At 73.8% G+C, this 57671-nt stretch carries 51 protein-coding genes (2 of these 51 only partly in view); 15 read left to right on the top strand and 36 right to left on the bottom strand.

Going from position 1 to position 57671, the window contains the following annotated elements; genetic code table 11:
- Positions 1–205, top strand: the 3' portion of a protein-coding gene (locus ACZLKG_RS07800) for a response regulator transcription factor (RefSeq protein ID WP_425709650.1). Its footprint begins 401 nt before the window's first position; 205 of the gene's 606 nt are visible here — the last part of the coding sequence; its start codon lies off the left edge, out of view; its stop codon occupies positions 203–205.
- Between the two features lie 79 nt (positions 206–284).
- Here the strand turns inward: ACZLKG_RS07800 and ACZLKG_RS07805 are convergent, their stop codons facing one another.
- The 10 genes from ACZLKG_RS07805 to ACZLKG_RS07850 all read right to left on the bottom strand — a co-directional run bounded on the left by ACZLKG_RS07805 (position 285) and on the right by ACZLKG_RS07850 (position 13577).
- On the bottom strand, positions 285–1043 hold the full coding sequence (locus ACZLKG_RS07805) for a hypothetical protein (RefSeq protein WP_463648420.1): 759 nt from the start codon (positions 1041–1043) through the stop codon (positions 285–287).
- A gap of 14 nt (positions 1044–1057) precedes the next feature.
- Positions 1058–2368: a gamma-glutamylcyclotransferase family protein gene (locus tag ACZLKG_RS07810; protein ID WP_463648421.1), complete on the bottom strand. Its 1311-nt coding sequence runs from the start codon at positions 2366–2368 to the stop codon at positions 1058–1060.
- 218 nt (positions 2369–2586) lie between these two features.
- Entirely contained in the window at positions 2587–4053 is a 1467-nt protein-coding gene (locus ACZLKG_RS07815; RefSeq protein WP_463648422.1) for a hypothetical protein, read from the bottom strand.
- Between the two features lie 116 nt (positions 4054–4169).
- Positions 4170–4679, bottom strand: a complete 510-nt coding sequence (locus tag ACZLKG_RS07820; protein ID WP_463648423.1) for a hypothetical protein — start codon at positions 4677–4679, stop codon at positions 4170–4172.
- Between the two features lie 32 nt (positions 4680–4711).
- A complete protein-coding gene (locus tag ACZLKG_RS07825) occupies positions 4712–6022 on the bottom strand; it encodes an MFS transporter (RefSeq protein WP_463648424.1) in 1311 nt (436 codons plus the stop codon).
- A gap of 140 nt (positions 6023–6162) precedes the next feature.
- Entirely contained in the window at positions 6163–9675 is a 3513-nt protein-coding gene (dnaE, locus tag ACZLKG_RS07830) for a DNA polymerase III subunit alpha (protein ID WP_463648425.1), read from the bottom strand.
- Positions 9676–9780: 105 nt separating this feature from the next.
- On the bottom strand, positions 9781–10401 hold the full coding sequence (locus ACZLKG_RS07835) for a hypothetical protein (RefSeq protein WP_425709657.1): 621 nt from the start codon (positions 10399–10401) through the stop codon (positions 9781–9783).
- A 100-nt stretch (positions 10402–10501) separates the two neighbouring features.
- Positions 10502–10834: a hypothetical protein gene (locus ACZLKG_RS07840; protein WP_463648426.1), complete on the bottom strand. Its 333-nt coding sequence runs from the start codon at positions 10832–10834 to the stop codon at positions 10502–10504.
- A gap of 146 nt (positions 10835–10980) precedes the next feature.
- The gene (locus tag ACZLKG_RS07845; RefSeq protein ID WP_463648427.1) at positions 10981–12651 is read right to left on the bottom strand and encodes a DNA polymerase Y family protein; all 1671 of its coding nucleotides are present in this window, start codon (positions 12649–12651) and stop codon (positions 10981–10983) included.
- Positions 12648–13577 carry a hypothetical protein gene (locus tag ACZLKG_RS07850; RefSeq protein WP_463648428.1) on the bottom strand — a complete coding sequence of 310 codons (930 nt, stop codon included), beginning with the start codon at positions 13575–13577 and terminating at the stop codon, positions 12648–12650. The genes ACZLKG_RS07845 and ACZLKG_RS07850 overlap by 4 nt, the downstream gene beginning before the upstream one ends.
- 133 nt (positions 13578–13710) lie before the next feature.
- On the opposite strand from ACZLKG_RS07850, the gene ACZLKG_RS07855 reads away from it, so the two are divergent.
- The 5 genes from ACZLKG_RS07855 (at position 13711) to ACZLKG_RS07875 (ending at position 17765) form a co-directional block, all read left to right on the top strand.
- Positions 13711–14238, top strand: a complete 528-nt coding sequence (locus ACZLKG_RS07855; protein ID WP_425709661.1) for a YbhB/YbcL family Raf kinase inhibitor-like protein — start codon at positions 13711–13713, stop codon at positions 14236–14238.
- A 76-nt stretch (positions 14239–14314) separates the two neighbouring features.
- Complete coding sequence (locus ACZLKG_RS07860; RefSeq protein ID WP_463648429.1) at positions 14315–14842, top strand: tRNA (cytidine(34)-2'-O)-methyltransferase; 528 nt, start codon at positions 14315–14317, stop codon at positions 14840–14842.
- Positions 14843–15071: 229 nt separating this feature from the next.
- Complete coding sequence (locus ACZLKG_RS07865; RefSeq protein WP_425709662.1) at positions 15072–16991, top strand: HNH endonuclease signature motif containing protein; 1920 nt, start codon at positions 15072–15074, stop codon at positions 16989–16991.
- 106 nt (positions 16992–17097) lie between these two features.
- A complete protein-coding gene (locus tag ACZLKG_RS07870) occupies positions 17098–17370 on the top strand; it encodes a type II toxin-antitoxin system Phd/YefM family antitoxin (protein ID WP_425709663.1) in 273 nt (90 codons plus the stop codon).
- Positions 17367–17765, top strand: a complete 399-nt coding sequence (locus tag ACZLKG_RS07875; protein WP_463648430.1) for a type II toxin-antitoxin system VapC family toxin — start codon at positions 17367–17369, stop codon at positions 17763–17765. Before ACZLKG_RS07870 ends, ACZLKG_RS07875 begins: the two co-directional genes overlap by 4 nt.
- Before the next feature lie 90 nt (positions 17766–17855).
- On the opposite strand, the gene ACZLKG_RS07880 is transcribed toward ACZLKG_RS07875, so the two are convergent.
- Positions 17856–18707, bottom strand: a complete 852-nt coding sequence (locus ACZLKG_RS07880; protein WP_463648431.1) for a TrmH family RNA methyltransferase — start codon at positions 18705–18707, stop codon at positions 17856–17858.
- 71 nt (positions 18708–18778) lie between these two features.
- Positions 18779–19060 (bottom strand): DUF6457 domain-containing protein, encoded by a 282-nt coding sequence (locus ACZLKG_RS07885; RefSeq protein ID WP_425709666.1) that lies wholly within the window; start codon positions 19058–19060, stop codon positions 18779–18781.
- A gap of 126 nt (positions 19061–19186) precedes the next feature.
- Between ACZLKG_RS07885 and fdhD the strand changes: the two genes are divergently transcribed.
- Together fdhD and ACZLKG_RS07895 are read left to right on the top strand one after the other, a co-directional pair.
- Complete coding sequence (gene fdhD / locus ACZLKG_RS07890) at positions 19187–20158, top strand: formate dehydrogenase accessory sulfurtransferase FdhD (protein WP_463648432.1); 972 nt, start codon at positions 19187–19189, stop codon at positions 20156–20158.
- Between the two features lie 3 nt (positions 20159–20161).
- On the top strand, positions 20162–22486 hold the full coding sequence (locus ACZLKG_RS07895) for an FdhF/YdeP family oxidoreductase (protein ID WP_425709668.1): 2325 nt from the start codon (positions 20162–20164) through the stop codon (positions 22484–22486).
- A gap of 93 nt (positions 22487–22579) precedes the next feature.
- Here the strand turns inward: ACZLKG_RS07895 and ACZLKG_RS07900 are convergent, their stop codons facing one another.
- The 7 genes from ACZLKG_RS07900 to glgA form a co-directional block, all read right to left on the bottom strand.
- On the bottom strand, positions 22580–23620 hold the full coding sequence (locus ACZLKG_RS07900) for an LLM class flavin-dependent oxidoreductase (RefSeq protein ID WP_463648433.1): 1041 nt from the start codon (positions 23618–23620) through the stop codon (positions 22580–22582).
- Positions 23621–23676: 56 nt separating this feature from the next.
- On the bottom strand, positions 23677–25617 hold the full coding sequence (locus ACZLKG_RS07905; RefSeq protein ID WP_425709670.1) for an ABC transporter ATP-binding protein: 1941 nt from the start codon (positions 25615–25617) through the stop codon (positions 23677–23679).
- On the bottom strand, positions 25614–27353 hold the full coding sequence (locus ACZLKG_RS07910; protein ID WP_425709671.1) for an ABC transporter ATP-binding protein: 1740 nt from the start codon (positions 27351–27353) through the stop codon (positions 25614–25616). The genes ACZLKG_RS07905 and ACZLKG_RS07910 overlap by 4 nt, the downstream gene beginning before the upstream one ends.
- Before the next feature lie 177 nt (positions 27354–27530).
- The gene (locus ACZLKG_RS07915; protein WP_425709729.1) at positions 27531–28844 is read right to left on the bottom strand and encodes an SPFH domain-containing protein; all 1314 of its coding nucleotides are present in this window, start codon (positions 28842–28844) and stop codon (positions 27531–27533) included.
- A gap of 57 nt (positions 28845–28901) precedes the next feature.
- Entirely contained in the window at positions 28902–29441 is a 540-nt protein-coding gene (locus ACZLKG_RS07920) for an NfeD family protein (RefSeq protein ID WP_425709672.1), read from the bottom strand.
- A 160-nt stretch (positions 29442–29601) separates the two neighbouring features.
- Positions 29602–30387: an ABC transporter ATP-binding protein gene (locus tag ACZLKG_RS07925; protein ID WP_425709673.1), complete on the bottom strand. Its 786-nt coding sequence runs from the start codon at positions 30385–30387 to the stop codon at positions 29602–29604.
- Between the two features lie 123 nt (positions 30388–30510).
- Complete coding sequence (gene glgA, locus ACZLKG_RS07930; protein WP_425709674.1) at positions 30511–31737, bottom strand: glycogen synthase; 1227 nt, start codon at positions 31735–31737, stop codon at positions 30511–30513.
- A 252-nt stretch (positions 31738–31989) separates the two neighbouring features.
- On the opposite strand from glgA, the gene glgC reads away from it, so the two are divergent.
- The 4 genes from glgC (at position 31990) to ACZLKG_RS07950 (ending at position 36530) form a co-directional block, all read left to right on the top strand.
- A complete protein-coding gene (gene glgC / locus ACZLKG_RS07935) occupies positions 31990–33231 on the top strand; it encodes a glucose-1-phosphate adenylyltransferase (RefSeq protein ID WP_425709675.1) in 1242 nt (413 codons plus the stop codon).
- Positions 33228–34265, top strand: a complete 1038-nt coding sequence (gene serB / locus ACZLKG_RS07940) for a phosphoserine phosphatase SerB (RefSeq protein ID WP_463648434.1) — start codon at positions 33228–33230, stop codon at positions 34263–34265. Before glgC ends, serB begins: the two co-directional genes overlap by 4 nt.
- A gap of 106 nt (positions 34266–34371) precedes the next feature.
- Entirely contained in the window at positions 34372–35601 is a 1230-nt protein-coding gene (locus ACZLKG_RS07945; protein WP_463648435.1) for a Tm-1-like ATP-binding domain-containing protein, read from the top strand.
- A 107-nt stretch (positions 35602–35708) separates the two neighbouring features.
- Entirely contained in the window at positions 35709–36530 is an 822-nt protein-coding gene (locus tag ACZLKG_RS07950; RefSeq protein WP_463648437.1) for a phosphoenolpyruvate hydrolase family protein, read from the top strand.
- 82 nt (positions 36531–36612) lie between these two features.
- Here the strand turns inward: ACZLKG_RS07950 and ACZLKG_RS07955 are convergent, their stop codons facing one another.
- From ACZLKG_RS07955 to fabG, 3 genes are all read right to left on the bottom strand, one after another.
- The gene (locus ACZLKG_RS07955; protein ID WP_463648438.1) at positions 36613–37116 is read right to left on the bottom strand and encodes a SixA phosphatase family protein; all 504 of its coding nucleotides are present in this window, start codon (positions 37114–37116) and stop codon (positions 36613–36615) included.
- Positions 37116–37883 (bottom strand): enoyl-ACP reductase FabI, encoded by a 768-nt coding sequence (fabI, locus tag ACZLKG_RS07960; RefSeq protein WP_425709680.1) that lies wholly within the window; start codon positions 37881–37883, stop codon positions 37116–37118. The genes ACZLKG_RS07955 and fabI overlap by 1 nt, the downstream gene beginning before the upstream one ends.
- A gap of 65 nt (positions 37884–37948) precedes the next feature.
- On the bottom strand, positions 37949–38674 hold the full coding sequence (fabG, locus tag ACZLKG_RS07965) for a 3-oxoacyl-ACP reductase FabG (RefSeq protein ID WP_425709681.1): 726 nt from the start codon (positions 38672–38674) through the stop codon (positions 37949–37951).
- A gap of 247 nt (positions 38675–38921) precedes the next feature.
- Between fabG and ACZLKG_RS07970 the strand changes: the two genes are divergently transcribed.
- Both ACZLKG_RS07970 and ACZLKG_RS07975 read left to right on the top strand, forming a co-directional pair.
- On the top strand, positions 38922–39338 hold the full coding sequence (locus ACZLKG_RS07970) for a DUF3099 domain-containing protein (RefSeq protein WP_463648439.1): 417 nt from the start codon (positions 38922–38924) through the stop codon (positions 39336–39338).
- Positions 39335–40258 (top strand): SURF1 family protein, encoded by a 924-nt coding sequence (locus tag ACZLKG_RS07975; RefSeq protein WP_425709683.1) that lies wholly within the window; start codon positions 39335–39337, stop codon positions 40256–40258. The genes ACZLKG_RS07970 and ACZLKG_RS07975 overlap by 4 nt, the downstream gene beginning before the upstream one ends.
- Before the next feature lie 50 nt (positions 40259–40308).
- Here ACZLKG_RS07975 and ACZLKG_RS07980 read toward each other — a convergent pair whose 3' ends face one another.
- The 9 genes from ACZLKG_RS07980 to ACZLKG_RS08020 all read right to left on the bottom strand — a co-directional run bounded on the left by ACZLKG_RS07980 (position 40309) and on the right by ACZLKG_RS08020 (position 50701).
- Entirely contained in the window at positions 40309–41091 is a 783-nt protein-coding gene (locus tag ACZLKG_RS07980; protein ID WP_463648440.1) for a sirohydrochlorin chelatase, read from the bottom strand.
- Positions 41088–42203, bottom strand: coding sequence for a uroporphyrinogen-III synthase (locus ACZLKG_RS07985; protein ID WP_425709685.1), 1116 nt, complete (start codon positions 42201–42203; stop codon positions 41088–41090). Before ACZLKG_RS07985 ends, ACZLKG_RS07980 begins: the two co-directional genes overlap by 4 nt.
- Positions 42200–43438, bottom strand: coding sequence for a uroporphyrinogen-III C-methyltransferase (cobA, locus tag ACZLKG_RS07990; RefSeq protein ID WP_463648441.1), 1239 nt, complete (start codon positions 43436–43438; stop codon positions 42200–42202). Before cobA ends, ACZLKG_RS07985 begins: the two co-directional genes overlap by 4 nt.
- On the bottom strand, positions 43435–43785 hold the full coding sequence (nirD, locus tag ACZLKG_RS07995) for a nitrite reductase small subunit NirD (protein WP_425709687.1): 351 nt from the start codon (positions 43783–43785) through the stop codon (positions 43435–43437). The genes cobA and nirD overlap by 4 nt, the downstream gene beginning before the upstream one ends.
- 5 nt (positions 43786–43790) lie before the next feature.
- Positions 43791–46349, bottom strand: a complete 2559-nt coding sequence (gene nirB, locus ACZLKG_RS08000) for a nitrite reductase large subunit NirB (RefSeq protein WP_463648443.1) — start codon at positions 46347–46349, stop codon at positions 43791–43793.
- A gap of 1 nt (position 46350) precedes the next feature.
- A complete protein-coding gene (locus ACZLKG_RS08005; protein WP_463648444.1) occupies positions 46351–47283 on the bottom strand; it encodes a formate/nitrite transporter family protein in 933 nt (310 codons plus the stop codon).
- 187 nt (positions 47284–47470) lie between these two features.
- On the bottom strand, positions 47471–49087 hold the full coding sequence (locus ACZLKG_RS08010) for an ABC-F family ATP-binding cassette domain-containing protein (protein WP_463648445.1): 1617 nt from the start codon (positions 49085–49087) through the stop codon (positions 47471–47473).
- A 160-nt stretch (positions 49088–49247) separates the two neighbouring features.
- On the bottom strand, positions 49248–50237 hold the full coding sequence (locus ACZLKG_RS08015; RefSeq protein ID WP_463648446.1) for a cation diffusion facilitator family transporter: 990 nt from the start codon (positions 50235–50237) through the stop codon (positions 49248–49250).
- Positions 50234–50701, bottom strand: a complete 468-nt coding sequence (locus ACZLKG_RS08020; RefSeq protein ID WP_463648447.1) for an ArsR/SmtB family transcription factor — start codon at positions 50699–50701, stop codon at positions 50234–50236. The genes ACZLKG_RS08015 and ACZLKG_RS08020 overlap by 4 nt, the downstream gene beginning before the upstream one ends.
- Positions 50702–50924: 223 nt before the next feature.
- Between ACZLKG_RS08020 and ypfJ the strand changes: the two genes are divergently transcribed.
- Entirely contained in the window at positions 50925–51815 is an 891-nt protein-coding gene (gene ypfJ / locus ACZLKG_RS08025; protein ID WP_463648448.1) for a KPN_02809 family neutral zinc metallopeptidase, read from the top strand.
- 146 nt (positions 51816–51961) lie between these two features.
- Here ypfJ and ACZLKG_RS08030 read toward each other — a convergent pair whose 3' ends face one another.
- The 5 genes from ACZLKG_RS08030 to sufU all read right to left on the bottom strand — a co-directional run.
- Entirely contained in the window at positions 51962–53482 is a 1521-nt protein-coding gene (locus ACZLKG_RS08030; RefSeq protein WP_463648449.1) for a hypothetical protein, read from the bottom strand.
- Positions 53483–53756: 274 nt separating this feature from the next.
- Positions 53757–55166: an SMP-30/gluconolactonase/LRE family protein gene (locus ACZLKG_RS08035; RefSeq protein ID WP_463648450.1), complete on the bottom strand. Its 1410-nt coding sequence runs from the start codon at positions 55164–55166 to the stop codon at positions 53757–53759.
- 167 nt (positions 55167–55333) lie between these two features.
- Positions 55334–56404, bottom strand: coding sequence for a hypothetical protein (locus tag ACZLKG_RS08040; protein WP_463648451.1), 1071 nt, complete (start codon positions 56402–56404; stop codon positions 55334–55336).
- 494 nt (positions 56405–56898) lie between these two features.
- Positions 56899–57237, bottom strand: a complete 339-nt coding sequence (locus ACZLKG_RS08045; RefSeq protein WP_425709730.1) for a metal-sulfur cluster assembly factor — start codon at positions 57235–57237, stop codon at positions 56899–56901.
- 53 nt (positions 57238–57290) lie between these two features.
- Positions 57291–57671, bottom strand: partial view of a Fe-S cluster assembly sulfur transfer protein SufU gene (gene sufU / locus ACZLKG_RS08050; RefSeq protein WP_425709698.1) — the 3' portion only. The gene runs 90 nt beyond the window's last position; 381 of the gene's 471 nt are visible here — the last part of the coding sequence; its start codon lies off the right edge, out of view; the stop codon is at positions 57291–57293.

Raw genomic sequence — 57671 nt, forward strand, 5'->3', positions numbered from 1 at the left:
CGCGGCGGGCGCGAACCCGCTGACGGACCGGGAGCGCGACGTGCTGCGCGCGACCCTCGACGGCTCGCCGGTCGCCCAGATCGCGGCCGCCGTCCACCTCTCGCCCGGGACGGTGCGGAACTACCTCTCGAGCGCGATCGGCAAGACCGGTTCGAGCACCCGGGCCCAGGCGGCACAGGTCGCCCGCGAGCGCGGCTGGCTCTGAGGCCGGCGGGTCCGGAGCAGGGCAGGCTCCGGGCGTGCGCTGGTCCGGACCGACCGCGGGCGCGACCGGACCGGCCGCGTCAGTACTCCCAGGCCCAGCCGCTCCCGGTGCCCGACGGGTCGTAGACGAGCGTGCCGCTCTCGGCGGCCACGTCGAGGACGACGTAGCCGGAGTCCGTCTCGCCGGGCAGCAGGGAGGGCGCCACGAGCTCGTCGAGCGTGTAGCAGGACCACGAGGCGTCGGTCAGCGTCCCGGGCTGCTCGGTGCCGTCCGGGCCGAGGACGGTGAAGAAGTCGGCCGCGAGCGGGAGAAACACGTCCTCCGGGTTCTCCGCCTCCGCGCCCGCCGCCTCGGCCATCGCCGCGGTCACCTCGACGACGAGGAAGTGCCCGTTGACCGGGTCGAACTGCTCGTCGACGCGGCTGGGGCAGCTCTGCGCGGTCTCGATCGACGTGACGACGAGCTCGACGAGCGGCTCGCCGTCGTCGTCGGCGAGGCCCGCGACCTGGCCGACGTCGCGCAGCAGGTGGTCGCCGACGAGCTCGGGCGCGGCGTCGCCGGACGCGCCGTCGTCGGGGCCGTCGGACGAGGAGTCCGTGGACGAGTCGGTTCCCGGCGCGGCGGGCCGGTCGCCCGTGGTGGTGGCGACGCCGTCCGGCAGGAGCGAGCCGGCGTCGTCCGGGACCTCCTCTGCCAGGGACAGCGGGACGGGGTCCCCGGTGTCGTCGACCGGGGACGTTCGGGCGGGCCCGGCACCGGCGGTCAGCGTCAGCGTGAGCGGGAGCCCGACGCCGAGGGCGGCGCCTCCCGCGAGCAGGGTCTTCGTGATCGGTCGCATGCCTGTCTCCCCCGTCAGTACCTGTTGACGTAGTCGCCGCTGCGGACGATCCACCCGATGTCGTGCGCGTACGCCACCCGCCAGGGGGTCGCGACGTACACCCACGCGAGCTGGCCCGAGACGTCGGTGCCCCGCAGCTCACGCGTGTAGTTCATGCGGCTCAGCGGGAGCGACGGGTCGTAGCCCTCCCACCGGTCGACCTTGGCGATCATCCGGCTGTACTCGCCCGGCGCGAACCAGAACGCCTCCGCCACGATGCCGCTGGTGTTCGCCCCGTTCGGGATCGCCCACGGCCAGTCGAACTCGGTGCGCGGCGTGAGCCACAGGTCGAAGCCCGGCAGGCGCAGGGTGCGCTCCCGCACGGCGTCGGAGTGGACGACGTGGTGCGCCGGCTGCCCCGTGCGCAGGGTGCCGTAGGAGGCGATCGGGTACTGGACGGGCTGCGGCGGGGGCGGTGACGGGCGGCGCACGCCGAGCGTGTCGGTGCCGTTGCCGTCCCAGTCGCCCACCATGGCCACGTCGTCCGGTCGGCCGTAGTCGATCGTCACGTCGGCGACGCCGGTGCTGATCGCGTTGCGCAGGAAGTAGGTGCGACCGCGGCGGACGCCGAGGGTGTCGAAGCCGTCACCGTTCCAGTCACCGACAAGCACCTCGTCGCCGACGCGACCGTAGGTGGCCACGCGGTCCGCGGGACCGTCGCCGGGCGAGGTGCGGAAGAAGTACTCGTTGCCACGGCGCACTGCCACGTCGTCACGTCCGTTGCGGTCCCAGTCGCCGATGAGGACGTCGTCGGAGGCCCGGCCGTAGGCCAGGGTCGCGTCGTGCGCGCCGGAGCCGGCGGCGTTGCGGATGTAGAAGACCGACCCGCGGCGCACGGCGAAGGAGTCGCGGCCGTCGCCGTCCCAGTCGCCCACGTAGGTGACGTCGTCCGCGGCGCCATACGCGATGACGGTGCCCGGGCCCGGGGTCAGCGAGTTGCGCAGGTGGTACTCGCGTCCGCGCCGCACGGCGAGCGTGTCGGTCCCGTCACCGTTCCAGTCGCCGACGTAGAGGCGGTCGCCGGGGCGCCCGTAGCTGAACTCGATCTCGCCGACCGTGCTGATGCTGTTGGACAGGAAGTAGTCGTCACCCTCGCCGCCGACCTCACCTCCCGTGGCACGGCCGGTGGCCGGGGCGACGGCGGCGGCACCCAGCAGGGTCGCGCCCGCCAGTCCCGCGGCCGCCCGTGCGGTCCAGCGTCGTCGTCGGCGTGCGGGCGCCGATCGCCGGCCGCGGCGTGGGTCCTCGTGCGTCGTGATCTCGGTCCTGGATCGTCCTGAACGCATCGGCGCGTCCACCTGCCTCGGTGTCGTGGGACGGCGCGCGAACGGCCCGGACACCGGTCGCGCGAGGGGCAACAGGCGTAGTGAACCAGCCGACCGGTGGAATCAGCAAGGCGTTATGGGCGTGGCGCTGTCTCCCGGCTCCGTCACGCGCCCGCACGACGACGGGCGGCCCGGCGCGTGCGCGCCGGGCCGCCCGTGGGTCGTGCGGTGGGAGCTGGTCAGCCCTGCGGGCCGTAGCCACCGGGCTGGTAGCCGCCACCGGGCTGACCGCCGCCGTAGCCACCCTGCTGGCCGTAGCCGCCGGGCTGACCGCCGCCGTAGCCGCCCTGCTGGCCGTAGCCACCGGGCTGGCCACCGCCGTAGCCGCCCTGCTGACCGTAACCGCCGGGCTGGCCACCGCCGTAGCCACCCTGCTGACCGTAGCCACCGGCCGGCTGACCGGTCGGCGTCTCCCCGCCCTTGATGACGCCGAGCGAGGTCAGCGCGATCCACGCGCCGACGCCGAGCGCCGCGATCGCGAGGATCAGCATGAGGATCACGCCGAAGCCGAGGCTCGCACCGCCCGAGCCACCGGCGAACGCGTCGCTCGCGGTGCCGACGTCGCCGTTCGCGTCGAAGAATCCGATGAGGCCGAAGAGGAAGATGACGGCCGCTCCGCCCAGCGCGGCCAGCGTGCCGATGCCGGTCATCATGCGGCGGGCGATGAAGAACCCGCCCACGCCGGCGGCGATCGCCGCGAAGAGAATGAGGATGGCGTAGGCCGTGTAGTCGCCGAAGCCGTTGCCGCTCTCGCTGGTCGTCGTCTCGAACATCGTGTACTCGACGGACCACCACGGCAGCAGCGTCGCGACGAACGACAGCACACCGATCCCGAGGATCACCCACCCGGCGATGGCCGGCGGGAAGAGCTTGAACGGGCCGATGCCGGCGCCGGCGCTCGAGGACGTCGCCGCCGCGCCGTAGGCGCCGGCCTGTCCGTACTGACCGGGCTGCTGGCCCGGGGCTCCGTAGCCGCCCTGCTGGCCGTAGCCGGCGGCCTGACCGGCGGAAGCCGCCGATTCGTGGGCCGACGCCGATGAGCCGTAGGCGTTCGGGGACCCGGCGGCCGAGCCGTAGCCGGCCTGCTGGCCGTAGGCGGGCGAGGCCTGGTCGGGCGACTGGCCGTACGGCGAGGCCTGCTCGGGCGACTGGCTGTAGGGCGAGGGCTGTCCGGGCTGCTGAGCCGGCGCCTGCTGGCCGTAACCGCCCTGCTGCGCGCCGGCCTGCGGCTGGCCGTAGGGCGAGGCCTGGTCGGGCGACTGGCCGTACGGGGAGGGCTGACCGGGCTGCTGCGCGGGAGGCTGCTGACCGTAGCCACCCTGCTGGGGCTGCCCGTACGGGGAGGGCTGACCCGGCTGCTGAGCCGGCGGCTGCTGGCCGTAGCCGCCCTGCTGGGCACCGGGCTGCGGCTGGCCGTACGGCGACGGCTGGCCGTAGCCACCCGGCTGCACCGGCGGCTGCTGACCGGGCTGCTGACCGTAGCCGCCGGGCTGCGGCTGAGCGGGCGGCTGCTGCCCGTAGGTCGGCATGGGACGGCGGGCGAGCATGGTCGCCTCGACGTCGTCGTCCGCCGCCTCCGGCTGGTTGTCATCGGGCTGAGGGGTTCCCGGGTACTCGGGCGAGCCGGGGTTCGGCGGGTTCGTCATACCCCCGATCTAATCACGCTGCTCCGACGGCACGCGTGATATTCCTGCCTTCGGGGAGAAGTACCCATGCTTCACGAGCGAGGTACCCCCGCTACGCGGGCGTCGGGGTCTGCGGCTCAGCCTTCCGACGGCGGGGGCGCGGGGTCGATCTGCGCGGCTCCGGCCGGCGCGGGTCCCGCCTGCGTGAGCCCGGCGTCCTCGGCCTGCTCGCCGATGAAGGCGTCGAGGACCTCGGCCGCGAGGGCGTCGAGCTGGGCGCGCAGCGTCTTGAGCTGGGTCTTGCGGACCTTGGGGCTCATGGCGTCCAGCAGCGGGATCGCGGCCTCGATCTTCTCCAGGCGCTTGCGCCAGCCGCCGACGCGGGCGAGCTCGGCGTCGTCGTCCGCCGAGGCCACGAGGTAGTTGATCTGCTTGCGCACGACCTCGGCCTGGGAGGTGAGGTTCCCCGGGCCGGGCCGCACCGAGCCGGCGAGCCCCTTGACCGAGCCGGCGACCTTGTCGAACGCCGCGGGATTCTTGTTCCGCATGTCGATGAGGACGGGGCCGTACCGGGAGACGATCTTCCAGATGGCCGGTCCGGCGACGACGGCGATGTTGAGCAGCTTGGCGAGCGGGATGCGGGCCATGGACTCCCTTTCTGTGCGCGGGTCCTAGCGTCTCACGCGGACGCGGGCGGCGCCGTGCCGGGCGGGGGTGCGCCGGGCGCCGCGCTGGGCGGTGTTCCAGGCGGAGCTCCGGCAGGAGCCGCCCCGCCGGGCGGCGCTCCGGCGGGCGGCGCTCCGGCGGGCGGACGCCTGGGCAGCCACAGCGCGAGCACCGTGGCGAGCACCAGCAGGACGACGGCGCCGGCGGCCGTCGCGCCCCACTGACCCAGGTCCCAGGCGAGGCCCAGGAGGACGCCGCCGACCGAGGACCCGAGGTAGTAGAAGAGCGTGTACCTCCCGGACCCGTCCGACGGCCTGGGGCTCAGCCGGGCCGCGTTGGCCGAGGCGAGCGAGTGGACCACGAAGAAGCCGCCCGCCAGGAGGAACAGTCCCGCCCAGATGAGCACCATCGAGGTGGCGAGCGTGATGAGCACTCCCCCGACGCAGACCGCGAGGCCGAGCAGGACACCGGCCCTGATTCCTGTGCGGTCGGCGAGGCGGCCGGCGAACGTCGAGGTGAACGTGCCGGCGATGTAGGACAGGTAGAACATCGAGCCCAGGCCGGCTCCGAGCGAGTACGGCGGCAGGGAGGTGCGGAAGCTGAGGACGTTGTAGATGCCGACGAAGGTCGCCATCCCGAGGAACGCCAGGCCGTAGAGGACGAGCCGGCTGCGCCGCGCCTCGGCGGAGTCGGGCCTGGCGGCGAGCGCCGCGCCGGAGCTGCGGGCCGGCGACGCCTGCGCGGTCGGCAGGAGGAGGTGCGCGGCGAGGCCGACCACGGCACCGAGGATGCACACGACGATGATCGCGCCGCGCCAGCCGACGAGCTCCGAGGCGAAGCCGGCGAGCACCCGCCCACCCATGCCGCCGAGCGTGTTGCCGGCGATGTACAGGCCGCCCACGCGCGTGATGGCGCTCGGGTGGATCTCCTCCGCGACCCACGCGAGCGCCGCGGCGGGGACGCCCGCGAGCGCGGCACCCTGAACGGCGCGCAGGACGAGGATGAGGGCGAAGCTCGGTGCGATCGCGCTCGCGATCCCGGTGACGACGGAGACGGCGAGCCCGCCGATGATGATCGGCTTGCGGCCGCACCACTCGGAGAGGCGGGCCAGCGGGAGGACCGCGACGGCGAGCGCGAAGGTGGTGACGGTCATGAGCATCGTCCCCGACGCGGCGGAGACGTCGAGGTCCGTCGCCGCCACGGCGAGCAGCGGCTGGACGGAGTAGATCATCGCGAACGTGCCGATGCCGATGGCGAACAGGGCGAGCAGCGCGCGGCGGAAGGCCGGCTCACCGCTGCGGTGGCCGACCGAGGGGCTGCTCACCCGGTCACCCTAGGACGGCCGGCCCGCGGTTCGGCCGAGCGGCCACTGGGTGGCGGGGGTAACGGTCACGCGCGGCCCGCTCCCGCGCGGCCCGCTCCCGCGCGGTGCGCGTGGGACGCCTGTCGCAGGCCCGCCGGGCGTCACCGGAAGTCGCGGGAGGTGGTGGCGACGCTGAGGCTGAGCGGATCGATGCGGTCGGCCACGAGGTTCGTCACGCCGTCGGCGCTCTCGACGATGCCGCGGATCACCAGGGCCGCGGAGGTGCGGGCGACCTGCCGGTGCCGTGCCCACACGCCCGCGGAGCACACGACGTTGGCGAGCCCGGTCTCGTCCTCCAGGGAGAGGAACGTGACGCCGCGCGCGGTCCCCGGGCGCTGCCGGTGGGTGACGACGCCGGCCGCACGGACCCGGCGGCCCGGCTCGGCGCGGGGCAGGTCGGCGAGGCGCAGGACGCCGGCGTCGTCGAGGTCGGCGCGGCGGTACTGGGTGGGGTAGGTGCCCGGGGAGACGCCGCTCGCCCACACGTCGGCGACGGCGGTCTCGACCTCGGTCATCGCCGGCAGCTCGGGAGCGGTGATGCCGGGCGTGGTGCCCGGCAGGGGCGGCTGGACCCAGCGCTCCCCCGACGACGAACGGCGGGTGGTGCCGTGCGCGCCCGCGAGCGCACCGGCCGTCCACAGCGCCTGGCGCCGGTCCCCGCCGAGGTCGAGCGCACCGGCGGTGGCGAGGGCCTCGAGCTGGGCGGCGGTGAGGTCGACCCGTCCGGCGAGGTCGGCGATGCTCACGTACGGGCCGCCGTGGGTGCGCTCGGCGACGATCCGCTCGGCGGCCTCCTCCCCCACGCCCCGCACGGGGGCCAGGCCGAGGCGGATCGCCAGCCCGGGGTCGGGCCGCACGAGGCGCGCCACGGCCTCGACGGGGGCGACGCCGCCGGGGGTCTCGTCGTCGGGGGTCTCGTCGTCGGGCCGTCCGCCGTCGGGGGTGGTGTCGACGACGCTCGCGTGCACGCCGGAGCCGTTGATGCTCGCCCGCTCGACGCGCACGCCGTGCCGCCGGGCGTCGGCGACGAGGGTCTGCGGACTGTAGAACCCCATGGGCTGCGCGCCGAGCAGGGCGGAGTAGAAGGCCTCGGGGTGGTGGACCTTGAGCCACGCGCTGGCGTAGACGAGGTAGGCGAACGAGAACGAGTGGGACTCGGGGAAGCCGAAGTCGGCGAAGGCCCTGAGCTTGTGGAAGATCTGCTCGCCGACGTCGCAGGCGATGCCGTTGCCGGCCATGCCGTCGAGCAGGCGGGCGTGCAGGGCCTCCATCCGCTCCTCGGACCGCTTGGAGCCCATCGCCTTGCGGAGCTGGTCGGCCTCCGCCGGGGTGAAGGAGGCGGCGTCCATGGCGATCTGCATGAGCTGCTCCTGGAACAGCGGGACGCCGAGGGTCTTCTCCAGGGCCGGGCGCAGCAGGTCGTGGAGATAGGTGACGGGCTCCCGGCCGAGCCGGCGGTTGATGTAGGGGTTGACGGAGTCGCCCTGGATGGGGCCGGGGCGGATGAGCGCGACCTCGACGACGAGGTCGTAGAAGGTGCGCGGCCGGAGCCTGGGGAGCGTGGCCATCTGGGCGCGGGACTCGACCTGGAAGACGCCGACGGTGTCCGCGGCGCACAGCAGGTCGTACACGGCGTCGTCGTCCTGCGGGAGGTTGTGCAGGCCGAGCGGGCGACCGTCGACGCCGAGGACGCCCCGGCCGGTGAGCTCGGTGAACGCCAGGCGCAGGGCGGTGAGCATGCCCAGGCCGAGGAGGTCGAACTTCACCAGGCCGGCGTCGGCGCAGTCGTCCTTGTCCCACTGCAGGACGGTGCGGCCGGGCATGGTGGCCCACTGGACGGGGCAGACCTCGACGACGGGGCGCGAGCACAGCACGACCCCGCCCGGGTGGATGCCCAGGTGGCGGGGCAGCCGTAGGAGCTCCTCGGCGATGTCGACGACGTCGTCCGGGATGGCGGAGACGTCGTCGGCGCCCGGGGCAGGTGCGGACGGCGGGGCGGTCTCGGGGGCGGGCGTGGAGGCGACCGTGGGCGCGACGCCGCTGCGGCCGACGGTCTCGACCGTCCACCAGGTGCGCTCCCCCGGACCGGGTGGCCCCGCGGAGGTGGCTGCGGCGTCGGGGCCCGGTGCTGCGCCGGTGACCTCACCGCCGGCGTCGGGGGTGCGGAGCGACCCCCACCGCTCGACGCTCTTGGCCCAGGCGTCCTGCTGGCCGGTGCCGTGGCCGAGCGCGCGGGCGGCGTCCCGGACGGCGGAGCGGGGCCGGTAGGCGATGACGTTGGCGACCTGGGCGGCATGCTCACGGCCGTAACGCTCGAAGACGAACTGGATGACCTCCTCGCGGCGGCCGGACTCGATGTCGAGGTCGATGTCCGGCGGACCGGATCGGCCGGGCGAGAGGAAGCGTTCGAACAGCAGGCGGTGGGTGACGGCGTCGACGGCGGTGATGCCGAGGGCGAAGCAGACGGCGGAGTTGGCGGCCGAGCCGCGGCCCTGGCACAGGATCCCGTTGTCCACGCAGAACTGGACGATCTCGTGGACGATGAGGAAGTAGCCGGGAAAACCGAGCTCGTCGATGATGCCGAGCTCGTGGTCGATCATCTGCCAGGCGCCGGGGATGCGTTCGGCGCCGCGTGGCCCGTAGCGCTGCTCGGCCCCCCGGTGGGCGAGCTCGCGCAGCCACGTGGCCTCGGTGTGGCCGTGCGGCACGGGGTGGGGCGGCAGGTCCGGGGCGACGAGCCGCAGGTCGAACGCGAGCTCGGCCGCGAGGTCCGCCGCGGCGGTCACCGCGTGCGGGTGGTGCCGGTGGATGCGGAGCATCTCCTCCGCGGAGCGCAGGTGGGCCGGCGCGGCGGGCAGCCAGCCGTCGATCTCCTCGAGCGAGGCGCGGGCCCGGGTGGCGGCCATGACGTGGGCGAGCGCCGCGTCCTGCGGGCGGGCGCAGTGCACGCCGCCGGTGGCCACGAGCCGCAGGCCCGCGTCCTCGGCGAGCTGGGCGAGGGCGGCGCAGCGGACCTGGTCGAGCGGGTCCCCGGTGTCGCTGATCTCCACGGCCACGTTGTCCCGCCCGAACATCTCGGTGAGGCGGGCCAGCTCGCGGGCGGCCGCGGCCGGGGCGAAGCGGCCGCGCTCGGGCTCGAGCGCGCGGCGGACGGCTCCCTTGCGGCAGCCGGTGAGGATCACCCACTGCCCGTCGGCGGTGTCGGCCAGCTCCGAGAGGTCGTAGCGCGCCCGCCCCTTGACGCCGGTGGCGAGGTGGGCGTGCGAGATGGCGGCGGACAGGCGCCCGTACCCCTCGCGGCCCCGGGTGAGGACGAGCAGGTGCGTGCCGTCGGGGTCGGCCGGTCCGCCGAGCCCGTGGGTGCCGCCGCCGGCCGCGGCGGAGGTCCGCCCGGTCGACCCGACGCCGAGCTCGGCGCCGACGACCGTGGGCAGGCCGAGGGTGCGGGCGGCCTCGGCGAGCCGGACGACGCCGGGCAGCCCGTCGTGGTCCGTCAGCGCGAGCGCCTCCAGGCCCAGGCGGGCGGCCTCGGCGGCGAGGTCCTCGGGCAGGTTGGCGCCGTCGAGGAAGGAGAAGGCCGAGTGCGCGTGCAGCTCGGCGTAGCGGGCACCCACGGCCACCTCCCCGATCGACGCGACGACGCTCGGATCTCGAACGTGCGTTCGAGACTAGCGGGGAGGTCAGACGTCGTCGAACGGGCGGGGGGCGCCCTGCCGGGGTCAGCGTCGGGAGGTGACGCCGACCGCCGTCGCCGCGCCGGCAGCGAGGCCGAGCAAGGTGTGCGGGGCGGGGATCCCACGGGCGCCGAGGAACTTTGCGCCCTGGTGCCCGAGCGAGTCGACGACGACGAGCGCCGCGAACGCCGCTCCCCCGTAGACCGCGGTGCGGGCGATGCGCGCGCCGCGGGACTGCGGGTCCGGGGCGTGGGGCCGCGGACGGTTCGACCCGAACGTCACGACACCCTTCGGGAGCTTCGCCTTGTGCGCGCGGGACTGGACGACGGTCCAGGCCGTCACCCCGCCGAGGATGCCGAGCTTGAGGACGGCGCGCGCGCCCCGCCCGTGCAGGACGTCCGGCAGCGCCATCCACGCGGCGACGGCGCCGCCCGCGATCGCGGCGCTGGGCAGGTCGGCGGCGGCCTCGCCGTGACGCGCGTCCTCCGCGCGCAGGGGCGTGGCCGCGGATGCGGGGGCCCAGGCCGAGCTCGCGTCGCCGACGCGACCCGGCAGCGTCGGCCGGCCCGCCGAGTCGGGGGACGAGGCGTGCGGCGGGCGGACGGCGTCGGGGTCCTGACGCCCGACGACGGAGCCCGAGGGAGCGGTCGCGTTCTGCTGGGTCATGGCTCTCCTCCTGGCGGATGACGGGTACCGCCGAGGCTATCCCCCCGCGCCGCACGCTGTCGCAACGGGCCAGGACGGGCGCGCGGCCCGCTTGCACCGCTCAGCGCTCGTGCCACGGCCTCCGGCGACGCGCCACACCCTCCACGACGGCGGCCGCGGCCAGGAACAGACTCCCCCACACCGCCGCGCCCACCAGACCGAGGACGGGGAATGCCACCACGCCGTACTGCACCTCGGTGACGAGGACGAGCGCGGGCAGCAGCGCGCAGACCACCACGCCGACGCCGGCGACGACCCGGAGGATCCCGGCGGCGCGTGGCACGGAGCGTTCCCGGAGCGAGGCGACCGCCCGCGCCGTGATCGAGATGCCGAGGGCGAGCAGCAGCAGCGGCACGCCGATGAGCACGAGCAGCGCGACCTCCATGTACACCACCACCTCACCGGCTCTGCACCGAGCCGCGTGCTCCGTCGTCTCCCTGGCGACCCGGCACGGACCTGCAGACGGCACCGCCCGGTCCGACCCTCGTCACGGCGGAGGATATCTCCGCCTCTCCCTGGCGCGCCGCGCGCCCGTGGGGCTCAGTCGTAGACGGCGTCGAGCAGCCAGCCGGCGGAGGTCCCCACGAGGAGCACGGCCTGGGGCTCGTCGCCGACGAGCCGGGCCTGCAGGTAGACGCGATCACGGTCGGTGACGTCCCCGGCGCCGGCCGCCCCGTGCCCGGGCCTGGCCCACCAGCGCTCGACGACGGGCCACGGCCCGGCCCAGCCGGCGACCCGCCGCGCCTCGGGCAGCAGGACGCTCGCCGGGTCGGCGGTGAGCAGGCCGCGTGCCCCCACCCGCACGTCGTGGCCGGCGTCGTCGAGCACCCGGACGGGGCGGGGCTCGGCGAGCACGGTGGCGGGCCACGGGTCGGGGGTGGCCCCGGGCCAGGGGGCGTCGGGACGGCGCAGCGGCGTCGCGTCGTCCCCCCAGGCGACCAGGCGGGTGGTCGAGCGGGGGTCGCGGCCGCCCTGGAGGACGGGGACGAGGACGGCCTCGGGGCCGAGCAGCCCCTGGACGCGCAGGGCGGCGCGCTCGGCCTGGAGGCGGCCGCGCCGCCCGGGCCCCCACAGCACGTCCTGGAGCGTGCCGGCGGGCGTGACCTCCTGGGCGACGAGCGAGAGCCGGTTGAGCGGCGCCGAGGGTGGGCGGCCCGAGCGGCCCGAGAGCCAGCCCTCGAGCTGCCAACGCACCCGGTCGGTGAGCTCGGCGGCGGTCGGCGGTCCGTCGAGCCCCCACGTGCGGATGAGCTCGGCGCCGTCCTCGGTACGGGCGCGGACCTCGAGGCGACGGCACACGACGCCGCGGCGCCGCATCCGTTCGGCGAGGTCCTCGGCGAGGGCGCGGGCGGCGAAGGCGGCGACGTCGCTGCGTTCGGCGGGCGGGTCGAGGACGGTCGACGCCGTGACGTCCTCCAGCGGCCGACGCGCGGCGGGCGGCCGGGCGTCGAGCCCGCGGGCGAGGCGGTGGGCGGTCAGGCCGACGGGGCCGAAGCGGGCGGAGACGTCGGCGGCGTCCAGGGCGGCGAGCGCCCCGAGGGTGCGCAGGCCGAGGCGGCGCAGGACGTCGACGAGCTCGGCGGTGGCCCGGGAGGCCGGCGCGCTCGTGGCGGCGTAGGCGAGGACGCCGACGTCCTGGGCGGCGAGGAACTCCAGCGTGACCCGCTCGCCGGGGCCGACGGCGACCCCGGCCCGGGCAGCGAGGGTGGCCGCGAGCGTGCCGTCGGCGAGCCCGACCTGGCACTCGGCACCGGTGTCCTGCGCGACGGCGGAGACCAGCCGCTCGGCGAGCACCTCCTCGCCGCCGGCGTGCCGCACCGGCCCGCGGGCGGGGAAGGTGAGCAGCCCAGGGCGCAGCACCTCGACGAAGGCGACGACGTCCTCGACGGACTGCGCGACCGGCTCGAAGGCCCGGGCGTCGCGGACGGGGTCGGCGGCGATCAGGGTGATCCCGGGGCAGATCTGCTGGGCGCTGCGCCGCCGCATCCCGCGGCGCACCCCGGCGCGCCGCGCGGCCACGGACGTGACGACGACGGCGCGCTGGTCGTGGATGCCCACGGCGTCGCCGACGCCGACGAGCCCCTCGGTCACGGCGGCGGCCACCGGCCAGTCCGGCACCCACAGCACGACCCGCCGCACGGCCGGCGGGCCGGAAGGCTCGGGGGTGAGGTCGAGCGCCGCCCGCGTCTCTTCGGCGGTCTCGGTCCTCACGCGCCCACCGCCCGCAGTGCGGACCGACCGGTGGCCGCACGCGCACCACCGCGTGCCTCCTGGCCCCCGGGCAGCGCGGAGACGCCGTCCGCCCCGAGCAGCACCCGCACGGAGCCGCCCGCGGCCGCACCGCGCCGGCCGTCGATCGACACGTCGACCTCCTGGGCGGTGAGCATCCCGCGCCCCGGGGCGAGCCCCTGCCAGGTCCGGCCGTGGACGGACAGCACGGCGTCAGCCCCCTCCCAGGCGTGCGCGGTCAGCAGCACGGAGCCGCGCAGCCTGAGCCGGGACAGCAGCGAGCGCCGGTCCCGGGGCGCCATCGCCGTGCAGCGGCCCACCAGGAGCACCTCGACGCCGTCGACGAGCGCGCCGAGCACCGCCGGCGCCCCGGGTCCCGGGTCTGGGACGACGACGACCCGGTCCAGCGGCAGCCCGGCGGCCGCGGCGGCGCGCCACCCGACGTCGGGCATCGCCGTGAGCGCGGCCCAGCCCTCCTGCCCGCACGCCGCCCCGGCGAGCGCCAGCAGGAGCGCGGCGGAGCCCGTCACGCGGGTGACCGTGCCGCGCGGCAGGCCCGCGGGCAGCAGGGGCGCGAGCGCCGCGGGCACGGGCAGGTGCTCGGCGTCGCCCGACGTCGTCGCCCGGGCCCGCTCCGGCAGCGACTCCTCCGCCCGGGCCCGCCCCGGCGCGGCCGGCCGGTCGGCGACGGGGTGCGCCCCGCCGTCGGGAACGTTCCCACCCGGGTGAGCACCGCCGTCGGGTGCCTCGGAGCCGCCGACCACCCGCAGGCGCGTGCGCAGGCCGGTCGCGGTCTCGGCGCGGACGAGAGCGGCCCGCGCCGCCGCGAGCCGGTCCACCTGCTCCGTCATCGCGCACCCCTTCCGCTCCCCACGATCGGCCCGCTCGCCGAACGTCTGTTCGAACACGATGCTAGGACGCGGCACCGACACCGCACCAGGGGGCCGCGTCTCGCATGCGCGTCGCTGGCCCCCTGCCCGCTCCGCTCCCCCTAGGTTGGAGGTGCGCCTCGACGCGCGGCCCCGGAGGGAAAGGACCGTCATGAACCTCGACCGCCCGCTCGCCCAGCACCCCTACGACAAGCTGCCCGCAGTGCCCGACTTCACGGTGACGTCCACCGACGTCACCGACGGGCAGCCGATGGACGCCCGGTTCGCCGGCGGGGGCGAGAACGTGTCGCCGCACCTGGCATGGTCCGGCTTCCCCGCCGAGACCCGCAGCTTCGTCGTCAGCTGCTTCGACCCGGACGCACCGACGCCGTCGGGGTTCTGGCACTGGACTGTGGTCGACCTCGACAGCTCGGTGACCGAGCTGCCCGCCGGGTCCGGCGAGTCCGACCTCATGCTGCCCGGCGCCGCGTTCCACGTCCGGCACGACGGCGGCGAGCAGTCCTACTTCGGCCCTCAGCCGCCCGAGGGTGACCGGCCGCACCGGTACGTCTTCGCGGTGCACGCCCTCGACGTCGACACCCTCGAGGTGGAGGAGGACACCACGCCGACGGCCGTGTCGTTCCAGGCGGTGTTCCACACGATCGCCCGAGGCCTGATCACGCCGACGTTCCAGCGCTGAGGCGCGCGGCAGGGCTGAGACCAGCGGGGCAGCGCCGAGGCCCGCGAGGCCCGGCCGCACACATTCTCCGACGACGATGCCTGGCGGGTCCGCCCTGCCGGGCGTCGTCGCGTGCTGCGAGGATGCACCGGTGCTGCACGTCGTCCTCGTCCACCCGCTCATCCCGCCGAACACGGGCAACGCCATCCGCATGACGGCCGGCGTCGGCGCCCGCCTCCACCTCGTGGAGCCGCTCGGCTTCGAGCTGACCGACGCGCACCTGCGCCGGGCCGGGCTCGACTACCACGACCTCGCCGACACCCGGGTGCATGCGGACGTCGAGGCGTGCTTCGTGGCGCTCGACGACGCCGGCGCCGGGTCGGTCTGGGCGATGACGGGCCGCGGCGAGCTCGGCCTGGGCGAGGTGCGGTTCGGCCCCGACGACGCGCTGATGTTCGGCACCGAGACCACCGGCCTGCCCGACGAGGTCCTCACCCACCCGGGGGTGACGGGACGCGTGCGCATCCCCATGCGGCCGGGCGTCAGGTCGATGAACCTGTCCAACTCGGCCGCCGTCGCCACGTACGAGGCGTGGCGGCAGCTCGGCTATCCCGGGGGCGCCTGACGCCGGTGCCGGCCGAGGCGAGAGCGATCCTCATCTCGATGTGGTCTCGTCCCAGGCGAGGGTCCAGCCGTGCAGCCCCGTCACGGGATCGGCGAACCGCCCTGTCGCAATCGGCGGGGGCTCGCCCACCCTCTCCCCGATGCCGGAAACACGTCCCCACACCTCTTGTGCTCGAACACCAGTTCGACTATGCTGAGGTTCACAGCGCTTCGAGGGGGTGAGAGCAATGATGCCGACGACCACTGACATCGAGCAGATCGACGTCCACAGGCTCTCCGACGCGCTCGACGACTGGTACGAAGTGCAGGCCCTGCGGGACTGGGCCGCGGAGGATCCGCTTGCCGGCGAGGACCTCGACCAGATGACCCTGAGCGAGGCCGACCTGCGCAGCTGGATGACAGAGTCCCTCGTCCCCGACACGGAGCACGAGCCGTTCGATACCACCGGGGTCGACACGGCCGTGACGATCGACCCGGCCGCGCGTCCTGGCACCGCGCCGACCGACAGCACGACTCCGGTCCTTGGCACGACCTCCCTCGCCGACAGCGCCGCCGCGGGCACCGAGCCGGACCCGGTGGGCGTGCTGGCGCAGGTGGTCGCAGCGTGTGAGGCGGTCACGGGCACGGACTGGCACACCCTGCCGGGAAGCCGTGTGCACGAGGCACATCAGCTGCTCGAACAGGTCGAGCGCAAGCTCGGGGCCGCCAGGGCCGGCGTGCTGACCGCGGCCGAGGCCAACGGCCTGTGGGCCATCGAGGGGTGGCGGACCTTCACGGCCTTCGTCCGGCACACCACCGGCACCACGAACCATGCGGCAGGCAAGGAGGTGGCCCGCTCCCGCGCGCTGCGTGACCACCTCCCTCGCACCCGCACCGCGCTGGGCGAGAGCCTCATCGGCATCGAGCACGTCAACGTGCTGCTCCGCCACGCCCTGCGCACGACGACGCTCACGGCTCAGCTCCTCGACGACGAGATCGGAGAGGAGTTCCTCCTCGCACAGGCACAGGTCATGACCGCCGACGAGTTCAACAAGGTCGTCACCGCCTGGGCCACGATGGCCGACCCCGACGCCGCTGATCGCGCCTGGCGCCAGGCCGACGCCAAGGAAGAGCTCACCATCGCCCCCACCATGGACGGCTACCACGTCCACGGCTGGCTCGACGAGCTCTCCGGCCGCATCGTCGACGAGGCACTCACCGCCCACATGGGCACCAAGGCCGCCGACGACACCCGCACCCCCGCCCAGCGACGCGCCTCCGCCCTGGTCTCCCTGGCCCACCAGTCCCTCGACACCGGCCTGCAGGGCGCCCACGCCCGCGTCCGACCCCACCTCACCGTCACGGTCGACATCACTACGCTCCGCGCCCTGGCCGCAGCCACCGGCTCCGTCGTCCCACCGGACGCCGTCGCGCCGGCCGACAGCAGCACGGGCAGGAGCCGGCTGCCGGGCGCAGAACAGGTCATCGACATCCCGACGGGCCCCAGCACCGACCCCAGCCCGGTCGCCGGACCGTCGGACTCCCGGTACCCGCCCGACTCCGACCGCGCGGCACTCCGAAGGCCCGGGGGACCCCGCGAACCCGGTACCAGCCCCACCCTCGTCGACCTCTCCGACGAGGCTCAGAACTGGCTCGACGGCTGGACCCCTGGCGACGACCACGTCATCTCCACCGCCATCGACCACCAGGTGATGACCGGCGCGACCCCGGCGACCCTGGACGACGGCACCCCCATCCCGCCCGCGATGCTCGCCCGTCTGGCCTGCGACAGCGCACTGTCCCGGGTGATCTTCGGACCCGACTCCACCGTCTTGGACGTCGGTCGAGAGCAACGCATCTTCCCCGCGAACATGACCCGAGCCATCCACGCCCGCGACCACCACTGCCAGTTCCCGGCATGCGGCGAGCCACCCGGCTTCGGCGAGATCCACCACTCCCTGCAGTGGGCCCGCGACAACGGTCCCACCAGCGTCGAGCACGGCATCCTCCTGTGCTGGCACCACCATGACCTCGTCCACGCGCGCTCGATCAGCATCACCCGGCGATCCGGCGAATGGCAGTTCCACGACCGCAACGGCCGCCGCATCCACGCACCAAGGACCGTGTCAGCCATCGCCGCCGGGCCAGACCCCATCGATCACGAAGGCTGAGGGAGCGGCGGGCTCGGCGAAGCCCACAGGACCGCGATCACGGGGACGCTCCCCAGGGATCGTCGGATCCATGGTCTACATGTAGAACAACGGCTACTCTGGAGCGATGAACGAGCGCACCGTCAGCATCCGGGAGCTCAATCAGCACGCGGGCAAGGTCGTGCGGTCCGTCGCGCGCACCGGCCCCGTCAAGGTGACCGACCACGGCACGGTCGTCGCCATGCTCGTACCGCCACCGGACGAGCGCTCCCCGCTGGAGCGCCTGCTCGCCGAGGGGCGGGTGGAGCCCCCTGCAGCCGACCTTCCCGACCTCCCGACCCCGAAGCGGCACGACACGTCGGCGGCGCAGCTGGTCGATGACTCGCGCGCTGAGCGATGACGGTGATCTACGTCGACACATCCTCCGCTCTGAAGCTCTTGCTCGAGGAGGAGGGCACCGACCGGGTCCAGCAGTTGTTCGGCGAGGCTAAGCACGGGCGCAGCGTTCTGGCCTCGTCACGCCTCCTGCGCACGGAGATGCACCGCATCGCCTTCCGTGAGTCGATTCCCCTGCCCTCGGTGACGCAGGTGCTCGCATACGTCCATCTCGTCGACGTCACGCGAGCGATCCTCGACTCGGCCGGCGAGCTGCCCTTCCACCTGCGGACCCTGGACGCCATCCACCTGGCGACGGCCGCCACGCTCAGCTCCGATGATGACGAGGTCCAGCTGCTGACCGACGACTCCAGGATGCGCGACGTGGGGCAGGCCATGGGCATCGGCACTGTGCCGTAGGTCGCCGGGCCACCGAGTCGCAGGTTCAGGGCGTCGTCGCGACAAAGACGTGCTCGCGCGCAGTCACCGAGTCGATGCGATCTCGGCAGCTCACCGCACCCGCGTCGACCAGAACAGCACCGCCGAGCTCGCGGCCACGTTGAGCGAGTCCACGCCGCCGCTCATCGGGATGACCACCTCGAGGTCGACGGCACGCAACGTGGCCGGCTTGAGGCCATGCCCCTCCGAGCCCAGGACGATGGCGAGCCGCTCCGGCGGGTCCGCGGCGACGTCGTCGAGTGGGACCGACCGTTCCGACAACGACGCGGCGGCCACGGTGAAGCCCGCCGCGCGCAACGCGTCCACGCCGCCGGGCCCGTGCGGCCACGACGTCAGCCGCGTCCACGGCACCTGGAAGATCGTCCCCATCGAGACCCGCACGGCCCGCCGGTAGAGCGGGTCGGCGCAGCTGGGGGTGACGAGCACGGCGTCGACGCCGAGGGCCGCCGCGCTGCGCACGATCGCCCCGACGTTGGTGTGGTCGACGATGTCCTCGAGCACCGCGACCCGCCGCGGCGCCGGACGGTCCGCGGGCGCGAGGAGCTCGTCCAGCGGCGGCGGCACCGGACGGTGCATGGCCGCGATCGCCCCGCGGTGCAGGCGGAAGCCGACGATCTCGCGCAGCACCGCCTCCTCGGCGACGAACACCGGGACCTCTCCCCCGTCGCCGGCGCCGGTGGCGCGCTCGAGGACGGGCGCGAGGTCGTCGAGCCACCGCGGCGCCGTCAGCAGGGACCGCGGGCGGTGCCCGGCCTCGAGCGCGCGGGTGATGACGTTCGTGGACTCCGCCATGTAGAGCCCCGCGGGCTCCTCGGTCCGCACGCGCAGCGCGACGTCGGTGAGGTCGCGGTAGTCGGTCAGGCGCGGGTCGGCGAGGTCGGTGACGGTGAGGAGCACTGACACATTCTCCGACGCCGGCGCCCGCTTACGTCGTTCGTGCCCCGCGGGCGCGGGGTCGGCCTGGTCACGCCCGGCTACGGTTGCTGCTCGCGCGCCCTGCCGAACGCGGCGGCACGCTCGGTGAGCCTGCCGACGAGAGGTTCGACGACGGCAGGGTCGCCCGAGCGCCCTGCCGCCAGGCCGAGCAGGAAGGCAGTGAGCGGCGCGGCGGGCCGTGCGACGTCGTGGGCGACGTCCCGCGTCAGGTCGAGCACCACGTCGATGTCGACGTCGTCCGGGTCGAGCCCGAGCTCGTCGGCGGCCTCGACGAGCCACTCGTCGAGGATCTCCGGAGGCAACCGCTTCGTTCCGGACACGCGTTCCTCCTTCGTACGCCCTGGCCCGACTGGCTGGTCCCGGAGCGTATCGCTGCGCGAGGCCCCACCGGCCCACACCCGAGCGGTCGCATTGTCCCGACCGAGCTTCGGTGCTATCCAGGGTCGATGTCCCGGATCGCCGCCCGCCGCCGCATCACCCGCCTGACCGCGGGCGGACCGGCACGCCGGCGGGAGGACCACCTCGCCGTCGAGGAACCGCTGGAGATCCGCGTGTCCGGCACCTCCCTGGCCGTCACGATGCGCACCCCGGGACACGACGTCGAGCTCGCCGCGGGCTTCCTCCTCTCCGAGGGCGTCATCCACCACGCCGAGCACTTCGCGGGCAGCATCCACTGTGCGTCGGACGGCGAGCCGAACACCTACAACATCCTCGACGTCACCCTCGCCCCGGACGTCCCCGCGCCCGACCCGAGCCTGGAACGCAACTTCTACACGACGTCGTCGTGCGGGCTGTGCGGGAAGGCGAGCATCGACGCGGTACGCACCCAGAGCCGGTTCACCGTCGACGACGACCCGCTCACCCTCGACGCATCCCGCCTCATCACGTTCCCGGACCTCCTGCGCGAGAAGCAGGCGGTGTTCGACCGCACCGGCGGGCTGCACGCCGCGGGGCTGTTCGACGGCGCGACCGGCGAGCTGCTCGTCCTGCGCGAGGACGTCGGCCGCCACAACGCGGTCGACAAGGTCATGGGCTGGGCCCTCCTGCAGGGCCTCATCCCCGGCAGAGGACTCGTCCTCATGGTCTCGGGCCGGGCGAGCTTCGAGCTCACGCAGAAGGCCCTGATGGCGGGCGTCCCCGTGCTCGCGGCCGTCTCGGCGCCCTCCTCGCTCGCGGCCGAGCTCGCCGAGGAGGCCGGCCTGACGTTGGTCGGCTTCCTGCGCGGCGACTCGATGGTCGTCTACGCCCGGCCGGACCGGATCACGAACGACCCCGTGGCCGAACCCCAGGCCGAACCCGTGGCCGAACCCCTGGCCGAGTCCGCCGACGACGAACCGGAGCCCCCTGCCCGGACGGCGGTATCGTCGGGAACCAGCGTTGTCGAGCCTCAGCGCTCGAGCATGAGACAAGGTGGTTGAGCAATGACGCCGAAGGCACCGATCGAGGACTTCTCCGACGCCGACCTGGAGATCTCCGAGCCGAAGGACTTCGCGGCGGGGTTCGACGGCGTCCGGCACTCGATGGAGCCGGCGATCCGCACCATGGGACCTGCCCGCACGGCCCGGCTCATGGCGGCGATCAACCACAAGGACGGCTTCGACTGCATGAGCTGCGCGTGGCCGGACCCCGCGCACCGCAAGGTCGCCGAGTTCTGCGAGAACGGCGCCAAGGCCGTGACGTGGGAGGCGACGCCGCTGACGGTGCCGAGGTCGTTCTTCGCGAACAACTCCCTGACGTCGCTCGAGGACAAGACCGAGTACTGGCTCGGCATGCAGGGCCGACTCACCGAGCCGTACTACAAGGCGGCGGACTCCGACCACTACGCGCCGATCACCTGGGAGCGGGCCTACGGGATCGTCGCGGACCACCTGCGTGCGCTGGACGACCCGAACGAGGCCGCCTTCTACACCTCCGGCCGCGCCTCGAACGAGGCCGCGTTCGCCTACCAGCTCTTCGCCCGCGCGTTCGGCACGAACAACATGCCGGACTGCTCGAACATGTGCCACGAGTCCACCGGCACGGCCATGACGTACTCGGTGGGGATCGGCAAGTCGACCGTGCACTACGACGACTTCGCCGAGTCCGACCTCATCATCATCATGGGGCAGAACCCGGGGACCAACCATCCCCGGATGCTCACGGCCCTGCAGGAGGCCAAGGAGAACGGGGCGCAGGTCGTCGCGATCAACCCGCTGCCCGAGGCCGGCCTCATCGGCTACAAGGACCCGCAGCGGGTGCGCGGCTACCTCGGCAAGGCGACGAAGATCGCCGACCAGTTCCTGCAGATCCGGTCGGGCGGCGACATGGCGCTCATGCAGGCCGTCGCCAAACGCGTCCTCGCGGCAGAGGCCGCAGCGCCCGGGACGGTCCTCGACCACCACTTCATCGACACGTACTGCGACGGCTTCACGTCCTTCGCCGAGCACATCGCGAGCGTGGACGACCTCGAGGTCGAGCGGGTCACGGGGCTCTCCGCCGAGGAGATCGACGAGCTCGCCGACCGCTACATCGCCGCGGACAAGGTCATCATCGCGTGGGCCATGGGCATCACCCAGCACCGCCAGGGCGTCGCCACGATCCAGGAGATGATCAACCTTCTGCTGCTGCGCGGCAACATCGGCAGGCCCGGCGCGGGCGCCTCCCCCATCCGAGGGCACTCCAACGTGCAGGGCGACCGCACGATGGGCGTCGCCGAGAAGATGCCGGAGTCGTTCCTCAAGGCCCTCGGCGACGAGTTCGGCTTCGAGGCGCCGCGCGAGCACGGGGTCGACGCCGTCAACGGCATCCGTGCGCTCGACCAGGGGAGGATCAAGGTCTGGATGGCGCTCGGCGGCAACCTGCTCGGCGCCATCTCGGACACGAATCTCGCCGAGTCGGCCATGCGCAGGACCCGCCTGAGCGTCCAGCTGTCCACGAAGCTCAACCGCAGCCACGTCATCACCGGCGACGAGGCACTCATCCTGCCGGTCCTCGGACGCACGGAGGTCGACCTGCAGGCCACCGGTCCGCAGTACGTCACGGTCGAGGACTCGGTCTGTGCCGTGCACGCCTCGCACGGCAAGATCCCACCCATCTCCGACGACGTGCGCTCCGAGGTGGCGATCGTCGTCGGCATCGCGCACGCCACCATCGGTGACCGTCACGACATCGACTGGCTCGCCATGATCGACGACTACGACGTCATCCGCGACCACATCGCCCGGGTCGTGCCCGGCTGCGCCGACTACAACGCCAGGACCCGCAGCCGCGACGGCTTCGTGCTCCCCCACGGGCCGCGCGACGAACGGCGGTTCGACACGGCCACCGGCAAGGCACGCATCACGGTCAACACGTTCGAGCCGATCGAGTGCCCGCCGGACCGGCTCATCCTGCAGACCGTCCGCTCGCACGACCAGTTCAACACGACGATCTACAGCCTGAACGACCGCTACCGCGGCATCAAGAAGGGGCGGTCGGTCATCTTCGTGCACCCGGACGACCTCGCCGAGCTCGGACTGGCCGACGGCCAGATCGTCGACATCTTCAGCGAGTGGCCCGGCCAGCCCGACCGCGTCCTGCGGGGCTTCCGGACCGTCGCCTACCCGACGGCGCGGGGCTGCGCCGCCGCCTACTTCCCCGAGGCCAACGCGCTCGTGCCGCTGGACTCCGTGGCGCTCGGCAGCAACACCCCCGTGTCGAAGGCGATCATCATCCGCATGGAGCCGTCCAGCACCCCGGTCGGGGTCGGCCGCCCCGTCACCGTCTGACCGCCGGCGACGTCGACCCACCACGATCGACGTCGACGCGCCGAGGTCGCACGGGATCCGTCGATCTCGGCGAGGGTGTCCCGCGGCCGGCGCTCAGGCCGCGGCTGCGGCGTCCAGCCCCCACGCCTCGGCGAGCATCCGCATCGAGCGCAGGCGTACCTCGGGGTCGTACGCGTAGGTGACGGTGATGATCTCGTCGGCTCCCGTGGCCTCCGCGATGCCGTCGAGCTTCTCGAGCACCTGGTCGGGGGTACCGATCGCGGAGACGGCCTGCATGTTCGACGTCGCGTCGAGGACGCGCTGCGGCACCACGCTCGTGATGTCGTCGACCGGCGGCTGGAGCAGCTCGCGGGCGCCGGTGACGATCCCGGCGGCCATCATCTGGTGCGTCGTGAAGATCCGCTGCGCCTCGGCCTCGGTGTCCGCGACGACGACGTTGACGCCCACCATGAGACGCGGGGCGTCGATCTGCGCGGTCGGGGCCCCGGTGGAGAACTGGGCGCGGTAGACGCCGACGGCCTCGGCGAGCGCCTGGGGCGCGAAGTGGGAGGCGAACGAGAACGGCAGACCGAGCTGGCCGGCGATCGAGGCGCCGTTGAGGGAGGAGCCGAGCACCCAGATCGGCACCTCGGTACCGCCGGCGGGGACGGCGCGGACCCGGGAGCTGGGAGCCGTGTTCGCCTCGGAGAAGTAGCCGCGCAGGGCGAGGATCTCGCGGGCGAATGACTGCGGGTCCGCCTCGCCGCGGCGCAGGAGCGAGGCCGTCAGCTGGTCGGTGCCCGGAGCACGGCCCAGGCCGAGGTCGACGCGGCCCGGCGCCACCTGGGCCACCGTGCCGATCTGCTCCGCGACCGACAGCGGCGGGTGGTTCGGGAGCATGACGCCGCCGGAGCCGATGCGGATGCGGCTCGTGCGCTGGGCGGCGAGCGCCATGAGGACCATGGTGGCCGAGGACAGGAACGTGGCCGTGTTGTGGTGCTCGGCGAACCAGTACCGCGAGTAACCGAGCCGGTCGGCCTCCTCGGCGGCGCGCATGGCGTTCTCGACCGCCTGCGCCGGCGAGGACCCCTCCGGACGGCCGACGAGCTCGAGGACGGACAGATCGGGACGCTGCGCGGCGGAATCGGTGCTCACTGTCGGGACAGCGCGATCACTCCGCGAGGTATTCCCCCGCGACTACCCCTCGCCCGTTACTCCCCCGCGTCCTGCCCCACCTCGTTGACGTCCCCGACCATGGCGCCGACGAACTGGGACCGGTAGAGCCGGAAGTACGGTCCCTCGGCGGCGAGCAGCTCCTCGTGGGTGCCCTGCTCGACGATCGCCCCCTTGTCCATGACGAGGATGACGTCGGCGTCGCGGATGGTGGAGAGCCGGTGGGCGATGACGAACGCGGTACGTCCCTCGCGCAGCCGGCTCATCGCCTCCTGGACGAGCACCTCGGTGCGGGTGTCGACCGAGCTCGTCGCCTCGTCGAGGACGAGGATCGCGGGGTCGGCGAGGAACGCGCGCGCGATGGTGATGAGCTGCCGCTCCCCCGCGGACACGCCTCCGCCGTCCTCCTCGATGAGGGTCTCGTAGCCGTCGGGCAGGGAGTGGACGAACCGCTCCACCCCCGCCGCCTCGCCGGCCGCCTCGATCTCCTCGCGCGTCGCGCCGTCGCGGCCGTAGGCGATGTTCTCGGCGACGGTCCCCTCGAACAGCCACGTGTCCTGCAGGACCATGCCGATGTGGCTGCGCAGGTGGTCGCGGGTCATCTCGCGGGTGTCGATGCCGTCGACGAGGATCCGTCCGCCGCGCACCTCGTAGAAGCGCATGAGCAGGTTGACGAGCGTCGTCTTGCCCGCACCCGTGTGCCCGACGATCGCGACCGTCTGCCCCGGCCTCGCCCGCAGCTCGAGGCCGGTGATGAGCGGCACGTCGTCAACGTAGCGGAAGTCGACGTCCTCGAAGTGCACGTCGCCGCGCACGTCGCTCACCCGCCTGGGGTCCCGGTGATCGGGCTCCATCTCAGCGGCGTCGAGCAGCTCGAAGACCCGCTCCGCCGATGCCCCGCCGGACTGGACGAGCGCGGCCATGCCGGCGAGCTGCCCGATGGGCTGCCCGAACTGGCGCGAGTAGGTGACGAAGGCCTGGACCTCACCGATGGTGACCCCGCCCTGCGAGACGCGCAGGACGCCGAACACCGCCACGAGGACGTAGGAGATGTTCGAGACGAACTGCATGAGCGGCATCATCGTGCCGGACAGGAACTGGGAGCGGTCGGCGGCGGCGACGAGCCGGTCGTTCTGCTCGACGAACCGCGTGCCGAACTCGTCCTCCGCGCCGAAGGCCTGGACGAGCTGGTGTCCGCTGAAGGCCTCCTCGACGGTGCCGCCGACCTCGCCCGTGGCCGTCCAGTTCGCCACGTGGTGGGGCTGCGCCCGCTTGGCGACGATCCCCATGATGACGGCCGAGACGGGCACGGTGACGACGGCGACGATCGCGAGGCGCCAGTCGATCCACACCATCATCGCGAGCACGCCGACGATCGTCAGCACGGACGTGATGAGCTGGGACAGCGTCTGGTTGAGGGCCTGCGTGATGTTGTCGATGTCGTTCGTCAGCCGGGAGAGCAGGTCGCCCCTCGAGCGGTGGTCGAGCTCGGCGAGCGGCATGGCGTCGACCTTGGCCTGCACCTTGGCGCGCAGCCGGACGCCGACCCGCTGGACGACGACGTTGAGGATGAGCATGTTCGCGGCCATCGCCATGGCACCGCCGGCGAACACGCCCAGCGCGATCCCGAGCGAGCGGGCCAGCTCGGTGCGGTCGAGGCCGGCTCCGGGCTCGAGGCCGGGCATGGCGGCGAGCATGTCGGCCATCTCGTCCTGCCCGAACGACCGCAGGCCGGCGATGGCCTGGTCGAGGGTCACTCCCTCGGGGACGAGCCGGCTCGCGAAGCCCTCGACGACGACGTCGGTCGCCTCACCCAGGTAGCGCGGGCCGAGCACGGAGAGGGTGACGGAGACGATGCCGAGCAGCACGACCGCGACCAGGGCGAGCCGCTCGGGTCGCATCTCGGCGAGGAGCCGCCGGATCGTGGCGCCGAAGTTCGCGGGCCTCTCCCCGGGCATCGGCCGGTCCTGCCGGCTCATGCCGCCTCCTCCGCCGAGATCTGGGACAGCACGATCTCGCGGTAGGTCTCGCTGGCCCCCATCAGCTCCTCGTGCGTGCCCCGGCCGACGACGCGACCGGCGTCGAGGACCACGATCTGGTCGGCGTCCCGGACGGTGGAGACGCGCTGGGCGACGACGAGCACCGTCGCTCCCGTCGTCATCTGCGGCAGCGCGGCGCGCAGGCGGGCGTCGGTCGCCATGTCGAGGGCGGAGAAGGCGTCGTCGAAGACGTAGATCTCACCGCCGTGGACCAGGGCTCGGGCGATCGCCAGGCGCTGGCGCTGGCCGCCGGAGAAGTTCTGCCCGCCCGGCTCGACGGCGGAGTCGAGGCCGTCGTCGAGGTCCGAGACGAACTCCGCCGCCTGCGCGACCTCGAGTGCCTGCCACAGCCTTTCCTCAGGCACCTCGCCCGAGCCGAGCGAGAGCGTCGACCGCACGGTCCCGCCGAACAGGTAGGCCTGCTGCGGGACCAGCGCGATGCGCGAGCGCACGTCCGGCAGGGCGGCGGCGCGGACGTCGACGCCGCCGATCCGCACCGAGCCCGAGGAGACGTCGAGCAGCCGGGGCAGCAGGTTGACGAGCGTCGTCTTGCCGGACCCGGTGGAGCCGACGACCGCCGTCGTCGTGCCCGGCTCGAGGGTGAGGGAGATCCGGTCGAGGACCGGCTCGTCCGCGCCGGGGTAGCCGAAGGTCACGTCGACGAGATCGACGCGGCGCCCCTCCGCGCGGTCGCCGATCGGCTCGGGCTGCGCCGGCGGGGCGATCGCGGGGGCGATGTCGAGGACCTCGACGATGCGCCGGGCGCAGACCGCGGCGCGCGGCACCATCATCAGCAGCATCACCGAGAACATCACGGACATGAAGATGAACATCAGGTAGCTGAGGAAGGCGACGATCGAGCCGATCTCCATCTGGTTCGCGTCGACGCGCAGGCCGCCGAACCAGACGACGAGCACCTGGCCGCCCATGATGAGCAGCTGCACCAGCGGGAAGGTGATCCCGAAGATCACGCCGATGCGCCGCTGCGTGCCGGCGAGCTCGTTCGAGGCGACGTCGAACGTGGCCCGCTGCGTGCCCTGCCGGGTGAAGGCCCGGATGACGCGGACGCCGGAGACCTGCTCGCGCATGAGGCGGTTGATGCGGTCGATGCGCTTCTGCACGACCTCGAACATCGGCCGGGCGAGCAGGATCGCGCCGAGCATGACGAGCAGCAGCGCCGGTACGGCGGCGACGATGAGCCACGACAGCGGCGGGTCCTCGCGGACCGCCATGACGATGCCGCCGACCATCATCATCGGCGACATGACGAGGAACATCGAGCCCATGAGGGTGAGCATCTGGACCTGGAGGACGTCGTTGGTCGACCTGGTCACCAGCGACGGCGCGCCCACGGTGGACACCTCGGCCACCGAGAGTCGCTGGACCTTGGCGAAGACCGACCGGCGGATCGCGCCGCCCGCGCGGGCCGCCATGCGGGCGGCGAGGAACGCGGTCGTGATCTGGGCGGCCATCTGGATCGCCGAGATGCCGAGCATGACGAGCCCGATGCGGATCACGGCGCCGGAGTCGGCCGCCAGCAGCCCGTCGTTGATGACGTCCGCCGTGAGGCTGGGCAGCATCATCGCGGCCAGCGTCGAGACGAGCTGGAGCAGGAGGATCGCGCCGAGCGTGCGGGCGTGCGGACGTAGGTAGTACCTCAGGAGGCGCAGGAGCACCCGGACATCCTGGCACTGCACCGACCGCTCGTCGTCATCGGTGCGCAGCGACCGGCCGTGCGCGCAGCGGGCAGCCGCCACGAACGACGCCGGCCCCGGCAGCGCGGGGGCTGCCGGGGCCGGCGGTCGGTCGGTACCGCGAGGGCTCCGTCGTCAGGGAGCCTGGCGGGCCGTGGGTCAGGCCCGCGACGGCGGCTGGCCGCCCGGGTTCCAGGCGCGCGTGGTGCCGGCCGGGCCCTGCCCGTGGGCGGGGCCACCCGTCGCGGGGCCGCCGGTCGCGGGCCCACCCGTGGGCGCACCACCCGCGGGCGCACCGGGCGCACCGGTCGTCGGACCACCCGGCGCCGCACCGCCCACCGGCGGAGCGCCGGCGTCGCCCGCGGCCCGGGACCGGGTCGCCCGGCGACCGCCGATGCCGGGCTCCTCGCTGACCTCGCTCTCGGCGCTCGCCACGTCGGCGCGCGCCTCGCGCAGCGCCTCCTGCGGGTCCTGCAGGCTCGGCGCGTCGAACGCGGTCGACGGCGGCGGGGTCGACGTCGAGGGCCCGCTCTCCGCGCTGTCGCCGTCGCCGCGCCGCGGGGGACGCGGCGGCGTCGGGGCGCGGAACGACCCGCCGCCGCTGCCGCCCTCGGGGCCGAAGGCGCTCGCGAGGGAGGCCATCGCACCGGTGACCTCGGCGGGGATGAACCACATCTTGTTCGACTGCGTCTTCGCGATCTCCGGCAGCGTCTGGAGGTACTGGTAGGACAGCACCTTGTCGTCGGCGTCGGCGGAGTGGATGGCCTGGAAGACCTCGTGGATCGCGCGGGACTCACCCTGGGCCCGCAGGACGGCGGACTGCGCCTCACCCTCGGCCCGCAGGATCTGGGACTGCTTCTCACCCTCGGCGGTGAGGATCGCGGACTGCTTGACACCCTCGGCGGTGAGGATCGCGGCGCGGCGGTCGCGCTCGGCGCGCATCTGCTGCTCCATCGCGCCCTGGACGGACTGGGGCGGGTCGATCGCCTTGAGCTCGACGCGGTTGACGCGGATGCCCCAGCGGCCGGTCGCCTCGTCGAGCACGCCGCGCAGCCGGCTGTTGATCTGGTCGCGCGAGGTCAGCGTCTGCTCGAGGTCCATCGAACCGATGACGTTGCGCAGCGTGGTGACGGTCAGCTGCTCGATACCGGTGATGTAGTTCGCGATCTCGTAGACGGCCGCGCCCGGCTCGGTCACCTGGAAGTAGATGACGGTGTCGATCGAGACCACGAGGTTGTCCGACGTGATCACGGGCTGCGGCGCGAACGAGACCACCTGCTCGCGCAGGTCCACCCGGGCGCGCACCTTGTCGAAGAACGGGATGAGGACGTGGAACCCGGCGAACATCGTCGAGTGGTACTTGCCCAGCCGCTCGACGATGAGGGCGCCGGCCTGCGGGACGATGACGACCGCCTTGCTGAGGATCACCACCACCGCGATGACGATGACGCCGAGGATGATCCACTCGGTGATGCTGTCCACGTATCTCTCCTGTGTCGTGGGAACGACGGCCGCGGCCGGCCGACGGGTCTAGTAGCCGGGGGCGGGCCCGGGCCGGTACGTGGGTGGCACCTGGTCACCCGGTCCGAAGCCGGCGTTCCAGGGTCGCGCCGGCGGCGCGGTGCCGTAGGGGTCGCCGACGACGTCGAGCGGCGCGACGACGGCGAACGCCCCGTCGATCTCCACGACCCGCACGTCCTCGTCGGCCGGGCGGGGCAGGACGTCGGGGGCGGTGCGGGCCGACCACACCTCGCCGTGGAGCTTGACGCGACCCTCCCGGTCGGTGACCTCGGTGAGCGTGTGCGCGATCTGTCCGACCAGGCCGCGGATGTTCATCGGCGTGTCGGGCGTGGAGCGCGCGAGCATCTCCTTGACCCAGGGGCGCACCACGAAGAGCAGCGTGAGCGCGACGAGACCGGCGACGACCGCCTGCACCCAGATCGGGGCGCCGGTGAGCGCGACGAGCGTGCCGGCGGCGGCGCCGCCGGCCAGCATGAGGAAGATGAGGTCGACGGTGAGCATCTCGACGATGCCGAGCGCGATCGCCGTGACCAGCCAGATCCACCACATGGTCCGACCTCCTCCCTGTAGGTACGGCCAGTCTACCGGTGCGACGTCCGCGCCACGGGGGCAGATCTGACCCGGACGGAACGGGTCCGGGGCAGCCGGCGGTGCGAGCCGCTGCCGGCGGGTCCGAGGCCGCGGGCTGGTCGGGCCGCCGCGGACGGTGCTAGACGCTGCGGCGGGAGTGGTAGCGCCCCTCGTCGACGGTGAGGGTGAGCGGCATGCGGTAGAGCGAGGAGATCGCCTCGGCCGTGAGGACCTCCTCGATGGGACCGGCCGAGACGGCCCGCCCCTCGTCCATGAGCATCGCGTGGGTGAAGCCGGGCGGGATCTCCTCGAGGTGGTGGGTCACGAGGATCATCACCGGGCCTCGCGGGTCGCGCGCGAGCCGCGCGAGCGAGGCGACGAGGTCCTCGCGACCACCGAGGTCCATGCCGGCGGCGGGCTCGTCGAGGACGAGCACCTCGGGGTCCGGCATGAGCGCACGGGCGATCTGGACGCGCTTGCGCTCGCCCGTGGACAGCGTCCCGAACGTGCGGTCGCGCAGGTCCTTCATGCCGACGTAGCTGAGCAGGGCGCGGGCCCGGCCGGTGTCGAGCTGCTCGTAGCTCTCGCGCCACCGCCCCTGGATGCCGTAGGCGCCGGTGAGCACGACGTCGAGCACGGTCTCCGACGCGTACACGCGCCGCTCGCCCGCCGAGGAGGCGAACCCGACGACCTGGCGGAGCTCGGCGACGTCGACGCGCCCGAGGCGCTCACCGATGACGTCGACCGTGCCGGTGGTCGGGAAGACCTGGCCGACCAGCAGCGAGACGAGCGTCGTCTTGCCGGCGCCGTTGGGTCCGACGATCACCCAGCGCTGACCGTCGTCGACCGACCAGTCGACCCCCTTGAGGAGCTCGGCCTGCCCGCGGCGCACACGGACGTCGGACAGCGTCAGGACATCACCCATGGCACCCAGCGTAGGTCGCCGCCGTCGGGCGGGCGGCCCGACCCGCCCGGCCGCTCGGCCTCGCGAGGCTGCCGGCGGGCGCCCACGGCGTCGCCGCCCGGCCGGACCCCCGCCGCGGCCCGGCTACCGCCCGGCGAGGACCTGCTCGTACACGGCGATCGTGCGCTCGGCGACGGCGCTCCAGGCGAAGTGCTCCTCGACCCGGCGCCGGGCGGCGACACCCTGGGCGCGCGCCCGCCCGGGGTCGGTCGCCAGATCGGTCAGCGCCGCGGCCAGGTCGGCGTGGAACCGCTCGGGGTCCGTCGGCGTGCCCGTGCCGTCCTGCAGCTGGTCGATGGGCACGAGCGTGCCGGTCTCGCCGTCGACGATGACGTCCGGGATGCCGCCGGTGGCGGACCCGACGACCGGCAGGCCGACCGCCATGGCCTCGAGGTTGACGATGCCGAGCGGCTCGTACACGGACGGGCAGACGAAGACGTCGCAGGCGGCCAGGACGGCGACGAGCTGCTCGCGCGGCAGCATCTCCTCGATCCACACGATGCCGGTGCGACGCTGCGCGAGCTCGGCGACGGCGCCGGAGACCTCGGCGGCGATCTCCTTGGTGTCCGGGGCGCCGGCGCACAGGACGACCTGCACCTCCTCCGGGAGCCGCTCGACGGCGGCCAGGAGGTGCGGCAGGCCCTTCTGCCGGGTGATCCGACCGACGAAGACGACGGCGGGCCGGTCCGGGTCGATGCCGTGGCGCTCGCGGGCAGCGGCGATCGCGGCCTCGCCGTCGGGGCCGGTGGGGCGGGCCCACTCGTCGAGGTCGATGCCGTTGTGCACCACGTGGACCTTGCCCGGGTCCACGCCCGGGTACGCGCGCAGGATGTCCTCCCGCATACCGTTCGAGACCGCGACGACGCCCGCCGCGCCCTCGTAGGCGGTGCGCTCGGCCCAGCTCGACAGCGCGTACCCGCCGCCGAGCTGCTCGGCCTTCCACGGGCGCATGGGCTCCAACGAGTGCGCGGACAGCACGTGCGGCACCCCGTTGAGCAGCCCGCCCAGGTGCCCGGCGAGGTTCGCGTACCAGGTGTGGGAGTGCACGAGGTCGGTACCGGCGAGCCGGTCGGCGATCTGCAGGTCCACGCCGAAGGTGCGCAGCGCGGCGTTCGCGCCCTCAAGCTCGGGCAGCTCGCCGTAGCCGGTGACGGGCACGCCGCCGGGTCCGTCCTCGCTGCGGGGGCCGTCGAACGCGTGGACCCGCACGTCGATGCGCGGGCGCAGGACGCGGGCCAGCTCCGAGACGTGCACGCCCGCGCCGCCGTAGATGTGCGGCGGGTACTCGCGGGTGATCAGGTCGACTCTCACGGTGGGCCTCCTCGTTGCGGCACGATCGGGGCGCGCGTCCGCGCACGGCCCCACTCTGCCGACAACGCCAAGCCACGGCAACGCACCACGTCGTGCGGGCCAGGGGCCGCGCCACCGGGCCGCCCGAGGTGCGCCCGAGGTGCGCCCGACCGGGGTGCGCGACCCCGACCGTCGAGGTCCGCGTGCCGGACGATCGCGCTCCGCCCGTCGGACCGCGTGCTCGGGATCACAGGTACCGCCTAGGCTGAGCCCATGGCATCCCCACGCGTGCTCGCGATCGTCCTGGCCGGCGGCGAGGGTAAGCGGCTCATGCCGCTCACCGCGGACCGGGCCAAGCCGGCCGTCCCCTTCGGGGGCACCTACCGGCTCATCGACTTCGCGCTGTCGAACATCGTCAACTCCGGGTACCTGAAGATCGTGGTGCTCACGCAGTACAAGTCGCACTCGCTCGACCGCCACATCACCCAGACCTGGCGCATGTCGAACCTGCTCGGGAACTACGTGGCGCCGGTACCCGCCCAGCAGCGCAAGGGCAAGAACTGGTTCCTCGGCTCCGCCGACGCGATCTACCAGTCGCTCAACCTCATCGACGACGAGCGGGCGGACATCGTGGTGGTGGTCGGTGCCGACAACATCTACCGCATGGACTTCTCCCAGATGGTCGACCAGCACATCGAGTCCGGGTTCCCGCTCACGGTGGCCGGGATCCGGCAGCCGCTGTCGCTGTCCGACCAGTTCGGCGTCATCCAGGCCTCGGCCGACGACCCGCACAAGATCGAGAGCTTCCTCGAGAAGCCGAAGGACGCCGAGGGCCTGCCCGACGCGCCCGACCAGATCCTCGCGTCGATGGGCAACTACGTGATGGACGCCGACGCCCTGCGCCAGGCCGTCATCGCCGACGCGGACGACTCCGGGTCGAACCACGACATGGGCGGCAACATCGTGCCGAGCTTCGTCGCCGAGGGCCGGGCGGGGCTGTACGACTTCACGTTCAACGAGGTCCCCGGGGCCAGCGACCGGGACAAGGCGTACTGGCGCGACGTCGGAACCGTGGACGCGTTCTACGAGGCCAACATGGACCTCATCTCCGTGGTCCCGGTGTTCAACCTCTACAACGATCAGTGGCCCCTGCACACCGGCTACCACGGGCTCGCCCCGGCGAAGTTCGTCTACGGGCACCAGGAGCGCCTGGGCCACGCGCTCGACTCGATCATCTCCCCCGGCGTCATCATCTCCGGCGGCGAGGTCGTCGGCTCGATCCTCTCCCCCGGCGTCCGGGTGAACTCGTGGTCCTCGGTGCGGGACTCCGTCCTCTTCGACGGCGTCCAGGTCGGCCGCAACGCCACGGTGAACAAGGCGATCCTCGACAAGAACGTCGTCGTCGAGCAGGGCGCAACCATCGGCGTCGACCACGAGCACGATCGTGCGCGCGGCTACACCATCACCCCGGGGGGCATCACCGTCGTCCCCAAGGGGATGACGGTCACGAGGTGACGGCGGGCCCCTCGTCGGCCGGCCTGCGGCCGGTTCCGACCGTCCCCGCCGGGGGCGGCACGGCGCTGCGCGTCACGCTCGTCTCCCCGCGGCCCGTGCCGGTCTCGCTCGTCACGCACGTCGGTGACCTGCTCGCCGGCCGGTCCGACGACGTCGCGGCCGCCCACGGCACGCTCGGCCCGCTGCGCACCGTCGGCTGGGCGCTGCGCCTGCCCGGCTCCTCCGGTACGGAGACGGACCCCGACGACGCACCCCGCGCCGACGCACCCACGCCCCTCACCCGCACGGCCAGGGAGCTGCGCGACGAGATCCGCGGCCCGGCGACCGCGCTCGGCGTCGACGTCGCGGTGACCACCGGCGAGCTGGCCGAGCTCGGCCCCGGGCTGATCCTCACCGACGTCGACTCCACGCTGTTCGCGGGCGAGGTCATCGAGCTCGTCGCGGCGCACGCCGGGGTCGAGGACGAGGTCGCGGCCGTCACGGAGCGCGCGATGCGCGGCGAGCTCGACTTCCGCGCCTCCCTCGAGGAGCGCGTGGCCCTCGTCGCCGGCCTCGACGCCGCGGCGGTGCTCGACGCGGTCCGGGCGGCGGTCGAGCTCTCCCCCGGCGCCGCCGACATGTTCCTGCGCGCCCGGGACGCCGGGGTGCCGACCGGCGTGGTCTCGGGCGGGTTCGTCGAGATCGTCGCGCCCACGGTCGAGCCGCTCGGCACGCGGTTCGTCGCGGCCAACACGTTCGAGGTCGCGGGCGACGGCCGGCTCACCGGCCGGACCGTCGGCGAGGTGGTCGACCGGGCCGCCAAGGCCGACCGCGCCAGGCGGTGGGCGGGCGAGGTGGGCGTCCCGATGGCGCGGGTCCTCGCCGTCGGGGACGGCGCGAACGATCTCGACCTGCTCGGTGCGGCCGGCCTGGGCGTCGGGTACGGGGGCCGCCCGGTGGTCCGGGAGAACGCCGACGCGTTCATCACGGGCGACCGCCTCGACACCGCCCTCGCGCTCACCGGCGTGGCGGACGAGGCAGCCGGCGAGGAGTAGCGACCCGCAAGGAGCGACGACCGGCTCCAGGGCCTCCGGCCTGGCGGCCCACCGGCAGGTGCGCCAGGCTGGGTGCGGGACACCGATCTGCGCGAAGGAGCGAGAGATGACCACAGTGGTCCTCGTCGGCACGCTGGACACCAAGCGGGACGAGCACACCTGGCTGCGCGAGCGGCTGCACGCGGCGGGCGTGGAGACCCGCCTGATCGACGTCGGCACGTTCTCCGACGGCGGCGGCATCGCCGACATCGGCTCGGACGAGGTCGCGGCCGCCGCCGGCACGGACGTCGAGACCCTGCGCCGCGCCGACGACCGGGGCGCCGCCATGGCCGCCATGAGCGAGGGCGCGGCCGCGGTCGTCTCCCGCCTGTACTCGGCGGGCGAGCTCCACGCCGTGCTCGCCATCGGTGGGTCCGGCGGGTCGTCCGTCGCCTCCCGCGCGATGCAGGCGCTCCCCGTCGGTGTGCCGAAGCTCCTGGTGACGACCATGGCGGCCGGCGACGTCAGCCCCTACGTGGGCGCCACGGACGTGACGATCATGCCGTCCGTCGTCGACGTCGCGGGCATCAACCGCATCTCGCGCGAGATCCTGTCCAACGCGGTGGCCGCCGCAGCGGCGATGGCGCGCGGCTTCGAGGAGCGGGCGGCGGCCGAGCGCAGCGACGAGGCGCACCTGATCGGCGCCACCATGTTCGGGCTCACCACGCCCGCGGTCGACGAGGCCCGGGCCCGGCTGTCCGAGCTCGGCTACGAGGTGCTCGTCTTCCACGCGACCGGGGCGGGCGGCCGGGCGATGGAGACCCTCGTGCGCGACGGCTTCCTCGACGGCGTCCTCGACCTCACGACCACCGAGCTCGTCGACGACCTCCTCGGCGGCGTGCTGTCCGCCGGGCCCGACCGGCTCCAGGCCGCCGGGGCGGCCGGCCTCCCGCAGGTGGTGAGCGTCGGCGCGCTCGACATGTGCAACTTCGGGCCCGAGGCGACCGTCCCCGAGCGGTACGCCGGCCGCAGCTTCGTCGTCCACAACCCCACCGTCACGCTCATGCGCACCACGGCCGAGGAGATGGCCGAGCTCGGGACGCGCATCGCCACCAGGCTGCGCGCAGCGAGCGGCCCGGTCGAGGTCCACCTCCCGCTGCGCGGCGTGTCCGGCATCGACGTCGAGGGCGGACCGTTCCACGACCCCGAGGCCGACGCGGCGTGCTTCGCCGCGATCCGGGCGGGCCTTGCCGGCTCCGACGTCGCGGTGCGCGAGGTCGACCTCGCCGTCAACGACCCGGGCTTCGGGAAGGGGGCGGCCGACGCCCTGCACGAGCTCATCCGCTCGGCCCGCTGAGGCGGAGCGCACCGACCCGGCCCGGGACGGCGCCACCACCCACGGCGGCCGCCACCTCCGCGACGACCACGACACCCGGCCCCCACCTACGAAGGAGCACCCGCACCATGAAGCGTCAGGACGCCCTCGCCCGCCTGCGAGCCACCGTCGAGTCCGGCCGACCGATCATCGGCGGCGGCGCCGGCACCGGACTGTCGGCGAAGTCCGCCGAGGCCGGCGGCATCGACCTCGTCATCATCTACAACTCGGGGCGCTACCGGATGGCCGGCCGGGGCTCGCTCGCCGGCCTCCTGGCCTACGGCGACGCGAACGCCGTGGTGATGGAGATGGCCCGCGAGGTGCTCCCCGTCGTGCGGGACACCCCCGTCCTCGCCGGGGTCAACGGCACCGACCCCTTCCGCCTCATGGGGCCGTTCCTCGACGAGATCGCCCGCGTCGGCTTCACGGGCGTGCAGAACTTCCCCACGGTCGGCCTCATCGACGGCGTCTTCCGGCAGAACCTCGAGGAGACCGGCATGGGGTACGGGCTCGAGGTCGACATGGTCGCCGCGGCCCACGAGCGCGACCTGCTGACGACCCCCTACGTGTTCGAGGCGGAGCAGGCGGCCGACATGGCGCGCGCCGGGGCCGACGTGCTCGTGCCTCACATGGGGCTGACGACGAAGGGCACGATCGGCGCGACCACCGCGCTGACCCTCGAGGAGTGCGCCACGCGCGTGCAGGAGCTGCACGACGCCGCGAAGGCGGTCAACCCCGACATCCTCGTGCTGTGCCACGGCGGCCCGATCGCGGAGCCGGAGGACGCGCAGTACATCCTCGACCACACCGAGGGGGTCGTCGGGTTCTTCGGCGCCTCGTCGATCGAGCGGCTCCCCACCGAGGTGGCGATCCGCAAGCAGACCGAGGACTTCACGAACATCCGCCTCTGACGGGTGCCGGTGGTCGGCCTGCGATCGGCCGGCGAGCGCTGGCGGGCCGGGCGGTGGTCGCCGGCGCGCGGCTCCCAGGACCTCAGGCCGAAGGTCGCACGAGGGCGCGCAGGTGCGCCGACCCGCCGTCGAGGTCGGCCCACGGGCCGGGGACGTCGAGCACGCACGCCGTGGCCGTCGGCACGCCGAGGGAGACCTGCAGGGCGAGGGAGTCGTTGCGTTCGTCGTGCAGGAACGCGGCGAGCGAGGAGATCGTCGGCTCGTGGCCGACCACGAGGAGCACGCCCGGGTCACCGTCCGTGTCCCGCACGAGGTCGAGCAGGCCGCGGGCGGCGTACTGGTAGATCTCCGGGACGTCGCGGCGCTCACGGACCTCGGCGCCCTGCGCCAGCAGCGTGGCGGTGCTCGCCGCGCGGGCGGCGGTGGAGACGAGTGCGACGTCGATCGCGCCCACCTGGTCCGCCAGCAGCGGGCCGAGCGCGCGCGCCTGGCGCTCGCCGCGCCCCGAGAGCTCGCGCGAGGCGTCACCGGCCCTGCCGATCTGGGCTGCCTTCGCGTGCCTGAGGAGGACGAGCGTCCTCGACATCACTGGCCCATGGCGTGCACGCCGCCGTCCGCGTGCACGATCTCGCCGGTGGTGGCGGGCAGCCAGTCCGAGCACAGCGCCAGCACGGTGCGGGCCGTCGGTCCGGCGTCGGTGTTGTCCCAGCCGAGCGGTGCGCGCGCGTCCCAGGTCGACTCCATCTGGTCGAAGCCGGGGATCGAGGTCGCGGCGGTGGTGCGGACGGGGCCGGCCGCGACGAGGTTGACGCGGATGCCGTCCGGGCCGAGGTCCCGCGCGAGGTAGCGGGCGGTGGACTCGAACGCCGCCTTGGCCACGCCCATCCAGTCGTAGACCGGCCACGCGTAGGAGGCGTCGAACGTGAGGCCGACGACGGCGGAGCCCGGGCCCATGAGGGGCTTCGCCGCGACCGCGAGCGACTTCAGCGAGAACGCCGAGACCTCCAGCGCGGTGGCGACGTCGGGCCACTGACCGCTGAGGAAGTTGCCGCCCATGACCGACTGGGGGGCGAAGCCGATGGAGTGGACCACGGCGTCGAGGTGGTCCACGTGCTCGCGCACGCGGCCCTCCAGCGCCTCGAGGTCTCCCGCGTCCGTGACGTCGAGCTGGACCACCGGCGCCTCGGTGGGCAGGCGCCGGGAGGTCACCTCGGTGAGCCGCATCTGCCGGCCGAAGGAGGTCAGCACCACCTGGGCACCCTGCTCCTGTGCGAGCCGAGCCACGTGGAAGGCGATGGAGTTGTTCTTCAGCACGCCGGTGACGAGCACCGTCCTGCCCTCCAGCAGTCCCATGAGTCCTCTTCTCTGTGTCTTTCGTTCGGGGGGATCCGCGCCGCCGGCGCGAGGGTGGGTCGGGGTCAGTGCCCCATGCCGAGACCGCCGTCGACGGGGATGACGGCGCCCGAGACATAGGCCGCGGACGGCGAGGCGAGGAACTCGACGACGCCCGCGACGTCGTCGATCTCGCCGAACCGTCCGGCGGGGATGGCGCCGAGGTAGGTCTCCTGCTGCGCCTCGGGCAGCACGCGGGTCATCTCGGTGTCGATGAAGCCCGGCGCCACGACGTTCGCGGTGATCGACCGCTTGCCGAGCTCGCGGGTGATGGAGCGCGCCATCCCGACGAGCCCGGCCTTGGCGGCGGAGTAGTTGACCTGCCCCGGTCCGCCGTACATGCCGATGACCGACGAGATGAGCACGATCCGGCCGCGGCGCAGGCGGATCATGCCCTTCGAGGCGCGGCGGGCCACCCGGAAGGCGCCGCCGAGGTTCGTCTGCAGGACGGTGTCGAAGTCGTCGTCGCTCATCCGCATGAGCAGCTGGTCGCGGGTGACACCCGCGTTGGCCACGACCACCTCGACCGGGCCGTGCGCCTCCTCCGCTGCGGCGAAGGCGGCGTCGACGTCGTCGGAGCTCGCCACGTCGCCCGCGAGGGCGAGCGTCCCCTCGGGCCCGCGGCCGGACCGGGAGAGCACCGCGACCTTGTCGCCGAGGTCGACGAAACGCCGCGCGATCGCCTCCCCGATGCCCTGGGAGGCCCCGGTGACGAGGATGCTGCGCGGCTCGTACCCGTTGGTCGCGGTCACGTCATCTCCCCGATGCTTGGCGTACGCACGCGGGCCACGCTAGCCGATCGACCCCGACGGTCCCGACAGCGGTCCGGCCGGCAGGCCTGTCCCGGCCGTCCACCCCCCGTCGGTCCGACGGCCTGACCCCTCCGGCCGACCGCCCGTCCCGTCCGGCCGACCGCCCCGTCCCGTCCGGCGGACCGCCCGTCCCGCCCACCCGTCGGCGCCGCGGCCACCCGCCGCCGGCCCGGCGTAGCCTGGTGGGATGACCAGGGTCCGGCGCACCGATGCCGCACCCGCGACGCACGTCTCGAAGCGCCTGCGGGGCGCTCGCCGCGCCGAGCCCGTCTCCATCACGGCCGCCGCACCGTCCCTGCACGACGACCTCGGCGGGCGGATGCGCCGCTACTGGCTGCTCATGGGGCTGCGGGTCGCGTTCCTCGCCTCGATGGCCGTCGTGCCGCGCCAGTGGTGGTGGCTGTGCATCGTCTGCGCGCTCACCGCACCGCTGCTCGCCGTCCTCGTCGCCAACGCCGGCCGGGAGGGTGGCGGCCCGACCCCCGCCGAGCACGCGGGTCAAGGCCTCGTGCGCCTGGACGCTCCGGACGACGGCCCGGAGCAGACCGGCGAGCCCCGACGTCGGCCGACCTACCACGTGCGTCCCGGGGAGTTCCTGCGATGAGCGGAGGCGGGAGGGCCGACGCCCCGGGCGCCGGCCGCTGGGCGTTCCTGCGCACGCCGCGCTGGCTGGGGCTCATGGCGATGAGCGTGCTCGCGGCCCTGGCGTGCGTGTGGCTCGGCACCTGGCAGCTCGACCGGCACGAGGAGAAGGTGGACCGGCGCGACGCCGTCGAGCAGGCCGAGGCCACGCCCGCCGTGGAGGCCGAGGACCTGCTCGGCGACCTCCTGGTCGACGGGTCCGACACGTGGCGGTACGTCACCGTGACCGGCGAGTGGGTCGACGGCACGACGCTCGGGCTGCGCAACCGGCCCGTGGACGGCACCCCCGCGGTCCACGTCGTCGACCTCCTCGCCACCGAGCTCGACGGGCGCGACGTCGTCGTGCCGGTCGACCGCGGGTGGGTGCCGTCGGAGATCTCGATGTCGCCGGCGGACCTCCCGCGCCCCGCCGACGGGGAGGTGACGGTGACGCTCCGCCTGCGTCCGGCGGAGGGGCCGAGCGACCGGGAGCCCGCAGCGGGGTGGCTCTACGCGATCGAGGAGGACGCGCTGCGGACCTCGCTGGATGCGCTGCCCGACCCCCCGCCGCCGGTCCGGGAGCTCGCGGAGGGGGGCGGCGTCGTCCTCGCCGGGTACGGCGAGCTGCTCGACGCCGACCCGGCGCCGCCCACGGAGCTCCGCGCGCTCCCCGCGCCGGACGTCTCGCTGCGCAACCACCTCAGCTACGCGTTCCAGTGGTGGATCTTCGCGATCGGCGCGCTCCTCATCGTGCCGCTGCTGGCGCGCCGCGAGGTGGACGAGGCCGACGAGGAGCTGCTCGCGGGGACGCCCTACGCGCGCGGTGGCGAGCTCTCGTCGCGGCCGGGGAGGAAGGTCTCCGACGCCGAGGAGGAGGACGCGCTCCTCGACGCCGCGCGATAGTTCCGGCGCGGGCCCGGCCGGACGGTCGGGCGCCGGGTGTGACCGCGCGCCTACGACTCGACGGCCTCGGCGTCAGGCACACGTGCCGCGACCTCGCGGTCGAACCGGTCGAGGACGATGTCGACGAGGCGAGGATCGGGCCCGAGGGGCGCGGTGACGACGTCACCCCCGGCCTCCGCGACGCGGTCGTAGAAGAACCCGGGCGCGAGCAGGTAGGCGAGCACGACCACCCGGCGGCCACCCGACCGGGCGTCCCGCACGGCGGCCGCCACGCTCGGCGTCGCGATCGCCCCGTAGCCCACGCTCACGGGGCCCGCGTGCCTCCTGCCGACCTCGCGGACGAGCGCGTCGACGTCGCGGGCCGCCTCGGGTCGGCTCGACCCCGCGGCGGCGACCACGATCGCGTCTCCGGGCCGGGCGCCGGCCTCCGCGATGCGGTCGAGTGCGATCTCGACGAGACGGGGATCCGGGCCGAGCGCGGGCGCGGCGGCAGCGCGACCGGCCCAGTTCGGCCGCGCACGCACCGCCTCCGACACGTCGACGTTCACGTGGTACCCGCCCGACAGGAGCAGGGGGACCACGACCGCGTCCATGGCCGGCACGCGGCCCCGCGCCGGAGACCCGACGGACATGGCGGGGGTGGAGGCCGCGACGGGCGCGACGACGTCGCGCACCACGTCCGAGACCTCGGGGCGCTGGACGTCGACGAACGCCTCGCGCACCGCGAGGCCGGGGCGCGCGGATCGCACGCCCGAGAGGATCGCGCGGATCGCCGCACGGCCGGCCGGGTCGCTCGTGCCGTGCGAACACCCGATGAGAACGGTGGACGTCATGCCATCTCCAGGGTGTAGCCACGTTTGACGACGGTCGAGATGAGCCCAGGGGCGGCGAGCGCCTCGCGGAGGCGCGCGATCGCGACCTCCGCCGCATGAGCGCTCGTCGCGGCCGGGAGGGCCTCGAGCAGTGCGGCCCGGTCGACGGTCCGGCCGCCGTGGGCGATGAGCAGCCGGAGCAGCTCCCGCCCGCCGGAGGTCAGGGGCACCAGCTCGCCGGAGAGGACGGCGCCGCCCGACCGCACCTCGAGCGGACCGGCGATCGTGGCCGCCGCACGGGGCGAGGGCGGGGAGAAGTGGGCGACGAGGCCGCGGATCAGTGCTCCGAGTCGGCCGCGGTCGGGGATCAAGGGCGTGATGCCGCGGGCCCTCAGCGGACCGGCGGTCACCTCCCCCACGGCGGCCGCCACGAGGTCGCCGCTCGCGTACCGGGCCTCGACCGCCTCCCAGGTCGGCAGCCGTTCGGCGGTGGAGAGCCAGGCCTCGGCCCCCGGCGCGGAGGTGAAGACCACGGCGTCGACGTCGCCGCTCGCCGCGGCGTGCGCGGAGTCCTCCAGGGCTCGCGGGTCGGGCGAGGGGCCCCACCGGTACACGGCCAGCAGGACCACCTCGGCTCCCGCGGCGGCGAGGGCCGCGTCCAGCCCGTCGGCCCCGGCGCCGTGCAGCTGGACGGCGATCCTCAGGCCCGCCACCCCCTCCCGCGTGAGGACCTCCGTGATCTCGGCCGAGGTCTCCGACTCGGTGACCCAGTCGGGCGTCAGTCCCGCCGCCTGGATCGCTCCTCGCGCCTTCGGCCCGCGCGCGATTAGCCTCGTGGACGAGAGCACTGCGGTGAGCCGGCCCGCCAGCCCGTGCGCGTCGGCAGCCTCCAGCCAGGCCCGGAATCCGATGCCGGTCGTGACGACCACGACGTCCGGCGGTCGCGCCACGAGCCTTTCCGTGGCGGCGCGGAGCTCGTCGTCGTCCCAGGTGGGGATCATCGACAGGGCGGCGGCGTGGCGCACGTCGGCGCCCCGGCGCCCGAGTGCCGCCGCGAGGTCGTTCGCCCGGCGGTCCGCGGTCACGACGATCGTGCAGCCGGCGAGCACGGGGCCGAGCTCGGGCCGGCTCATCCGGCGGCCTCCGACTCCGCGACGAGCTCGGGTCGCCCGGCTGCCCGCGACTCCTCGAGTGTCGCGACGGCATCGCCGAGGACGATGAGGGCGGGCGAGGTGACGCCCGCCGCCGCAGCCCGCGCGGCGATGTCCTGAAGGGGCGCCCTGGTGACGCGCTGGTCGACCATCGAGGCGCGTTCCACGACGGCGACCGGGAGCCCCGGGTCCGCCCCCGCGGTGAGGGCCTGTCCGGCGATCCGGCCGAGTGCCGCAACCCCCATGAGGACGACGACGGTCGCGGTCCTCTCCCTCAGGCACGTGAGCGTCGATGGCTCCAGGCCGTCGTGCCCTGCGACGACGTGGACGGCCCCGACCACGCCACGGTGCGTGAGGGGAATCCCCGCCAGCGCCGGTCCGCTCCATGCGCTCGACAGCCCCGGGACCACCTCGACGTCGATGCCCGCGGCCCGGCAGGCCCGAACCTCCTCGCCGCCGCGGCCGAACACGAACGGGTCCCCGCCCTTCAGCCGAACGACGCTGCGGCCCGCGCGCGCGTGCTCGACGAGCAGCGCGTTGATCTCCTCCTGGGGCACCGCGTGCCGGCCGGGCTCCTTCCCGACGTCGATGACCTCGACGTCCGGGGGCAGCTCGTCGATCACGGCGACCGGCCCCAGCCGATCGACGACGACGACGTCTGCCTCCGCGAGCGCCCGTCGGCCGCGGACGGTCAGGAGGTCGACCGCCCCCGGACCCCCACCGACGAGCGTCACCCTCCCGGGCCCGGACCGGCGTCGTCGTTGGTCGACTCCGGACCGGAGCCGGTCGGCGAGGACATCCCTGACGGCGGCCACCCTCCGCGGATCCGAGCTCCCGTCGCTGACGACGCCCACCACGAGGTCGCCGCTGCGCGCGAGGGCGGGAGTTCGCGCCGTCCCTGCGGAGGCGTCGTCGGCGACGATGCACCAGACGCGGCGGCGTTCGGCCGAGCGGGCGATCATCCGGTTGACCTCGCTGTCGTCGGTCGCGGCGAGCACGAGCCACGCCCCGTCGAGGTCCTCCTCGCGTGCGTCCCGGTCGGTCCAACGGCCGGAGACCTCGAGGAGCTCACGCATCTCCGGGACCGTCCACGGCGACACGACGTGGACCCGCGCGCCCGCATCCGACCACGCTCGTGCGCGGCGGGCGGCGACGCGACCGCCGCCGACGACGAGCACGTCGCGGCCCCTGAGGTCGATTCCCAGCAGTGACGTCACGTGACTCTCCGTTCGACGGGTTCCCCGACGTGGACGGCGCCGCCGTCGACCCGGATGCTCCACGCGATCAGGTGGGGCGAGGCGCCCGGGACCGGCAGGGAGCCGAGATCGTCGATGCACTCGCCGGTCTCCAGGTCGAAGACCTGCTTGTACATCGGGGAGGCGACCGTGATGCGGCCGCCGCGGTTGCCCACGACGCCTCGGGACATGACGTTCGCACCGGAGAAGGGGTCGCGCTGCTGGACCGCGAGCACGGTGTCCCCCGCCAGCCGGAACAGCGCGACCTGCTCCCCGTCGACCAGCGCGGCGGCCCCGCGCTCGGGCAGCAGGTCGTCCAGGGTGCACACGCGGATCACAGCGCCGCCCCCTGCCGGTCGTTCGCCGTCGCGGGCCGGATCTGCCCCCGCTCGGTGACATACGCGAGCGTGGGGTCCGCGACGTCCGGCGCGTTGACGAACGACCCGAACCGGCGCAGCTTCTCGGGGTCGTCGAGGACCTCCCGCCATTCGTCGGCGTAGTTCTCGACGTGCCGTGCCATGGCGGCGTCCAGGTCGGCCCCGATCCCGAGGGAGTCCTCGAGGACGACCGCCCGGATCGCCTCCAGCCCGCCCTCGTGCTCCTCGAGCCAGGCCGCCGTCCGCTGGAGCCGGTCGGCCGTGCGGATGTAGTACATGAGGAATCGGTCGATCGTGCGGATGAGGGCGGCGTCGTCGAGGTCCTCGGCGAGCAGCTGGGCGTGCCGCGGGGTGAATCCGCCGTTCCCACCGACGTAGACGTTCCAGCCCTTGTCGGTGGCGATGACTCCGACGTCCTTCCCGCGCGCCTCCGCGCACTCGCGGGCGCATCCCGAGACCCCGAGCTTGATCTTGTGCGGCGAGCGCAGCCCGCGGTAGCGCAGCTCGAGCTCGACCGCCATGCCCACGGAGTCCTGGACCCCGAAGCGGCACCATGTGGAGCCGACGCAGGACTTCACGGTACGCAGGGACTTGCCGTACGCGTGGCCGGACTCCATGCCGTGGTCGACGAGTCGCCGCCAGATGTGGGGCAGCTGCTCGATGCGCGCGCCGAACATGTCGATCCGCTGCCCGCCGGTGATCTTCGTGTACAGCCCGAAGTCCTTCGCCACCTCGCCGATCACGACGAGCTGCTCCGGGGTCACCTCCCCGCCGGGGATCCGGGGAACGACCGAGTAGGTGCCGTCCTTCTGCATGTTGGCCAGGACGTGGTCGTTCGTGTCCTGCAGGCGGGCCTGATCGCCGGACAGGATGTGGCCGTTGCCCTGCGAGGCGAGGATGGAGGCGGCGACGGGCTTGCAGATGTCGCAGCCTCGTGCCCCGGGGGCGCCGAAACGGGCGAGGATGTCGGAGAACGTGTGCAGGTCCGCCACGCGGACGGCGTCGTAGAGCTGGACGCGCGACATCTCGAAGTGCTCGCACAGGGCGCCGGAGACCTCGAGGCCCGCGCGGGCGAGCTCCGCCGACGTGATCTTCTTGACGAGCGGCAGGCACGAGCCGCAGCTCGTGCCGGCCCGGGTGCACTCCTTGACGCCGGCCAGGTCCGTGCACCCGTGCTCGGTGACGGCGGACCGGATCTCGCCGGCCGTGACGTTGTTGCAGGAGCACACCGCCGCCTCGGCGGGCAGGTCGAGACTCACCGCGCCGCCGCCCTCGGGGGCGAGGAGCTGCCCGGGGTCCGCCGGCAGCTCCGTGCCGAGCAGCGGCCGCAGCGTGGCGTAGGGGCCGGCGTCCCCGACGAACACGCCGCCGAGCAGGGTGCGGGCGTCGTCCGAGACGACGAGCTTGGCGTAGGTGCCGGCGACCGGGTTCGCGTGCACGACCTCCATCGCGCCCTCGGTGGTCGCGAACGCGTCCCCGAAGCTCGCCACGTCGACGCCCTGGAGCTTGAGCTTGGTGGCCGTGTCCGCGCCGGGGTAGGTCGCCCGACCACCCAGGAGCCGATCCACGACGACCTCGGCCATCGCGTATCCCGGCGCCACCAGACCCACGCAGCCGCCGTCGTCGACGTTCGCCACGTCGCCGACGGCCCAGACGTGCGGGTCCGTCGTCCGGCACGTCTCGTCGACGACGACGCCGCCCCGCGTGCCGACGTCGAGGCCCGCCGCGCGGGCGAGCCCGTCCCGGGGCCGGTTCCCGGTGGCGAATACGACGACATCGGCGTCGAGCCGGCCATCGGCGAGCTCGACGTGGCCGACCGCGCCCGTGCGGCGCGATTCGCGCAGGCGTGTCGTTCTCGCGTCGACCCGCACGGCTATTCCCATGCCCTGCAGGATCCGCTTCAGCGCCTCGCCGCCGCCGAGGTCGATCTGCGCGTTCATGAGATGAGTGCCGCTCTGCAGGACCGTCGCCTGGGCGCCGAGGGCGGTGAGCGCCCCGGCGGCCTCGAGCCCGAGCAGCCCGCCCCCGATGACGGCCCCTCGCACGGGGCGTTGCCAGCCCCGGATGACCGGGGCCCGGTCCCGCGCGGCCTCCGTCCACCCCCGAAGCGCCGCCACGTCGTCGAGCCCGCGGTACACGAACACGCCCGGCAGGTCGGCCCCGGGGATCGGGGGGACGGCCGCTGCGGCTCCGGTGGCGAGGACGAGCTCGTCGTAGGGGTGCACGCGGCCGAGCCGGTCCGTGACCGTTCGCCGTTCCCGGTCGATCTCGACGACCGCGCAGTCGCGCCTGAGGGTGACGCGCTCGTCCTCCCACAGGTGGTCGTCGCCGAGCTCCAGGTCCCTGGGGTCGCGGCCGGAGAAGTAGCTCGTCAGCTGGACGCGGTCGTACGGTCGTCTCGGCTCCTCGGCGAAGACGCTCACCGCCCACCGACCGGCCTCGTCGCGGGAGCGGAGGGCCTCGACGAAGCGGTGGGCGACCATTCCACCGCCGATGACGACGACGTGGCGGGGCATATCAGACCTCCTCGGTGACGAGCACCGGCGAGCGGGTCTGCTCGGGCGCCTCGGCGGTCGTGCTCATGGGTGCCCGGGAAGCGACGGGCGCGGGTGCGGGCAGGACGTCCGGCCCGTCCGGCGGCTCGGTGGCATGGTTCTTCGGCGCCCGCCCGTAGAGCAGGACCAGGGGGGCGACGGAGAACAGCAGTCCCCCGACGAGGTTCCCGAGCAGGGTGGGGATCTCGTTCCAGACGAGGTAGTCGGTGAGCGTGAAGTCGCCGCCGAGCAGGAGCCCCGAGGGGAAGAGGAACATGTTGACGATGGAATGTTCGAAGCCCATGAAGAAGAACAGCGCGATCGGCAGCCACATCGCGATGACCTTGCCGAGCAGGTCCTTCGCCATCATCGCGCCGATGACGCCGGTGGAGACCATCCAGTTGCACATCATCGCGCGGACGAAGAGCGTGAGCATGCCGGCGCCGCCGTGCTCGGAGTAGCCGACGGTCCGCCCGTGGCCGATGTCGCCGATCGCCTCACCGACCTCGTTCGGCGGCACGGCGAAGCCGTACGTGACGACGATGCCCATGAGGACCGCGACCATGAGCGCGCCGATGAGGTTGCCGACGAAGACCAGTCCCCAGTTGCGCAGCACGGCGCGGGCGGTGATGCCGCGTGTCCGGTCCAGCCAGGCGATCGGGCCGAGCACGAGCACCCCGGTCAGCAGGTCGTAGCCCAGCAGGTAGAGCAGGACGAATCCGATCGGGAACAGCAGGGCACCGAGCAACGAGCTGCCGGTCATCACCGTGACGGTGACGGCGAACGCGGCACCCAGGCTGAGGAACGCGCCGCCCATCACGGCTTTGACGACCGTGTCGGACGTCCTCATCCTGATCTTCGACTCGCCGGCGTCCGCCAGCGAGACGACCAGTTCAGCAGGTCGTACGTACGACATCCGAATGCCTCCACACTCTCCCGGACGGTCCGAGGTGGTCTGGAGGCTATGGAGGGCAGGTTTCGCCCGTGTCACGGACGATCGACGGCGCGTTACGGAGTGCGCTCAGACCCGACCGCCGTCCGGTGAGGCCGCCGCTCGGCGCGCGGGCGCCGCGCCCGTTGCGGCGCGCGCGGGCCGTGCCCGCCTACGCCAGCGTGACGAGCTCGAGGTAGTCGGCCGACCACAGGTCCTCGTCGCCGTCGGGCAGGAGCAGCACCCGCTCCGGGCCGAGGGACTCCACGGCGCCCTCGTCGTGGGTGACGAGGACGACGGCGCCCGTGAACGTCGACAGCGCGCCGAGGATCTCCTCCCGGGAGGCGGGGTCGAGGTTGTTCGTGGGCTCGTCGAGCAGGAGGACGTTCGCCGAGGAGACGACGAGGACCGCGAGCGCGAGCCGGGTCTTCTCCCCGCCGGACAGGACGCCGGCCGGCTTGTCGGCGTCGGACCCGGAGAACAGGAACGAGCCGAGCACCGAGCGGACCTGGGTGTCGGTGAGGTCGGGCGCGGAGCTGCGCAGGTTCTCCACCACGGTCCGGTCCGTGTCGAGGGTCTCGTGCTCCTGCGCGTAGTAGCCGATCTTCAGGCCGTGCCCGGGCACGACCTCGCCCGTGTCGGGCTGCTCGACGCCGCCGAGGATGCGCAGCAGCGTCGTCTTGCCCGCACCGTTGAGGCCGAGGATGACGACCTTGGAGCCGCGGTCGATCGCCAGGTCGACGCCCGCGAACACCTCGAGCGAGCCGTAGGACTTCGACAGGTCCTTCGCCGTCAGCGGGGTCCGCCCGCACGGCGCGGGGTCCGGGAACCGCAGGGCGGCGACCCGGTCCTTCGCCCGGGTGGCCTCGAGGCCGGAGGTGAGTCGCTCGGCGCGGCGGATCATGTTCTGCGCGGCGACGGCCTTGGTGGCCTTGGCGCGCATCTTGTCGGCCTGGGCCAGCAGGGTGGACGCCTTCTTCTCGGCGTTGGCACGCTCGCGGCGACGACGCTTCTCGTCGACCTCCCGCTGCCTGAGGTAGGCGTCCCAGCCGAGGTTGTAGATGTCGAGCTCGCCGCGGTTCGCGTCGAGGTGCCACACGGTGTTGACCGTGTCGCGCAGCAGCTCGACGTCGTGGGAGATGACGACGAACCCGCCCTGGTAGCTCTTGAGGTGCTCGCGCAGCCAGACGATCGAGTCGTGGTCGAGGTGGTTGGTCGGCTCGTCGAGCAGGAGCGTGTCCGCGCCGGAGAAGAGGATGCGGGCGAGCTCGACGCGGCGCCGCTGCCCGCCGGACAGGGTGTGCAGGGGCTGGTCGAGGATGCGGGTGGGCAGAGCGAGCGCCGACGTCATGGCGGCGGCCTCGGACTCCGCGGCCCAGCCCCCGAGGGCCTCGAACTCGGCGTCGAGCCGGACGTACCGCTCGGTGGCCTTCGCGGCCCGGTCGGGGTTGTCGAGGTCGCCCATCTCGCGCTCGGCCTTGCGGAGGCGGCCGAGCAATGCGTCGATGCCGCGGGCGGAGAGCACGCGGTCCCGCGCGAGGACGTCGAGGTCGCCGGTGCGGGGGTCCTGCGGCAGGTAGCCGACGGTGCCCGAGCGGGTGATGTCGCCGGTGTGGACGATGGTCTCGCTCGTGGCCCCGGCGTCGGCCAGGATCTTCGTCAGCGTGGTCTTGCCGGCGCCGTTGCGGCCGACGAGGCCGATCTTCATGCCGGTGTCGATGCGGAAGGTCGCCGAGTGCAGGAGCTCGCGGGCGCCGATGGACACCGAGACGTCTCGGGCGGTGATCATGGGGGCCTTTCGTGGTGCGGGCGTGCCGGCGGAGGTCCTGATCGAGCGCGAGGTGCCGGACGCATGGCCGCAGACCATCGTAACGGCGGGCTCCACCGGATATCGGTCGGTCCCTGTTCCGTGCGGCACCCCCGACCCGCCCCCTCGGTGACGTCAGGGGTCAGGCGTGCTGCATCCCGGAGCACGAGCGCTCGCGCGCAGCGGCCGTCTCGAGCTGGATCGTCGCGTGGTCGAAGGACACCGGGAAGTGCTCGCGCACGCACTCCCGGATGCTCTGCAGGATCTCGGGCGCGTGGCCGGAGACGAAGCAGTGGTCGTCGACGACGACGTGCGCCGAGATCACCGGCATGCCCGTGCCGATCTCGGAGGCGTGCAGGTCGTGGACCTCGCGCACGTGCTCCAGGGCGACCAGGTGGGTGCGCACGTCGTCGAGGTCGACGCCCCGCGGCGTGTACTCCAGCAGCACCCGGCCGGTGTCCCGCACGATCCGGAACGCCCGCGGCACGATGAGGGCGACGATGAACAGCCCGGCGATCGCGTCGGCCCGGTCGAACCCGGTGGTGCGCACGACGACCGCGGCCACGATGACGGCCACCGAGCCCAGCGCGTCGTTGAGCACCTCGAGGAACGCGGCCCGCATGTTGTGGTTGGCCTCGCGCCCGCCCGTGAGCACCGCGAGGGCGGCAAGGTTCGCCGCGAGCCCGACGACGCCGAACACCACGAGCTCGGTGGCTGCCACCTCGGTGGGCTCGAGCAGACGGCGCACGGCCTCGATGGCCGCGTAGACGCCCACGGCGAGCAGGAGCACCGCCTGCCCGAGGGCCGCGACGACCTCCACGCGAGCGAATCCCCAGGTCCGCATCTTCGTGGCAGGGCGCGCCATCATCGTCGCCGCGACGACGGCCACCGCGAGCCCGACGCTGTCCGCCACCGCGTGGGCGGTGTCCGTGAGCAGCGCGAGGCTGCCCGTGACCACGCTGCCGACGAGCTGGACGACCACGATGCCGGCCGTGAGCACGAGCGCGACGACGAGGCGGCGCCGCAGGGCCGGGTCGGCGGCCGCGGCGGCCGAGGCGATGCCGTGGTCGTGGCCCTGGTCGCGGTCGCGCTCGCCGGGCGCGCGCACGCCGTCCCCCCGGGCCCGGCTCACGACGCCACCCCCGACCCGACCTCCGCCCCGGACGCCTCGCGGTCGGGCGCGGTGTCACCCGGGCTCCTGTCGTCCGGGCTCCCGTCGGGGGGCCCGTCGGGGGTCCCGTCGTCGGTCGTCGCGTGGTTCGCGTCGTCGTCGTGGGTGTGGTCCGCCAGCGTGCGCGCCGCGCCCGAGGCGGAGAGCAGGCGCTCGGCGCTCGCGAGCAGATCCTCCAGCGAGCCCGGGTCGCTGATCGAGAACCACGACGCGCGCCCCTCGGCCCGCACCGTGACGAGGCCGCAGTCGCGCAGGCACGCGAGGTGCTTGCTCACGGTGGACTGCGCGAGGTGCATGTGCTCGACGAGGTCCCGCACGCGATGCTCCCCGCTGCGCAGGTGCGTGAGGAGGGCGAGCCGCGCGGGCTCGGCCAGGGCGTGGAAGAGGGCGGCGTGCGCGCCGACCCCCGCACCATTCATCGTCATATGGCGATGATACCACTGAGGGACGATGAAAGCCATGCCCGGGCTCGCTGCCGTCGGACCGACGTGCTGGTTGAGGTCGCCGGCCGTGCGATCCCACCGGCCGTGTCGGACACCGACGGCGCGCCGGCCGGGCCGCCCCCCGCTACTGTTCGGAGGTTCGCTCGGCCCGGACGGGGAGGTCCCGCCCGGTGGCACGCGCGGCGAGGACGGGAAGGAGCCCGCGATGACCTTCCGGGACTCGGCGAGCGGCAGCGGCGGTGGCGAGGGGGTCCGGCGGCGCGGGCGTGGCCGCGGCGGCACCGTGGCGGCCGGCGGCGGTGGGCTCGCGATCGTCGCGCTGGTCGTCTACCTCCTCACCGGGCAGGACCTCGGCGGCCTCATCGGAGGAGGCGGTGGCGGCGGCGCGCCTGCCGAGGAGGAGACGCTCGGCGAGTGCACGGGGGCGGATGCGAACACCGACGTCGACTGCCGGATGGTCCTCACCTGGGGCTCGCTGCACGACGTCTGGGAGGTCACCCTCCCGGAGCAGGCGGGCATCGAGCACCGCCGCCCCGAGTTCGTCCTGTTCGAGCAGAGCGTGGACACGGGCTGCGGGAACGCGACGTCCGCCGTCGGGCCGTTCTACTGCCCGCCCGACGAGAGCGCCTACATCGACACCGGGTTCTTCGACCAGCTGGAGACGCAGCTCGGCGCGGAGAACGCGCCGCTCGCGCAGATGTACATCCTCGCCCACGAGTACGGCCACCACGTGCAGAACGAGACCGGCGTGATGGCGACGGCGAACCGCACGGACACCGGCCCGCAGTCCGACGGCGTGCGCCTCGAGCTGCAGGCCGACTGCTACGCGGGCATGTGGGTCAACCACGCCTCCCGCGTCCCGCAGGAGGAGACCGGCGAGCCCATGCTCGTCGAGCCGACACGTGAGGAGATCCAGGACGCCCTCGACGCCGCCTCGGCCGTCGGTGACGACCGCATCCAGTCCGGCGCCGGCCAGGAGGTGAACCCGGAGACGTGGTCGCACGGCTCGTCGGAGCAGCGCATGCACTGGTTCACGGTCGGCTACGAGGACGGCACCATGCAGGCCTGCGACACGTTCGCCGTCGACCAGCTCTGAGCCGGCACGCAGGCCCGGTCCGGGCCCGCGGGATCGCGCGTGACGGAGCCTCGGCCCGTTCGCGCCGGGCCCGTCCGCACCCGCACGACGACGAGGGACACCCGGCTCGCGGGTGCCCCTCGTGCGTGCGCTGCGGCTGAGCGGTGCTACTGGATCGGCTCCAGCGCGCCGACGATGTCCGTGACGTCCATGCGCGTCGAGCCCGCCGGGTCGTCGCCGGTGCCCGGCCCGGTGGAGACGACGGTGCTCCCGGCAATATCGACGGTGCTGCCCGTCGTCGAGGAGAGGGTCTCGATGTCGCCGGCGAACGTGTCGTAGAGGTAGGTCGCCTGAGGCCCCTCCTCCGGCCGGCCGACACCGATCACGACGGCGCCCGACTCGACGTCCACGTCGGCGGCGTCCTCGGTGACGACCTCACGGAGCGTGTCGGACGCCTCGTCGTAGACGTACACGAGGTGCTCACCCGCGCTCGTGACGGAGAAGACGATCTGGACCGTGTCGGGCGCGACCGGGTGGTCGGACACGGCGATGTCCGTCACCGACCCGCCGGGCAGATCGACCTCGAGGAGCTCCTGCGGGTCCTCGGCGTCCGGCCGATCACCGACCGCCATGATGCTGATGTTGCCGTCATCGTTCCTCGTGGTCCACGCCGTGCGCGAGGGGCTCGAGTCCACCTCCATGGCCGGCCCCAGGTTGAGCGGCTCGACGAACACATCCGGGTCGGCGATCCACAGGTCCAGGTGGCCGACCTCGCTCATCGGGTAGGTGAGGAAGGCGACCTGACCGTCGTGGGCAGCCACGTTCTCGGTGTCGGGCAGATAGGTGTCGTCGACCGACAGTTCGGTCGAGTCCACGAGCGTGCGGGTCTCGCCGGTGCTCGGGTCGTGCTCGACGTAGCTCCAGCCCTCCTCGGCCCGCACCCCATCGATGTCGGAGCGCGGCCCCAGGGCGAACGTCAGCACACCGTCATCGCCGACGTGCATCGGCCCGGACGGGTACTGCTCGGTGCCGGAGCCCGCCGGCAGGTCCACCTGCGCGTACTCGCCACCGGAGCCGGTCGCGATCTCCGCCTCGCTCACCTCACCCGCCTCGGGGTCGAAGGTGCGCTGGACGAGCGCCGCGTCGCTGCTCTCGCCCTCGGGCGGGAGCTGCCACTCGTAGGTGCCGAACGGGTCGGCCGTGGGGGCGATCCCGGTGACCGGGGAGTCCGGGCCCCCGGTGACCGCCGCGAAGTGCTGCTCGGGCTGGAGGGCGGGAAGCGACTGGTCGGCCGTCTGGCTCCCAGTGACACCGACCTCGGCACCCGCACCGTTGGTGAAGGTGATGCCGACCGCAGGGCCGGCGCCGCTCACGCCGTCGTCCGGAGCGGCGGAGCCGTCGTCGGGCGAGGTGGAGTCGCTCTCGGCGGGCGGCGCGGTCTGTCCGGAGCCGTCACCCGGGTCGGTGTCACCGTCCGGCGCGGGCGCCTCGGAGCCACTTCCCGGAGTGTCCTGGGCGTCGGGCGCGGGTGCGGCGCCGTCGTCCTCCCCGGCGACGGGCGGCCCGTCCGCCGGGACGTCCTGGCCGGCGCAGGCGCCGAGCCCGAGGACGACCTCGGCGCCGAACGGCAGTGCGACGAGTCGGTGGAGGGTCGGGCGGCGGTCGGTCGATCGGATCGCGCGGCTCATGGTGTCCCCCTTGCGTCGATCGCGTCGCCGATCGGCGACGCCGGTGCTCGGCCACCTCGGTGATGGCCACGTCCACGACGCTAGGAACCGGCTGAGGGGGTGTGCAGGGTCACGTCGGGATAGTTCTGGGGGCGGGACAACTCCCCTGCCGCTGGTCCAGGACCAGCCCATACATCGATATGCCGCAGCGCCGTGCGGCTTTCGCCGGGTGCTGCCCCTGCTCGCGACGACCGCTCGTGCGGGCGGGGGGACCACACCCCGTGCCCGCGTCGACTCAGGACCCGGTCCAGGCCAGCCGGTCGTCACCGGGCTCGCCGGCGCCGACGTCGGCGAGCAGCGTCGGGCCCGAGGCGCGGATGCCCGTGTACGCGGTGCCGGACCCGACGCCCAGGACCTCGCCGGACGCGAGATCCACCGAGAACAGGCCCCCGCCGCTCGGCGGGCCCGGCTGCCCGTCCCCGGCGTCGTCGACGGTCGCCAGCGTCCCCCACAGGCGGCCGTCGGCGACGACCGCACTCACCGACGCCCCGGTCGGCCCGACCGACCCGGTCCACGCGGCCTCGGCGATCGAGAGCACGACGGTGCCCAGCGTCTCCGGCGACGCACCGTCCGAGACCGCGACGCTCACGTAGCCGTCGGCGGCGCGCAGCAGGCCCGTTGGGTCGGCGGCGTCGGTGCCCACGGTCGCGAGGACCTCGGGCGAGGGCGAGCCGAGGTCGACGGTGACGACCTCCAGGCCCGCGTCGACCGGCACGGCCGCGACGAGGGTGGAGCCGTCGACGTCCCACGAACCTGGGCGTCCGTCGACGGGCAGCTCGACGGGCTCGCCGCCCTCGGGCACGTGGTGCACGGCCCCCTCGCCGCCCATGACGACGACGCCGTCGGGCGTGGCACGCAGGTCCGTCGGCTCCGCGACCGTGCCGTCGGCGGAGGAGACGAGCTCGACGGCGGTGCCCGCCCCCTCGTCGAGGCGCATGACCCGCCAGCCGTCGTCGGCGAAGGCGAGCCAGGCGATCCCCCCGGTGTCGGCGTCGACGTCGGTGCTGCGCGCGCTCGCTGTGCCGATGTCCGTGTCGTCCTGAAGGACGTAGGCGATCTCCTCGGCCTCGCCGCCCTGCTGCTCGCGGACGAGCGTGTGGTCGAGGTCCTCCTCGGTGCCCGTGACGTGCCAGGCGACGACGCTGCCGTCGGGGGCGGGCGCCGCGTCCGTGCGGCGGGCCCCGGCCTCGGTCTCGGCCGGCAGCTCCCAGGCGGCCTCGGGCAGCTCGCCGCCCTCGGGCACGTCGGCCGTCCAGCCCGCGGTGAGCTCATGGCCGTCCGCGGCGGTGACGGTGAGAGCCGCCCCCGCCCCGGCGGGCGCGGCGTCCGTCGGCGTGTCGATGTTCGCGTCCGCGGTGCCGCTCTCGCCGGGCGCCGCGGTGTTCCCGCCCTCGGCATCGGCCTCGGGCGGGGCCACCGACTCGCGCTCGGGCTCGACGCCCGAGTCCGCCGCCGAGTCCTCGTCCCCCGGCCCGCAGGCGCCGAGCACGAGGGCGGGGACCAGGACGAGAGCGAGGGCCGCCGCGGCCCGCGCGCGTCGCGCGCGACGCCCGGCGGGACCCGTCACGGTGGTCGTACCCGTCGAGGATGTCGTGCCCCTGGAGGAGGTCGTGCCCCGCACGGTGGTCGTGGTCGTCCTGCGCACGTCACTCCTCATCGGTGAATGTCGGGCCGTGGTGTGCCCAGTGTCGCCCGTCCGGGCGCCGCGGTGCACACGGGAGCCGGGGACCAGGACCCGACGGCGGCGCCGCGTCGCCGGTGGACGCCTCCGGTCGTACGTGCACCGGCACGTCGTCGATCGGCCGACGTCGTTCAGTCGACCCAGACGAGCGCCGGTCGCGGGTGGACAGGGATGACCTCGTTCGCCACGACCGCTGTTCCGTTGGCCGCGAGACTATTCACGGGGAAGTCGGAACGGGCGAGCGTCGTCCCGTCCACCAGGTCCACGGAGTAGAGCCCGGACACGGCGGCCGCCTCGTCGTCGCCCGCGGCGACCCAGAGGTGCTCGCCGGCCACCACACCGCCTCCGAGCGGGGAGTCGGCGACGACCCCGCCCACGAACCGGCCGTCATCGAGCGAGAGGACCAGCAGCCCGGAGACCGACTCGTCGGCGGGCTCGGACCTGACGTCCTCGACCAGGACCATGACGTGGTCCTGGGTCACGGCGAGGGACTGGACGGCCACCGCGTCGGGGACGGCGAGTGTGGCGATCGTGCGCGGTTCGGCCTCGGAGTCGGTGACGTCGAGCGCCATCACGTCGAGACCCTCCGCGCCGCCGTCCTGGAGCGCGACGACGTGTCCCGAACCCGCATCCCATGCGCTGGCCGTAGAGAGCTGGAACGGCAGCTCGCTCGGCGGCTCGCCAGGACGGACGACGTGCCCGCCGGCCTCCGGGTCGTAGTCCGCGACGACGAGCACGCCCTCGGTCAGCCAGATGCGGGTGGCCTCGATCCCCGTGCCCTCGTAGGCGACGACCTCGGCGGCGACCTCCGCGCCCGGCTCCAACGACATGACGCGCCAGGACCCGGAGCCGTCGGTCGCGCGCGCGAGCCAGGCGATGCTCCCGGACGCATCGGCAGCGTCGTCGACCACGGTCTGCTCGGGGTCCGCCACCCCGATGTCGGTCTCCCCCTCGAGCTCGTAGACCAGGTGCTCGGTGGTGCCGTCCGAACGGTGACGGAACAGGTTCCAGGAACCCTGGCCGGTGGAGCCCACGTCCCAGCCCACCACGGCGCCGTCGGGCGCAAGGGCGCGCGCGTGGGGTGCCTCGCCGGACCGGCCGCCCGGGACGAGCTCCCAGGCGCCGGGCAGCGGCTCGTCCGAGGCGGCGGCGAGCGAAGCCACCCAGCCCGGCGTCTGCTCGATGCCGGCCGTGTCCAGCACCCGCACCTCGTGCACATCACCCCGCGCCCAGCCGCTCGAAGTTCCGTCCGTGGGCCCGTCGCCGGCGGATCCGCCGGTGTCTGACGGGGCCTCGGGCGCCTCGCTCGCCGACTCGGTCGGTCGTGCGCCGTCGGAGACTGTGGGCGACTCGAGCGGGCCGGATGGGGACGACGACGACCCGGACCGGGACCCGGCCGGATCGTCGTCGCCACCACCGCACGAGCCGAGCAGAAGGGCTGCGGCGAGGCCGGCGGCGGCCGCACGGAGTGCCGTGGCCACCCTGCTGGTGGTGGTCGTCCTACGCACGTCGCTCCTCGTCGAGGTCCGTCCGGTCGATACCTGCGCATTCTCGCCCGGACCGGGGATCCGCGCACGGGAGGACACGGGGAGTCGACCCATGGGCACGACGACGGGCCGGCACCCGGGTGGGTGCCGGCCCGTGCCGCACTCTCGACGAACCCCGAGCGCACGCTCGGCGACGGGGGCGGGTCGTGTCAGACGTTGAAGCCGAGCGCGCGCAGCTGGTCGCGGCCCTCGCCCGTGATCTTGTCCGGGCCCCACGGCGGCAGCCACACCCAGTTGATGCGGTGCTCCGTGACGAGCCCGTCGAGCGCCATCGCGGTCTGGTCCTCGATGACGTCGGTCAGCGGGCAGGCCGCCGAGGTGAGCGTCATGTCGATGCTCGCGTGGTTCGACTGGTCCACGGTGATCCCGTAGACGAGGCCGAGGTCGACCACGTTGATGCCGAGCTCGGGGTCGATGACGTCGCGCATCGCCTCCTCGACGTCGGCGGCGAGCGTCGCGGTCGGCCCGGCCGGGGCCGGCGCCGCCATCTCGCCCGTGTAGGTCTGCCCCTGTGTGGTGCCCGGGGCGTCGGTCGTCTCGCTCATGCGTCCTCCTGGGTCAGTGCCTGGGCGAGCGCGTCCCGCAGAGCCATCCAGCCGAGCAGGGCGCACTTGATACGTGCGTGGAACTTGGCCACCCCGACGAACGCCGTCGCGTCGCCGAGCCGGTCGGACCGTTCGTCGTCGAGGTCCTCGCCCCGGTTGTGCATGAGCTCCCGGAACGTCTCGTGGATCTCGTCGACCGTCCGGACCTCCTCGCCGGTCACGAGGTCGGTGAGCACCGAGATCGAGGCCTGCGAGATGGAGCAGCCGTGGCCGTCCCACCCGACCTGCTCAACGACGGGGGCGCCGTCGTTGTTCCCCAGGCGCACGCGCATCGTCACCTGGTCGCCGCAGGTCGGGTTGACCTGGAACGACTCGCC

The organism is Georgenia sp. Z2081 (assembly GCF_055326445.1).

Excerpts from the sequence above, each read along its gene's own strand:
- ACZLKG_RS08030 (WP_463648449.1), bottom strand. The coding sequence starts at position 53,482 with ATGAGCCGCGCGATCCGATCGACCGACCGCCGCCCGACCCTCCACCGA.
- ACZLKG_RS07855 (WP_425709661.1), top strand. The coding sequence starts at position 13,711 with ATGAACCTCGACCGCCCGCTCGCCCAGCACCCCTACGACAAGCTGCCC.
- ACZLKG_RS07985 (WP_425709685.1), bottom strand. The coding sequence starts at position 42,203 with ATGAGCCGGCCCGAGCTCGGCCCCGTGCTCGCCGGCTGCACGATCGTC.
- ACZLKG_RS07875 (WP_463648430.1), top strand. The coding sequence starts at position 17,367 with ATGACGGTGATCTACGTCGACACATCCTCCGCTCTGAAGCTCTTGCTC.
- ACZLKG_RS07980 (WP_463648440.1), bottom strand. The coding sequence starts at position 41,091 with ATGACGTCCACCGTTCTCATCGGGTGTTCGCACGGCACGAGCGACCCG.
- ACZLKG_RS07950 (WP_463648437.1), top strand. The coding sequence starts at position 35,709 with ATGAAGCGTCAGGACGCCCTCGCCCGCCTGCGAGCCACCGTCGAGTCC.
- ACZLKG_RS07865 (WP_425709662.1), top strand. The coding sequence starts at position 15,072 with ATGCCGACGACCACTGACATCGAGCAGATCGACGTCCACAGGCTCTCC.
- ACZLKG_RS07815 (WP_463648422.1), bottom strand. The coding sequence starts at position 4,053 with ATGACGAACCCGCCGAACCCCGGCTCGCCCGAGTACCCGGGAACCCCT.
- ACZLKG_RS07955 (WP_463648438.1), bottom strand. The coding sequence starts at position 37,116 with ATGTCGAGGACGCTCGTCCTCCTCAGGCACGCGAAGGCAGCCCAGATC.
- ACZLKG_RS08045 (WP_425709730.1), bottom strand. The coding sequence starts at position 57,237 with ATGGCGGCGCCGGCCCCGGCCGGGCCGACCGCGACGCTCGCCGCCGAC.
- ACZLKG_RS07835 (WP_425709657.1), bottom strand. The coding sequence starts at position 10,401 with ATGACCCAGCAGAACGCGACCGCTCCCTCGGGCTCCGTCGTCGGGCGT.
- ACZLKG_RS07805 (WP_463648420.1), bottom strand. The coding sequence starts at position 1,043 with ATGCGACCGATCACGAAGACCCTGCTCGCGGGAGGCGCCGCCCTCGGC.
- nirB (WP_463648443.1), bottom strand. The coding sequence starts at position 46,349 with ATGCCCCGCCACGTCGTCGTCATCGGCGGTGGAATGGTCGCCCACCGC.
- ypfJ (WP_463648448.1), top strand. The coding sequence starts at position 50,925 with ATGACCTTCCGGGACTCGGCGAGCGGCAGCGGCGGTGGCGAGGGGGTC.
- glgC (WP_425709675.1), top strand. The coding sequence starts at position 31,990 with ATGGCATCCCCACGCGTGCTCGCGATCGTCCTGGCCGGCGGCGAGGGT.
- fdhD (WP_463648432.1), top strand. The coding sequence starts at position 19,187 with ATGTCCCGGATCGCCGCCCGCCGCCGCATCACCCGCCTGACCGCGGGC.
- ACZLKG_RS07925 (WP_425709673.1), bottom strand. The coding sequence starts at position 30,387 with ATGGGTGATGTCCTGACGCTGTCCGACGTCCGTGTGCGCCGCGGGCAG.
- ACZLKG_RS08005 (WP_463648444.1), bottom strand. The coding sequence starts at position 47,283 with ATGTCGTACGTACGACCTGCTGAACTGGTCGTCTCGCTGGCGGACGCC.
- ACZLKG_RS07945 (WP_463648435.1), top strand. The coding sequence starts at position 34,372 with ATGACCACAGTGGTCCTCGTCGGCACGCTGGACACCAAGCGGGACGAG.
- ACZLKG_RS07820 (WP_463648423.1), bottom strand. The coding sequence starts at position 4,679 with ATGGCCCGCATCCCGCTCGCCAAGCTGCTCAACATCGCCGTCGTCGCC.
- ACZLKG_RS07870 (WP_425709663.1), top strand. The coding sequence starts at position 17,098 with ATGAACGAGCGCACCGTCAGCATCCGGGAGCTCAATCAGCACGCGGGC.
- ACZLKG_RS08020 (WP_463648447.1), bottom strand. The coding sequence starts at position 50,701 with ATGACGATGAATGGTGCGGGGGTCGGCGCGCACGCCGCCCTCTTCCAC.
- ACZLKG_RS07970 (WP_463648439.1), top strand. The coding sequence starts at position 38,922 with ATGACCAGGGTCCGGCGCACCGATGCCGCACCCGCGACGCACGTCTCG.
- ACZLKG_RS07905 (WP_425709670.1), bottom strand. The coding sequence starts at position 25,617 with ATGAGCCGGCAGGACCGGCCGATGCCCGGGGAGAGGCCCGCGAACTTC.
- ACZLKG_RS08010 (WP_463648445.1), bottom strand. The coding sequence starts at position 49,087 with ATGATCACCGCCCGAGACGTCTCGGTGTCCATCGGCGCCCGCGAGCTC.
- ACZLKG_RS07810 (WP_463648421.1), bottom strand. The coding sequence starts at position 2,368 with ATGCGTTCAGGACGATCCAGGACCGAGATCACGACGCACGAGGACCCA.
- fabI (WP_425709680.1), bottom strand. The coding sequence starts at position 37,883 with ATGGGACTGCTGGAGGGCAGGACGGTGCTCGTCACCGGCGTGCTGAAG.
- ACZLKG_RS07975 (WP_425709683.1), top strand. The coding sequence starts at position 39,335 with ATGAGCGGAGGCGGGAGGGCCGACGCCCCGGGCGCCGGCCGCTGGGCG.
- ACZLKG_RS07895 (WP_425709668.1), top strand. The coding sequence starts at position 20,162 with ATGACGCCGAAGGCACCGATCGAGGACTTCTCCGACGCCGACCTGGAG.
- ACZLKG_RS07920 (WP_425709672.1), bottom strand. The coding sequence starts at position 29,441 with ATGTGGTGGATCTGGCTGGTCACGGCGATCGCGCTCGGCATCGTCGAG.
- ACZLKG_RS07860 (WP_463648429.1), top strand. The coding sequence starts at position 14,315 with ATGCCTGGCGGGTCCGCCCTGCCGGGCGTCGTCGCGTGCTGCGAGGAT.